Below are 57671 nucleotides of genomic sequence, written 5' to 3'. Positions count from 1 at the left end.
GGGTCTTCGGGCTCATGGCTGCTCCCGTGATGGTGGCGTTGGTATGTTTCGCGCTTCTCGTGCGCCAGGATCCTCAGCCGCGCCAGCAGCGACCGGCGCAGTTCTGGTGGCAGGCCCTCCTTGCGATGACAGGGCAGCGTGGAGTGTACTGGCTGGCCGGCCTTTACGGACTGACGTTCGGCGGATTCGTCGGGTTGGCGAGCTTCCTTCCGCTCTATTTTCACGAAAGCTACGGGCTGGGTCTGGTGTTGGCCGGGTCAGTGACTGCCGGTTGTAGTTTGCTCGGCAGTGTCATCAGACCGGCCGGAGGGTATCTGGCGGACCGATGGGGTGGGCTCAGAATGCTGGCGGCCGTGCTGTTTGGGATTGCGGCTGTGCTTTTGGCTGCGGGCCAAGTGCTTTCATTGAACTGGGCGACGGCATGGTTTGTGTTGGCGGTCGGGCTTATGGGGGTAGGAAACGGAGTGGTGTTTCAAATCGTGGCCGAGTGGTATCCGAAGCATATCGGTCTAGCCTCGGGGTTAGTCGGGGCGGCCGGCAGTCTCGGTGGGTTTTTCGTCCCGGTGTGGTTCAGCGGTATTCACGAATTCACCGGTGGTTATGGGCCAGGCTGGGTGCTGTTCGCCCTGTTGTCAGCCGCGGCGGCGATGAGCGTCGTCCTTGTGGGTCGACGAGGCCTCGCCATGGCGTCGGCACCCCGCAAGGTCGAGGGCTTTTCCCGTTGACACGTGGCGTAAAAAAAGGGAAGGTGTCTGCCCCTTTTCCAGTGATGAGGTGTTATGGCCAAGACGTTTGACTCGATCGAATCCGCCATCAAGGACATCAAGCGCGGAAAGTTCATCATCCTTGTGGACGACGAGGACCGCGAGAACGAGGGCGATCTCGTGATGGCGGCCGGCAAGGTCACACCGCAGGCGGTGAACTTCATGGCCAAGCATGCGCGCGGCTTGATTTGTCTGGCCCTGACACCCGAGCGAGTGGAAGAATTGCAGCTGCCGCCGCAAGCGGCGGAAAACACTGCGACCTTTGGGACCGCCTTTACCGTCTCGGTCGATGCGCGCAGAGGCATCACGACCGGCATTTCCGCGGCTGACCGGGCGACGACGATTCATGTGGCGATCGATCCCAAGAGCACGCCGGCCGATCTGGCGAGGCCGGGGCATATCTTTCCGCTGAAGGCGCAGACCGGGGGGGTGTTGCGACGGGCTGGGCAGACTGAGGGCTCGGTTGATTTGGCTCGGCTGGCAGGTCTCTACCCGGCCGGAGTGATCTGCGAAATTATGAACGAAGACGGGACCATGGCGCGGGTGCCTGAGCTGACAAAGTTCGCCCGACGTCACAAGCTGAAGATGGTGACGATCAAGGCGTTGATCGAGTACCGCATGCAACGCGAAACCTTCGTGAAGCGCGCGGCGAGCGCGGAGTTGCCGACGACTTTCGGGGATTTTGAAGCGGTGGCGTTTGAGAACGAGATCGACGGCGCGACGCACATCGCGCTGGTGAAGGGCCGGGTCGAGCCGGAAACGCCCACCTTAGTGCGGGTCCATTCCGGGTGCTTGACGGCGGATGCCCTGGGCTCTTTGCGTTGCGATTGTCGCGATCAGCTGCATCGCGCGATGGGGATTATTCAGAAGGAAGGGAGCGGGGTGCTGTTGTATCTCAACCAGGAGGGCCGCGGCATTGGGCTGCTCAACAAGATCAAGGCCTACGGCCTGCAGGATCAAGGCAGCGACACGGTTGAGGCCAATCTTAAACTCGGGTTCAAAGCCGATCTGCGTGACTACGGCGTCGGCGCGCAAATTCTGGCGCAACTTGGGGTACATCAGATCCGGCTTATCACGAACAACCCGCGGAAGATTGTCGGCATTGAAGGCTATGGGCTCAAAGTCGTTGAGCGTGTGCCGATCGAGATTCAACCGCGTCAGGCCAACGTGAAGTATTTACGGACCAAGAAGAATAAATTGGGGCACATTCTGAAAAAGGTGTAAGGGGCAGTCGCGATAGGTCTCTGGAAGCACACCCGCACTCAATATCAGATCGGATTGCGCAGGGATACGCGGTGCTCGGTCGGGGCGCGCAGGGCAACTATCTCAATAGCTGCGAACGTACGAAGCGCGAGTGCAGCACTATCCGAATTCACGGATCCGCCATAGTTACAGGTTCCCGTCATCGGCTCCAGCTGTCAGCCTGAAAACGAGTAGCCATTTAGGGGCGGGACCAGGTATGATCCGCTTTTCCGACGCTGGTGCGTCAAGAGTTCAGTTCTGCTTCCGGGGAATTCCGTCCACATGAAACTGCGCAAAGGCTCCCACGACGCAACCGGTCTCCGGTTTGGGATTGTCGCGAGCAAATTCAATAAGTTTGTCACCAGCCGTCTGCTTGCCGAATGTGCGAAGACCCTGACCAAAGCCGGGACGAAAGAAGATGACCTGGAGGTGGTTCGGGTGCCCGGTGCCTTCGAGATCCCATTGGTCGCGCGGCAGCTGGCGCGGTCCGGGCGGTTCGACGCCGTGATCTGCCTCGGAGCCGTGATCCGGGGTGATACGCCTCATTTCGATTTCATCAGTGCGGAAGCGAGCCGCGGCATTCTACAGGCCTCGATGGAAACCAATGTGCCGGTGGTGTTCGGCGTGCTGACTACCAATACGGTTGCCCAGGCGATCGAGCGCGCCGACCCGGCGAAGATGAATCGCGGGGCCGATGCCGCTAAAACCGCCATCGAGATGGCGACGCTCATGCGGCAACTAGCCAAAGACCAGGTGGGGGAAGCGCCGGCGCCGCCTGTTTCCAGCCGGCGTCCGTCACGGTCCGCCTCACGGCGGTCGCGCTGATCGGCGGAGACCATGGCGTCACGACATCAAGCCCGCGAACGCGCGATCCAGATCTTGTTTCAGTATGACATCCACGGCCAGCCCGGTCTTTGGCTGCAAGAATTTTGGAAATCCTACCCGCTGGACGAGGAGATGAAGGCGTTCGCCGAGCGACTCGTCGACGGGGTCTTGAAGCACAAACCGGAGTTGGATCGGTTGATCGGCGCGCAGGCCACGAATTGGAAAGTCAGCCGGATGCCGATTGTCGACCGCAATATCCTTCGGCTTGGTTGTTTCGAATTGTTGTATCTGCCGGAGGTGCCGGCCAAGGTGACGTTGAACGAAGCGATCGAGTTAGCCAAGAGTTTCGGAGACGACGAGGCCTCCAAATTCGTCAACGGCATTCTGGACAAGTTATTCGGTACCGATGATCGGTTGGCCAGAAAGCGCGCCCATCCGGAACTGCCGGTCGTCGGCGCCGGGGATGGTGGAAGCAGCGAAGCGTAAAGAACGAGTTGCCCATCACACGCTGGTTGGAAATGCGAGATACGAACCACGAGATACGAGTAAAGAATGATTGAACGCTATACCAGGCCGCGGATGGCGGCCATTTGGGATCTTCAACACAAGTACGAAATCTGGCTGGAGGTTGAGTTGCAGGCCTGCGCAGCCTTCGAGCGTGACGGCCAGGTGCCGAAGGGGACCAGCGCGCGCATCAGGAAAAAAGCCAAGATCGACGTCGCCCGCATCGCCGAGATTGAAAAGATCACCAAGCACGACGTGATCGCCTTTCTGGAGTCCTTAATGGATTCCGTGGGACCGGAGCATCGGTTCCTCCACATGGGCCTGACCTCCTCCGATATCGTCGATACGTCGTTGGCCGTGCAAATGACCGAGGCGCTAGACCTGATTTTGGTGGATTTGGACGAGCTCATTGCCGTGTTGAAGAAACGCGCGTTCGAGCATCGACATACGGTGATGGTGGGGCGGTCGCATGGGATTCACGGCGAACCGGTGTCGTTCGGGTTCAAGCTGGCGATCTGGTACGAAGAAATCTGCCGCCACAAGGTCCGACTCGAGGCAGCACGGCGTGATATTGCTGTCGGCAAGCTTTCGGGTGCGATGGGGACGTTCGCGCACCAGGGCCCGGCCATCGAGGAATTTGTCTGTGCGCAGCTGGGCCTGACATCAGACCCGGTTTCCAACCAGGTGGTCCAGCGCGATCGCCACGCCGCCTATGCGACGGCCTTGGCGCTCCTGGCTGCTTCGATCGAAAAGATCGCCACGGAGATTCGCCACCTTCAACGGACTGAGGTGTTGGAAGCCGAGGAATATTTCTCGGAAGGACAGAAGGGCTCGTCCGCGATGCCGCACAAGCGCAATCCGATCGCCTCGGAAAACCTGTGCGGACTGGCGCGACTTATTCGATCCAACAGCCTGGCCGCGATGGAGAATGTTGCGCTGTGGCATGAACGCGACATCAGCCACTCGTCGGTCGAGCGCGTCATCATGCCGGACAGCACGATCCTGATCGACTATATGCTGGCTCGGATCACGGACGTGGTCAACAATCTGATCGTATACCCCGAGCGGATGAAGCGGAATCTCGAATTGACCGGAGGATTGGTGTATTCGCAGCGGCTCCTTCTGTCTTTGATCGACAAGGGGGCTCAGCGGAAGGAATCGTATGAGGCTGTCCAGCGGAATGCGATGGCCTCGTGGAAAGGGGGCGGGGCGCTGCAGGTTCTGGCTGAGCAGGATCCATTCATCACCAAACATCTGAAGCCGGCCGAAATCCGCGCGTGTTTCAACCCGAAGTATTATCTGCGGCACATGGATGAGATTTTTCGGCGGGTGTTCAGCAAAAGGTCCTCCTCCAACTCGAAGGGCAGACGGCGGAGGTGACAATGAGCGTGAGCAAGTGGTTTCGACTCTGCGCCATCCTCTCACTCGTGGCCTTGTGGGCGGTCGTCCCGGCTTGGGCCGCCGACCGGGAACGGTTACTTTCCGATCCAGGGGTCTACGGGACCTTTGCTGCCTTTGAGATGGACCATGAATGGTGGGAGTTGGGTGGGGATGCCCGCGTCGTTGCGGTGACGGAGGTAAAGGGTCTGCTGGACCGATGGAGCGAGAAGGTTCTGATCGACTCCTACCTCCTGCGGGGTCTGTCCGATCACGCAGACCTGATGTTCCGCCTGCATGCCTTCTCGCTTGCCGACACGCAACAGTTTTTGGTGGCGCTGCAGGGCACCAGGTTCGGACGGCATCTGAAACCGGCGAGTCTCTTTCACGGCCTCACGAAGAAGCCCAACTACGTGCCGGGCTTTTCGGACGATATGAAGGCCAATCTCAAGGTGCCCAGCAATCCCGGAGCCAAGCCCTTCGCAATCGTGATTCCGATACGAAAAGACGCCGAATGGTGGGGCCTGGATCAGCAACAGCGCGCTGCGATGATGAAGGAGCATACTGAGGCGGCGTTGCCCTATCACATGACCGTCAAGCGGAAGTTGTACCATGCGACGGGTTTGGACGACTTCGATTTCATTACGTATTTCGAAACCGACAAGCTGGAGGATTTTCACAACCTCCTGCTCGCGTTGGAAAAAGTGAATGAGTTTCGGCACAATCGGCGGGTGGGACATCCGACGCTGCTGGGTACGGTGAAACCGTTGGATGAGATTCTGGAAATGTTCGCCCGCTAGCCGGGGGCGGAAGGAGACCGACCATGACCGTCGAGACCAAAGGCACGATGATTTACGAGGGCAAGGCGAAGAAGATTTTCACGACTGATCGGCCCGATCAGGTGCTGCAGTATTTCAAGGATGACGCGACGGCATTCAATGCGCAGAAGCGTGGAACGATCGTCGAAAAGGGTGTCGTGAACAACAAGGTCTCGGAGCGTTTGTTTCGGCTCCTGGAGGCTGCCGGCATTCCCACGCACTTTCTCGAACGCGTGAGCGATCGGGAAATGCTGACCAAGAAGGTCACGATCGTGCCGGTCGAAGTGGTGGTGCGCAACGTCGTGGCCGGCAGTCTGGCCAAGCGATTGGGCCTGAAGGAAGGCGTGGCCATCGAGCCGGCCGTCATCGAGTTCTATTATAAGGATGATGCCCTGGGCGATCCGTTGGTGAACGACGACCACCTGCGGTTGCTGAACGTGGCGACGCCGGCCGTGTTACGGGAAATGCGCGACCTTGGCCATCGAATCAATGGGGTCTTGCTGCCGTTCTTCCGCGACCGCCGCATGATCCTCGTCGACTTCAAGCTCGAATTTGGCGTGCATCACAACAAACTCATTTTGGCGGATGAAATTTCCCCGGATACCTGTCGATTCTGGGACCAGGCGACCAAGGAGTCGATGGATAAGGATCGGTTTCGGAAAGACATGGGGAAGATCGAGGAAGCTTACCAGGAAGTGTTGAAGCGAGTGTGCGGGTAGGATTGCGGGGCAGGAGCATCGATGAGTCGGGTTGTGCGGTTCATCATGGAATATGGGCTCGTGGCGGCCATTTTGATGTGGGCGGCCACCGTCGCCATGATGGCGTACCATCTGCGTGAATCTCCTTGGCGCTGGGCCTTCATCCTACTGTCCCTTGTTGGTTTGGCGACCGTCGGGGTGATTTTTCGGATTCGAAAGTATGTGAACAATTTGACGAAGAACCAAGGGCAGGAAGTGAAGCGGTAGTCGAGCCGTCGCCGGTTTACCCAGACGAGCACCGATGATCATGAATGCTGTAGGTTGAGGGAGGGAGCAGTGAAGGCCAAGATCCATGTGACCCTCAAACAGGGTATTTTGGACCCCCAAGGCAAAGCCATTGAGCACGCGCTGGATGCGCTGGGGTTCAAGCACACGTCAAACGTGCGTGTCGGGAAGTATATGGAAGTGGAGGTCGCTGAGCAGGATCAGGCCAAGGCCGAAGCCGAGGTCAAGGCCATGTGCGAGAAGCTGCTCGCCAATACGATCATCGAGGAATATCGGTACGAACTCGGATAGGAGCACATGGCTTATAGCCTAAAGCGGATGGCGGAAGCGTGGATCTGATCCCACTCAACAACAATATGCCATTCGTCATGCGCCGTAAGCCCTGAACATTATGAAGATAGGCGTCGTCGTATTCCCCGGCAGTAATTGCGATCATGACTGCGAGCATATCTTTAAGGATGTGCTGGGACAGTATGTGGAAATGATTTGGCATAAGGAGACCCTGCTGGCGGGGCTGGATGCCATCGTCATTCCCGGTGGATTTTCTTACGGGGATTATTTGCGGACCGGAGCCATTGCGCGATTCTCGCCGGTGATGGGGGCGGTCAAAGACTTTGCTAAAAAGGGCGGCCTGGTGCTCGGTATTTGTAACGGCTTTCAGATTCTGCTGGAGGCCGGGTTGTTGCCCGGAGCCATGCTCCGAAATACCTCGCTCAACTTCATCTGCAAGGACGTGTATGTGAAGGTGGAAAATGCCGCGACCAGCTTCACGAACCAATGTGAGTCCGGACAGGTGCTGAGGATTCCCATCGCGCATGCCGACGGCAACTATTATGCTGATCCCGTGGCATTGGCCGGTATCCAGGCGAACGCCCAGGTCATCTTCCGTTATTGCGATGCCGACGGAAAAGTGACTGCGGACGCGAACCCCAACGGATCAATGGACAATATCGCCGGCATCGTCAATGCGCAGGGCAATGTGCTTGGGATGATGCCGCATCCGGAACGCTGCGCTGAGTCCCTCCTGGGCAACGAAGACGGGCGACGGATTTTCCTCTCCATGCTGGATACGTTGAAGAAGACCAAATTGGAGCCCGACACGGTCGGGGCATGATGCTCCATCCGACTGCACAGTGATTCCTAGCCAGATAGAAGGCACGATGACGACGAAACCGCTTGTAGTGACCAAGGCGATCCTCGACCAGCACAAACTGAGCGAGGAGGAGTACCAAAAGATTTTGCACATCCTCGGACGCGATCCAAACTGGACCGAGTTGGGCATGTTTTCCGCGATGTGGTCGGAACATTGCTCTTACAAAAGTTCACGGATCCACTTGAAGAAACTGCCGACGACCGGGCCTCGCGTGGTGCAGGGACCGGGGGAAAATGCCGGAGCGGTGGACATCGGCGATGGTCTGTGTGCCGTGTTCAAAATGGAGTCGCACAACCACCCCTCGTTCATCGAACCGTATCAGGGGGCGGCGACTGGCGTCGGTGGGATTCTTCGGGACATTTTCACGATGGGAGCCAGGCCGATCGCGTTGCTGGATTCTCTCCGATTCGGAGGGCTGGACAATCCCCAGAATCGGCGACTGTTGAAAGGCGTCGTATCTGGAATTGCCGGTTATGGTAACTGTATGGGCGTTCCGACGGTTGGCGGCGAGATCGTCTTCAGCGACATCTATGCGCTTAACCCATTGGTCAACGTGTTTTGTTTGGGAATCGCCAGGCAGGACAGAATCTTTCGTGGTAAGGCGGCAGGCGTCGGCAACCCGGTCATCTATTTCGGCTCGAAGACCGGCCGCGATGGAATTCACGGCGCCACGATGGCGTCGGACTCGTTCGACGAGCAATCGGCAAAGAAGCGGCCCACCGTACAGGTCGGCGATCCATTCACGGAAAAGCTGTTGCTTGAAGCCTGCTTGGAACTGATGTCGACGGACTTGCTGGTTGGCATTCAGGATATGGGCGCCGCCGGACTGACCAGCTCGGCTTGTGAGATGGCCTCTCGCGAAGGGACCGGCGTGGAGTTGGAATTGGCGGAGGTGCCGCGGCGCGAACCCGGTATGACGCCCTATGAGATCATGCTCTCCGAATCGCAGGAGCGGATGCTCATGGTGGCGAAGGCTGGTAAGGAAGATGCGGTCCTGGCGATTTGCCGCAAATGGGACCTTGATGCGGCGGTCATCGGGCGGGTGACCGACACAGGGCACGTGGTGGTCAAGGATAGCGGCACGGTGGTGGCCGACATTCCGGCAAAGGCGCTGGCGGACGAGGGACCGCGATACGATCGGCCGAGCGCCCCGCCGGCCTATCAGGAGATGCTGCAATCGCTGAATTACGACGCGCTGCCGGATGTGAAGGATCCGAATGCCGCGCTTCTGGCGCTGTTGGAATCTCCGACCATCGCGAGCAAACGCTGGGTCTACGAACAGTACGACCATATGGTGCGCACGAATACGATCGTTCGGCCTGGCTCGGATGCGGCCGTGTTGCGTGTGAAAGGTACGGACAAGGCGCTGGCTGTGTCGGTCGACTGCAATGGGCGCTATTGTTTGCTGAATCCTTATGAGGGCGCCAAGATTGCCATTGCCGAGTGCGCGCGCAATTTGGTCTGTTCAGGGGCTCAGCCGATCGGCGTAACAGACTGTCTCAATTTCGGGAACCCACAGCGCCCGGACATCATGTGGCAATTCGTCATGGCCATTGAGGGGCTGAAGGATGCCTGCGAGGCGTTGAGCGTACCGATCGTCAGCGGCAACGTCAGCTTTTACAACGAAACGAACGACCTCTCCATTTACCCGACGCCGATGATCGGGATGGTTGGGCTGATTGATCGGGCCGATCAGGCCGTGACCCAGTGGTTCAAAGCGAGCGGTCACGCGATCATTCTCTTGGGCAAGACGCGTGAGGATTTGGGGGGGACAGAGTATCTGCGCGTGCTGCATCACCGGGAACAGGGCTCTCCTCCGTTGTTGAGCCTCGAGTCAGAGCGGGCCGTACAAGCCTGCGCGTTGAATCTGATACGTCAGGGACTCGTGCAGTCCGCACACGATTGTTCGGACGGGGGCCTCGCGGTCGCGCTCGCCGAGAGCTGCATCTCCGGTCCAGGAGAAAGGCTCGGTGCTGTGATACAATTGCCGCTTGATGGGTTGCGCCGGGACGCGCTGCTATTTGGGGAAAGCCAATCACGGATTCTGCTGTCTGTGCGACCGGAGCATGCCGATCGCGTGCTTAACGCGGCTTGGGACGCCGGGGTCTCCGCCGCTCGAATTGGAACCGTGGGAGGAGCTCGTTTGACCGTTACCGTCGATGGCGATCGGCGGACGCCAGGGTGCACACTCGATCTTGACCTCGACACCGTATATGACCGATGGGCCGGAGCGATCCCCCGTGCCCTCAGCCAGGACTGAAACCCGACTGATCATGCCGAACGAATTACCCATATACCAGCCCGACAAGTTTCACGACGAGTGTGCCGTGTTCGGCATCTACGGCCACAAGGAAGCGGCGAATCTCGCCTACCTCGGCCTTTATGCCCTGCAGCATCGTGGGCAGGAGGCGTCGGGTATCGTGTCGAATGACGGTGAGCAGTTCTATATCGAGAAGGGCCAGGGGCTGGTCGCCGACATTTTTTCGCAGCGTGAATTGGCCCGATTGCCCGGACATATGGCGATCGGCCATAACCGATATTCCACCGCGGGAGGCGCGGGGCTTAAGAACGTGCAACCGCTGACGGTGAATTTTGCCTTCGGAAATTTGGCGGTGGCCCACAATGGCAATCTCATCAATGCGACGATGCTCCGCAGCGAGTTGGAAGCCTACGGAGCGATCTTTCAGTCGACCTCGGACACGGAAGTCATCATCCACCTCATTGCCCATTCGCGCGCAGATACGCTGCTGGACCGCGTCATCGATTCCCTCAGTCAGGTGCGCGGTGCCTTTTCCATCGTCCTCATGACCGATCAGGGTCTCGTCGCAGCTCGGGATCCCCATGGCCTCCGGCCCCTGTGCCTGGGCCGGTTGCGAGATTCTTGGCTGGTGGCCTCCGAGAGCTGCGCGTTTGATTTGCTTGATGCGGAGTATGTGCGGGAGATCGACCCGGGAGAGCTGGTGGTCCTGGATCATGCTGGGATCACCAGCTACCGGCCGTTCCCGCCGACGGACCCTGCCATGTGCGTATTTGAATACGTCTACTTTGCCAGACCAGACAGCAGGATTTTCGGCGGCAGCGCGGTGTATGCCATTCGGAAGGCTCTAGGGCGGCAACTGGCTCAGGAGTCATGGGTCGAGGCGGACATCGTGATTCCCGTTCCTGATTCAGGGGTTCCGGCGGCCTTGGGGTTCTCAGAGGGGTCTGGAATCCCCTTCGAAACGGGCCTGATCCGGAATCATTACGTGGGCCGCACATTCATTGAACCGGAACAGTCCATTCGTCACTTCGGTGTGAAAGTGAAGTTGAACGCGGTGCCGGAGGTCCTTCGAGGCAAACGGGTGGTTGTGGTAGACGATTCGTTGGTCCGCGGCACGACCAGCAGGAAGATCGTGAAAATGCTTCGGCACGCAGGGGCGAAGGAAGTCCACATGCGGATCAGTTCACCGCCGATCGTCTCACCCTGTTTCTATGGTATCGACACGCCGAACAAGAAGGAATTGATTGCTTCCAGCCACACGGCGCAGGAAATCCGCAAATACATCACGGCCGATAGCCTGGCCTATCTGAGTCTCGACGGAATGCTGAAGTCAGCTCCCGGTGCCCCGGAACAGTACTGCAACGCCTGCTTTACCGAGCGATATCCCATCTCGTTCACCCGCGCCGAAGAGCGCCAGTTGGGGCTTTTCGAACCGTCACGCTAGTGCACCCTTCGTATCCCCCTGCATCAGCGGTCTGAACCTAGGATCGTCTGGACTTCTCTGTCCCGATTGCTACACTGAGCGGTATGCGGCTCATTCGCAAATACCGCCTCGTTACACAAACAGGCCTAGTTATCCTAGCTATCCGTCTCGCCTTGCGTGTGGTGAGCCTGCCACGATTATTAGGATGGTTGGCCAGCGGACCGGTGGCGTCCACTCAGGATCATGTAGGAATGGATGACGCTGCGTACTATACCGATCGCTGGCTGGATCGGTTTCCATACAATCTCAAAGGCAACTGCTTCCCTCGCTCTCTGACGCTCCTCTGGTTCGCTCGAAAGTTCGGCTTCCCTGCACAGTTCCGATGTGGGGTAGCCAGATTGAACGGCAAACTCGAGGGCCATGCATGGTTGATGCTCGAGGACAAAGAGTTTCTCGAGCCTTCACCATACTGGCGCTCTTTTGCCGTAACCGTGTGTTTTCCTTCCCCCTCCGCCCATTCTCAGGTTGTGAAGACCGACATCCGGTAGGGTTTCTTCTTCCACTCGGCGGGACGGTTGTTTGGGAACAATCGCTCTATCTGCGTGCAATTCTGAACAACAGCGTGTCACCGGTTCCCTCGAACATCCTGCAGTTGATTTGAGGAGGTAGAGTGCATCAGGCCGCCTGCTAATCTGTCCGTACGGCGTCGGTGTGGGCGTAGGACATCCCCCCCAAAAAGATGGTTCGGACCAGTCGCAGTGGTAATGGTTGCCACATAAAGAGCCCGGTATTGTGGGCCTCGGCGCATGGGCAGTCATCACATTCACGGTCGGTGCATTTGACAGGTTGATCCAAGGCCGCTCTCGTTGGGCCGAGTCACTCGATTCTTAATGATGCGATGCGATTTGCGTGGGCCGTCCAGTCTCACCGCTACTCTTCACTCCTTGAACTGTGTTGTACGCCATGTCGCATGTCGATCATCTGCGTTGCCGTTCATTTTTTGACTGAGGAGGTTGTCGATGCCTATGCCGGCTGAAATTCTTGGCCGCCAGTCTTGCGAGCTCGCAACGGTATTCCCGAAAAGGAACGAAGATGTGCATGGGACCAACATGGACGGTGAAGCCGTGCTCCTCAATTTGAGCACGGGACGATATTACACGTTGAATCCCGTCGGTGCTCTGATCTGGGATCACTGCGCCGGTGATCGATCAATTCAGGATTTGTTGTCATTAGTGTGTGCCAGGTTCGAAGTGACAGGGGAGCAGGCCACGCGTGATTTGATAGAGCTCATATCCGCCTTGACGCAAGAGGGGCTTATTCAAACTGAAAGGAGGTGAGGACGAATGGAACAGCAGCAGAAGCAGGCGTACGTGAAGCCAGCGCTCGTGAAGCATGAGTTGCTGCGTGACGTGACGGCCTTGGTCGTGTCCCGCATCGTCCGTGGCGAAAACTAGTAGGGGGCCTGTCGCAGAACAATCATGGGCGATCGATCCTGCTCGTTCGCCCCGTTCATGCTCCTGGGGAGCTGAAAGGAGAGCATCATGGAACAGCAGAAGAAAGTTGCATATGTGAAGCCGGCCCTTGTGAAGCATGAGTTGTTGCGTGATGTGACGGCGATCGTGCTGTCTCGTGTGTGTCAGGATCTAAAATAAGCCTGGTGCATTGATGGGGTTGGCCAGCTGAACAGGCTGGCCAACCCTGAGGATTTTGGATCGCTGAGCTTCGGATATCGTGCAACAGGGAGAGCAATGATGCTTGTCACACATGCAGAACATCAGGTGTTTCTCTCGATCCACGGGGTGAATATTCGCTTGCGCACAGATTCATGTGTTCTTGTTGAGGCAACCTCCCAGCTCCTAGGTTATTTCGAGTGTCGGGCGTCCCATCAGGGAGTACTGCTGGAGGTCGGTTTGACGGCTGTGGATCACCGCGAACAGGTCCCCGTTCAGATTCCCGATACAGCGAAGCGGCTGTATCAAGGAAGCGGTATCCCGAAGGGGGATGTCGGCACCACGACTTGGCAATGCGACATCTTTGCCGATGGAGGCATGCTGATAGCCGATTTTCATGGCGAAGGCCTCATCGTGATCGATGGGAGCAGCAGATCCGCCAAGGGATGGATCGTTCGGCCGGAGAGAATGTCCCTGGACGTTCGAGCGAGTTTTGTGCATTTCGTGATCGTCGAACTGGCCAAGCGGTGTGGGTTGTTTACCTTTCACGCAACCGCCTTGGAAAAAGATGGGAAAGGGGTGTTGATCCCGGGGTTTAGCGGGAGGGGCAAGACGACCGCGTTTCTCTCACTGTTGCGTTCCGGCTATCGCTACCTGTCCGACGATCATCCTTTCTTTCGAATGACCGAACAGGGGGTCGAACTATTGCCCTATCCCTTGAAGGTCAATGTCACGGACCGGACAGTGGAATTCTTTCCGGAACTGCGCGAGGCGCCGCAGTCGATCCTGCGTCCCGGTATCCCCAAGCGGTACTTTTACGCTGAAGAACTTTACCCTTGGCCTCTGGGTCGGCCTTGTGTGCCGCGGCTCATCCTATTCCCTCAAGTCATCGATGCTCCATACAGTTGTCTTGAGCCATTGTCAAAAAAACAGGCACTTGAGCTCATTCTTCCCCATTCTCTGTTGGTATTTGATCCGGTGGTGGCGAAGACGGAGTTCCACGCCTTAAGTCGCTTGGTTGCGATGACAGATTGCTACCGCCTGTATTTTGGCAGGGATGTGCTGGAGTTGCCTCAATTGGTGACGCCTCTTTTACAGGTCCACACGAATTCGTCCGGAGCATCAGCATGAGACGGGAAGATGTGTCTTTGATCAATCTCTGGAAACGACAGCGTCCTGGAGTCAGACTGACTGTCGGTGCAATCGCTCCTGCGACCGGACTGTCACATCTGTCTCGTGAGGGGCGTTTGCTGGTGTTATGCGCCAGAACGACTGTCACGGAATTTGTGCGAGTCGAGGTGGCTGATCTGGTGACCGAGCCGCTGGATTGGGAATTGGTGTGGCGACTGGCGCGGGCCCACGGTGTCATCCCATTGGTCTATCGGAATTTGGCGAGCATTTGCCCCGGCGTAATCGCAAAGGAAACGCATGAAGCATTGCGGAGGCACATTCAAGCCAACACCCTGTTGAATACATTGTTGGCGAAGGAGCTAGTCGCGGTGCTGGATGCACTGGCGGCGAGAGGTGTGCGCGCTATTCCGTTCAAAGGGGTCAGTTTAGCACAAGCGGCCTATGGAGATCTGAGCTTGCGGGAGTGCGCCGACCTTGACCTGATTGTTGATCAGTCGTCCATTCCACAGGCTAGGCAAGCACTGTGGGCGCAGGGGTATCAATTGTCCAGCCGAAATGAGCATGCCAGCGAATCTGACGAACCGTACAATTTTTTTCAGAAAAAAAACGGTATTGTTGCTGTCGATCTCCAATGGCTGATGGCCCGGCAGCATTTTGCATTTCGGCTGGATCGCGGCGTGTTCTGGACCCGCCTGAAGCCGGTGCATCTTCCCACACGACCGGTAATGGGGTTGTGTCCGGAGGATCTCCTGATTCTGCTCTGCGTGCACGGTTCGAAGCACGGGTGGGAACAACTGAAATGGGTGTGCGACGTGGCGGAGCTGGTTCAGCGCCGAAAGACGCTGGATTGGAGTCGCGTTCTGTTTCAGGCCGATGAGTGGGGCTGCCGTCGAATGGTGTTGCTGGGACTGGCGCTGGCTCGGAATCTTTTCGAAATCGGTTTGCCTAAAATCGTCGCGATGGAAATCGATTCAGATACCGATTTCTCCACGGTGATTCGTTACATGCCCAAGCAATTGCTCAAGCGTCCAGAGCAGGGTGTGGACGAGGAGCAGGCGGAAGCCCTGTACTATATGTTGAAAGACTCGACACTTGAGCGGTGGAAGTTCGGGCTATCCCTCTGTCGGGTTGATTCACTGGTGGTACAGGGGGACAGAGCGTGGTTTCGAGGACAGTCCTCATTGCGGGTGCTGTATCGAATTGTGAAGCCGATTCAACGGTTGGTCGTGCGATGCTTGCCGATCGCCCGCCTGCGTCGAGCTATGGCGCGTTGGCTACACAGTCCTGGATAAAGCTCCGTCTGCTCTCCCCCGCCGTCGGTCTGTCAATGCTTCTGCCTCCCTCGTGTTGTCATCCTTGCTCCCGAAAAAAAACGCGTGCTAGGATACCCTCGCGTATGGCGACGGGCCGGTCTTACGGCGCGTGATGGGTCGTACGAAGGGGGAAAATCCCGCAGAAGGAGGTATCCATGAAGCGATCGCTGATCATCCTGGGGTTGTTTATCGCCTCAATCTGGAGCGCAGATAACCTGTTGGCGGCAGGATTCTTCAAGGTGGGCGAGTCTGCACCGGCCTTTACTTTGGCATCAATGACAGGTGAATCCGTTGCATTGGATAACCTGAAAGGCAAGGTCATTGTGCTTGGCCTATTCCATATCTGCGATCCCTGTATGGTGCAGGGGACAAATTTGCAAAAAGTTCACGAGGCCATGGCTGGGAAAAATGTAGCCGTGATTGGGGTAAACTCATCCGGAAACCCCAAGCGTGACGTGGGCGAATTTTTGAGTGCGTTTCCAGTGAAGGTGACGTATCCCTACCTGCTCGATCCATCGAAGACCACTGACAAGCTCTATGGTGGGGGAAAGTTCATCCCCAATGTATACGTGATCGATCAGAAAGGCGTGATCCGTTGGCAGCGGGTGGGGAATATGGAACTGGCCGGCGCGGATGTCATCATACAGGAAGTCGAAAAGTTACTGGCTGTGAGCGGAATGTAGGAGCAGGAATCGCTATGGACGAGTGGGCTGAAGGTAAGCAGCGGTTTGTCGAAGTGGTGGAGGGGCTTGATGCAGCCGTCGAGGTTGTTATCCCGACTAAGCCGACGAACAGCATGTTTCTGATCTCGCTGACGAAGGGGAAGAACCGCAAGTTCATTACCATTCCGGAAGACGATATTATCGATCTGACGGAGGATGCGAGCATTCTTGCCAAGGTGACGAAAACAGTTCGGGAAAATATGGCCGGTTTGTGAGCGCCTCCGAACGGTTCCGAGCCGGGGTGTGAGACATATTCTTGGCGCGACTCCTACTGGGGAAGGGACTCGATTGAGACAATGAAGGCTTTGCTTCCGGGTGTCTGGCAATACTCATGGTTTTCCGAAGAAAAACAGCTTGATTTCAATGGTCTATTCCTTTCAGTCGGGGACCATAAAATCCTGATCGATCCGCCGCCGATGACGGCGGAGGCCGGTACCCACATCAGGCGCAATGGCCCACTTGACTATATCGTGATTACAAACAGAGACCATATTCGGGAGGCGGCTGCCCTGCAGGGAGAGTTCAAATGTCAACTCTATGTGCCGGAAGCAGATGCCTCGCAAATGGACCTGAAGCCGACGAAGACCTTTCGTGACGGAGAATTGCTCCCCGGCGGGATTTGGGTGATTCAACTGAAGGACCAGAAGTCTTCCGGCGAGTCGGCACTCTTTCTTCAGCAGGGACGGGGTGTGTTGATCGTGGGCGATGCCTTGATCGGTAAACCATCGGGAAGCCTGAGTCTCCTGCCACCGGAGAAATACAGCGATCCTGCCAAGGCCAGGGAAGGCCTGCGGCGGCTGCTCAAGTACAATTTCGACTCGATTCTCGTAGGCGATGGCGCTAGCATTTTGACAGGTGCCAAACCGGTCGTTGAACGGGTGCTTCAGGCGTAATACGATGCCTCTACGTAACGGACTGTCGGAAGAACTTAATCGCCAAGGCAATGAGCATTTTGCCCGGGGTCTCTACACCGAGGCCTACGCCTGCTACGCTAAGGCACTGGAGTGTGATCGTCTGACGGGTGATCAGCGTGCGCTAAGCGCCACGCTGGGCAATCTTGGCAATATCTGCGCCGTGAGCGGTCGGCGCGAGGCGGCGCAAAATCACTACCAGGAAGTGCTTGAATTACAAAAGGTACTCGGCGACGACAAGGGCATCGGCACTACCTTGGCGAACCTTGGCAATCTCCGGGCCGACGCAGGGGAATGGGACCGAGCTCGCGCCTATTACTTGGAAGCCTTGGACATCATGACTCGGGTGCATGACGAGATGGGGAAGGCTGTTCTGTTTTCGGACTTGGGATTGGTCGCCCGCGAGACCGGCCTGTTTGATGAAGCGATTCGTCATTATGAACAATCTCTCGTCCTCATGCGACGGCTTGATAACCAAGGGGGCGTGGCAGATGCTTGGCGCATGATGGGGCGGACCTTTGCAACACAGAAGCGGTACGAGGATGCGATGGCTTGTTGCCACACGAGCCAATCGATTGCCGAACGGGGGCGCGATGAATTGCGGGTCGGCGCGGCCCGCTACGTTCTTGCGCAATGTTATGAGGAGCTTGGTCGCTTACGGGAGGCCTCGGAATTAATGGAATCCGTCGTGCAAATGGATCGCAAGTATAAGCTACCCAAGCTGGATGAGAACACCAAGCGTCTGGAGCGGTTGCGCGCGCAACTTGTGGCTGAAGACGCGGGGGCCTCACGTCGGGAGTCGAACCAATGAGCATGGCGGCCGGTTCCCGCTGGGAAGACATTCGAAGCCGTTTAGTTACTGCCGTGCCTCGCTTCTATGAGCTTGATCCGGGCGGGGCATTGGCGTTGGACTTGACCGATGACGGGTGGGTGCTGGAAGTGCGACCCGATGGAGTGCTGCTCTGTCAGCACGGCATCGCAATGGATGATGTGAAGAGTCTGATGTGTGATGGCACCACCGAGGATCTCGGAAGTGATGAAGTCGCCAAGCAAGCGAAGTATTTCCTCGGACCCGCGGTCTCGAAAAAGCGTCCGGCGCTGCTGAAGGCCGGCTTCGAGGAAGAAACGGAAATGAACGACGAGTATGTTGCAATCACGTTCCGCAAACACTTCGATTTCCAACAAGCGGATGATGTCACCGCCGCCGTGCAGTGGTGCCAATCCCAATTCCGTTTTGGTTCGTAACTCGCCACCGTCCATGTCGGAAATTCTCGCATCTCCTATCACCTCCCTCGATACCTTCCGTGACCTCCTCACGGCCTATCGGCTGCCCCGTGTCATCCTTTCCGCCCTGGAACTGGATTTATTTACTGCATTGGGCAAAAGGGCCCGCATGGTCGCTCCGCTCGCCGCTGAGCTCAAAGTCAGCGAGCGCGGGTTGGAGATTCTCTGCAGAAATTTGGCGATGTGCGGACTATTGACGAAAAAGGGGCCCCGCTATCGCAATAGCCCGTTCGCCGCGACGGCCTTGAATGCACGTGATCGCGCCTACCGCGGCGCCTATCTCGAATTGCTCAAGAGCCAATGGCATGACTGGTCCCGGCTGACCGAGGCTGTGCGTACCGGGTCCCCCCTCGATCACGACGAGCCGGAGGTGCCTGGGTATCGCCGGCAGTTCACCTGGGCGATGCATCATCGGTCTGTCGATGTGGCGGCTGCCATTGCAAAAAAAGTGAACCTTGGAAAAGCCGGGCGATTGTTGGATTTGGGCGGAGGTCCGGCAACATATGCGCTCGCATTTCTTGCCGAGCATCCTGCGCTTCGAGCAACCGTGTGTGATCGCCCGGAGGCGCTGGAGGTGGCCCAGGAAATCGCTCGGCCTCTCAAGGCCGGGGCCAGGTTGTCATACCTTCCATTAGATTTCATGCGGGATCCCGTACCCGGCCAATACGATGTGATCTGGTACTCGAACGTGTTGCACATCTATTCGGCAGAGGAAAACCAAGCGCTGTTTGAAAGGCTGTTGAGTGCATTGAAGTCAGGGGGACGGCTCATCATCCAAGATGCGTTTCTCCACGATCGGGAAGGGCTCTATCCCGAGGAAGCCTCTCTGTTTGCCGTCACGATGCTGCTCTTTACCGAACGAGGCAATACCTATTCACTCGATGCGACTTCGGCCTGGCTCCGTCGGGCGGGATATGTGAATGTGAAGCCGGTCAGAATGAAGAAGGGGACCGAAGATTGGGACGGCGGTCTACTCCAGGCCCAGCGTCCTCGATCGTAAGCACCGCCCGCCCACCGAGCAACATCAGCAAAAAACAGCAGAGGCTGCTTCCCGCCGTCAGCACCACGACTGGGACACGCAAGGCGGACTGGCTGAGTTCCTGCACAAGGGTTGCCAAGTCAAGCGCCAGCGCAATCGTTCCGTACATGACGATCGCCATCACGGCCCATCGCCGTCCCGTCCACATGACCGCCCCGGTGAGACATGCCGGGACTCCAAACAAAAATCCCATGAGCAGTGCGCGTGTCGTATCGGACTCAATTGAACTCGGGGCGATGGTCTGAAGACCGGCTTCAATCGCGATCAGCAGCCCAAGTAGACCCAAGAGAGGCTTTGTCTGGTTCATGCCGGCACTATAGCCTGGGCAACGCGCTGCGGCAACAGCCCTTGTCACCGGTTGCGAAGGGTGTTGAGCATGAGCCGCCGTTCGCGCTGACTCCCACTTTTGAGGGGAACGCCCAGGCCACGGTGTGGTTTACCAGACACATCCCTGCGGGCCACAATCGCGTCTCACCAGGGAGGCACCAGTGGCGAATCAATACCGACATTCCCTCGACCAGCCTGATTCCGCTCCCAACACAATCCAGGTTCAAAGTGGATCTCCTTCACTAGCGACGCGCGGGGTTCTTGGTTGGTTCGTGTGGGTACTCTGGGTGGCGGTCTGGCTCTGTCCCGCCGACTCGGACGCCTCTCCATTTCGGTTTACTGATTGGACCACGGCATCGCTCGATCAGGACGTCCCAATCGCACAGTCACGGGCTGAGCATTCAGATGTGCTTGCCGCGGGGTTTGGCTTCCAAGCCGCCGATTCATCGATGATTACCGTTCGCACATACCACGCCCAGACCGGCGCCGTCCTTTCCGAGGACTCATTTGAACTAAATGTGAAAGAGGAAGGGGTGTCGGAGCATGACAACAACAAAGGGCGAATCTTTGCCGGCGGGATTGGTGTAGATGGAGCCGGAGCGCCCAAATTCATCCTTCGCGTGTACGATGCGGAAACGGGCAGGTTTTTGTGGGAAGGACAGTTGAATCTCTTGAAGGAAGGTCAAGGTGGCATGACGAAGACAACTGCCACGCTGATCCCCCGGCAACCGTCCGCGGTGCGGATCGGGGGGCAGAAGGAAAAACCCTTGCAGACTCTCTATTCGGTCCGGGCGGTCAATCCTTCCACCGGGGGTGTGGTGTGGCAGGATCAATTCGTCCCCGGCAACAAGAAGAAGGTGAAGGCGGCAGCCGTGGTCGATGAGTCCAGAGTCGCACCTCGCGCCGGCGAACCTATCGGGCATGTATTCGACTTGGTGGTGAAGACATATGAGCGAGCATCGGGGAAACTGCTATGGCAGGACTCGTTCGAGGAACTGGACCACATCGACGAGCCGACGGTCGAACCGGACAGTGAGCCTCATCCCCAGACGCTTCCGCTATGGAACAGTACAAGCCCACGGGGTGTCGAGAGCCATCAGACCAGCCTGCGTTGAACTCTAAGACTTCGGCTGCTGCAGTTTGCCGCCGAAGTTGTCCGCCCACTGCTGCTGGAAGTGATCGTAGGACATCAGCAGCTTATCGTGAATCGCTGCCGTGATCGTCTGGCGGGCCTTCAGGTGGGCTAAGATCTCATGCACCTTGTGCATGCCGAACTGATCGATCAGATAGTGGGTGGCCGAATTGGCTTCTGCATAGGCCACGCTGGCAGTCTCGGCCGGTAGGGTATCCCAGCTGCCTTCCAAAGCCGTGAGCGGCATCAGCGCCTGCTCTCCGTGGATGACATCTTTCAGTTCCTGCCACTGATCCCCGGCCAGTTGCATCGCCAATCCCTCGTTCAGCCAGGTTGGAATGGTACCGCTGTTGGCGCCTAGCTCGTCGTGGATGAGCGCGTGTACGAACTCATGCCGCAGAACCCGTGTCAACCAGGTACGGTCGGTTGCCGCTCCCTGGCTTGGAATTTGGATTCGACCGAGCACGGGGTCGAACAATCCGTCAGCCCAGCCCGGGCTTCCCGTGGCACTCTGAAACTGATCTTTCGTATGCAGCACGACGATGATCGGTTTGGTCGGAAAATGGTTAAACTTCTGCCCGATGTCGCGGTAAGACTCCTCGAGAATCTCCAGTACGGTCGTCCAGGTAGCCGGGTCCTCGTTGCCGTCGTATTTTACGGTGAAGTGGACGGTGCTGTGGGCGGACAGCTTCTCCTCGATCTTTTCGGTGTGCTGTACCTTTGCAGTCACCGAATTCAAGTATGACTGCAGGCCTGGGTCCTTTTTGATCCGCTCCTTGGCCTCAGCCAAATGACGGGCGGCGTCCTTCATCTGATCCTTTTCCTGCAGCAGGTCGGCCAAGGCCAGGTGTGGGAAGGGCTCATCCGGCGCTAAGGCAGACACTGTTCTGAGAAAGTCTAGAGTCAGTCCGGGGTCGCGCAGTCCCCAATAGGCATGGGCCAGGTTGAGATGGGCCACCGCGTTCTGAGGGTCCAAGGCGACGGCCTTCTTGAAAGCTTTCACGGAGACTTCGGTGCCACCGTTCCGTTCCTGCAAGATTCCCAAATTGTTCCAAAGAATCGCAACGTGCCGTTTAGTGGCGGATTCCGCCATCAAAGACGACGGAATCTCGCTGAGTTTTGTTTCAGCTATGGCCAAATTTCGTTTCTCGAGTTCTTCATGGATGGCGCTCAGCAGTTCCGAATGTTTTGGAACCGGAATGCTGACGGGGTCCAGGGTGCGCGGACGCTTCGGTTCGTCCTGAACCGCTTCTGGTGGTGGGGCAACTGGTGTTGAAGGGGCTGGGGCTGTTTCCTCGACGACAACTTTCGGTGGCGGCGGCGGAGGATCGGGGAAGAAATGGGGTTTGATCCAGGCATGGTAGAGAACGAATATTCCGATTAGCACCGCAAGGGGAGTCAGAATGTGTCTAATATTGCGACGATACATGGGTGCCCCAATGGATGAGTTGCCGCAGGATCACTCTAACATCGGGTCTGAAAAGCACCAAGAAAAGTCGATAAATCAGGCTGCTCCGGCGTCGGTCCGATGCCAGTCAAGCGTTCTCCGCTCGTTGAGGAGGGTGAGGGGCTGTGATACGATCCCGCGTCAGGATGCCACGTCCTGACGTTCCCACCCCCAGCGATGTTTTGCCCGCCTTCGTGGAACGTGTCACCCGTCCAATTGAGTTTGCCTCCCGGGATGCAGGGGCACATCTGGGGGCAGTCCGCAATCTCGACCGGTTTATTTCCGAGCAAGTGATCGAGCTATTAGGGGGGCGGGTCTACCCACGATCGGTCGAAGCTCGCTTGCTCTCCCTACGAAACCTGTTTGTCGATTTCCATACCGGCCTGTCTCCGATGGAGCAGCGAGACCGTCTTGCGAAGGCGTTGGACTTGCTGCGCGAGTTGAGCGGTGCGACAGGAGCGGAACGCGCACCTTCAGAGCCGACGGACTCTGGGGAGCGAGAAGCGACGGTGTCGCCTTCTCAATGGAAGGCGGGGCGACCCTTGTGGGACTTGCCTATTCGATTTGCCAAGGGAGTGGGACCAAAGCGGACACAGTTGCTGGAACGACTAGGAATTTCGACTGTCGAAGAGGCGCTCTGGACAGCACCCTGGAGGTATGAAGACCGCTCGGTCGTGACACCGATGGCGAAGCTCGTTCCAGGGATGGCGGTCACGGTCTGCGGCTCCATCACGAAGGCCTCTGCAAGTAAGGCCAGGTTCCGGCGGATGGCGCTTCTGACGGTATGGTTGAGCGACGGTTCCGGGACCGTACAGACGACCTTTTTCAACCAGCCGTACTTGGAAAATGTGCTCAAGGAAGGCCTGCGGGTCATGATGACCGGACGAGTGATTGCGGGCAGGAGCGGCTGGACCGAGCTTCGGCTCGAGGTGGCGCAATTCGAGATCTTAACCGGCAGCGAAGACGAGTTGCTGCATCTCGGTCGGATCGTGCCTGTCTACCACGAAACCAAGGGCTGGACGTCCCGCCAGATGCGGGGGCTGATCCACGGTCTGTTGGCCGAGTATGGCGCCGAGGTCGAGGAAATCCTGCCGGTTCAGATTCGGGCGCGGTACCGCTTGATGCCCGCTTCCGAGGCGATTCGGCTTCTGCATTTTCCGGCTCCTAAAACGGACCTTCCACGGCTTGATCGTGGCATGAGTCCCTCCCATCGACGGCTGGCTTTCGAAGAATTGTTCGTACTGCAGACTGCCATGGCTCTCCGGCATCGGGCGACGAAGGATGAGCCCAAGCCATTTCGCTTTCGCGCCGACGTGCCGCTGCTCACCAGCCTCGAAAAAGCGTTGCCCTTCCGCCTGACGCCTGCGCAGGAGCGTGTGTTCGGCGAAATCCAGGCGGACATGGTGTCGACGCAACCGATGAATCGGCTGGTTCAGGGTGATGTCGGATCCGGAAAAACCGTGGTGGCGTTGAAGGCAATCGCGATGGCTTGCGGCTCGGGCTATCAATCAGCGTTGATGGTTCCGACGGAGATTTTGGCTGAGCAGCATTTCCGGAATCTCTCGTCGCTGCTGGGGACGATCGGCTTGTCGGCGGTGCTTGTGACCGGAGGTGGAAAAGCAAAGGAACGGAACGAGAAGGTGAGGCAGTTGGCGTCGGGTGAGGCGCATGTCGCTATCGGGACCCATGCCTTGATCCAGAAGCGGGTGAAGTTTGCAAACCTCGGCTTGGCAGTTATCGATGAACAACACAAATTCGGTGTGTTGCAGCGCAAGTCCTTGCTGGAGAAGGGCTATGCGCCGGATGTATTGGTCATGACGGCGACACCGATTCCCCGCACGCTGGCGATGACTGTGTATGGTGATTTGGATGTGTCGGTAATCGATATGCTTCCGCCTGGGAGAAAACCGGTCCGCACGTTCCTGTTTGCAGAAAGCCAACGTCACAAAGCCTGGCAACTCGTCCGGGACCAGATCCAGTTAGGGCGGCAGGCGTATATCGTATATCCCCTCGTGGAAGAATCGGAAAAAATCGATCTCAAGGCGGCGATGCAAGGGGCGGAACAGATTCAAGCCGAGCATCCCCAATGGCGAGTCGGGCTCCTGCATGGTCGGTTATCGGCTGCGGAGAAGGAACGGACCATGAGGGCCTTCCAGGCTGGGGATATTCAGATACTGGTGGCTACCACCGTCATTGAGGTTGGGGTGGACGTCGCCAACGCGACAGTCATGCTCATCGAACATGCGGAGCGGTTCGGCCTCGCGCAGCTGCATCAGTTGCGGGGCCGGGTCGGGCGAGGAGTTCATCAGTCGCTATGCCTTCTGATGGCGTCGTCACCGCTGCGCGCGGCAGGGCCCCGCGTGACGGCTGATGGAACGCCCAGGGCGGAGTCGACCGCCCAGCAACGGTTGGAAGCACTGGTCAAATCCACGGATGGCTTCGTGATCGCCGAGGATGATTTGCGCATTCGAGGACCGGGTGAACTACTGGGCTTACGCCAGTGGGGCGTCCCGGAGTTCAAGGTGGCGAATCTCGTGCGGGATGCGGATTTGCTCGAACAGGCAAGACGAGAGGCCATTGCTCTGGTGGCGTGCGATGGGACCTTGTCTCAGCCTGGGCATCAGGCTTTGAAGCGCAATTTGGTTCGCCGATGGCAAGACCGGCTTGCCCTCAGTGTGGTTGGATAGCAGAAGGAGGGACGCATGGGGTTGTTGCAGCGCTTGGGACACGATCTACGCGCAGGATGGGTCACGTTGCGCCACGGGACGGCCCATGCGGCGACTCGAGCGCTGGAAGAGGGCGAACTGCTTCGATATCGGCTGGAATTGCGCAAGGTCGATCAACAGCTCGACGATCTGTATGGAGATATCGGTGAACGGACCCTGGAGTTGCAGGAGCGTGGGGAAACCGTCGAGAGGATCGTGACAGACCCAGACATTGCTCGTCTGATGCAGCAGGTGCGCACGCTGCAGGAAGAGAAGACGAAATTGTTGCTCGAGATGAACGATATTTCACTTGAGGGTCAGTGAGACGGTTCAGCTGATGACCGCTTCCAGTGCCCCCCTCCCGCGCATTCTTGCCGGGATCGACATCGGTACCCTCACCTGTCGATTGCTCATCGCCGAGCTCCTGCCATCGGGTTCGTTGCGCGAGATTCAGTCCGAGCGGAAGATCCTGCGGCTTGGCCAGGGCGTCGATCGGGATCGGACCCTTCATCCCGATGCCATGGCGCGTGTGATTCCGACGCTCAAACAGTGGTGCCAGGCCATCGAACGAGCGCAAGTCGAAGCGGCGGTCGCAGTCGCCACCAGTGCTGTGCGGGACGCCGCCAATCGGGATGAGTTTGTCAATCTGGTCAGGCGTGAGACGGGGTTGGCGGTGGAGGTGATCAGCGGAGAAGAAGAGGCGCGACGGACGCTGCTGGGAATCAGATCCGGTCTGCCGAAGGGCGTGACGGACATGCTGGCGTTGGACATCGGGGGTGGAAGTACCGAGCTGATCCTCGACCGTCCCGGCCGCTCTCCGCTAGTCCGATCGGTCGACATCGGCGTTGTCCGCTTGTGCGAGCGCGTATTGCAGCACGATCCACCCACGAGCGAGGAAGTCGAGCAGGCAAGAGAATGGGCGGCAAGGGAAACCAGGGCTGCAGTGTTGGAGATGGAAGGCTATCGGGCTGCGGTGTTCGTCGGAACTGCCGGGACGATTACGGCGCTTGCGGCGATGGCGCAGCAGTTGTCTGCCTACGAGCCGGCGCGGATTCACAACTACCGCCTGATGCGAACAGAAGTTCAAGCCTTGGAAGCGACATTGCTGAGTCGCACCAAGTCCGGCCGCGTGGGGCTTCCGGGGTTGGAGAGGAACCGCGAGGATGTAATTGCCGCGGGTGCGATCATCTTGAGAACCGTGATGGACACGCTGGGCGTGACGACGGTGCTCGTCAGTGACTATGGACTGCGCGAAGGTGTGTTGCTGGATTTGGCACGGCAAACAGCATGAATGTAAGCAGGGTCATCGAATCGACGCTCAAGACCGTCGGCTCACAACTACTCATCATGATGGGAACCATCGAGCGAAGTTCGGGTCGGCGAGATGGCTGAGTGGCTGCTGCTTGGCATGACAGCATGCGTGTGGCTGGTCGGGCTGCTGGTTGTGAAGGCTCGCGTGCGTTTGTTGCGTGAAGGCCGTCGGGCAGTCGGCAGGGTCGTGCGTTCGAAAGGGGATTCGGGGGAACCGGTCATCGAATTCAGAGATGCCGGCACCAACAAACTCGTGCGCTTCCAGACAACGATCTCCAACAGCCACTCGGTGCTCGAGATCGAGAGCGAAGTTCCGGTGCGCTACATATCGGGAGAGGGATATCTCGCGGAGATCGATCGCCCGTTCAACATCTGGGGTTTTCCGATATTGGCCTTGACGGCCGGTACTTTCTTCCTCGGAATGTGGTGGCTGATACAGCTGGGCTACTTAGGCCGGTCCTGACCGGATCGGCTATTCCCGTTACCTCAACCGCTTATCGCTGCGAATACCAGCGAAACCCGCCCTTTTGCTCGGTATAGGCGGCCTGCGGGGCACCACCCGGCTTTTCGAGGAGGAGCACCTTGAAGTCGATCAGGCCGAACCAGGCTGGATCGGCGATGTCGTGGTAGTGGCAACCTTGGAGCTTGGGCAACATGTCGCCAAGTACCTTCATCAGTTCGCCTTCAGTGTACGCGCGGACGGAGAAGGGTTTGCCGAGGCCCTGACAAAATCGCTGGATGGTGTAAGCGGCTCCGGTGCACAGTACCTTGGTGTCCGGCTTGATCTGAAGGAACTGGGGGAGCGGGAGATAGCGTTCCTGGAATCCCAGCCAGCGCACAGCCTGTCGGAGGTGGCTGTATTGAACCTCGTATTCCGTATGGTGCGGGAGTTTCACCGCCGCCGGCCAACCCTCTTCAATGCCGAATTCGGTGAGAAACGCTCTGCCCCCCGGTTTGAGGACCCGCCAAACCTCGGCGGCAAACCGCATCGGTCCAAGATTGAAGATGACTTCATCCGGCAAATCGGCGTCGAGCGGGAGCCGCAACCGTCTGATCCAATCCAACGCTTCCTGGTGCTGGACCGTGTCGCCTTTTCCTTCAATCAGCTCTTTTCGGGAGAGCTTGACCGGGGTCATGTCGGCCATGTTTTCGTTGTCGACAATGAGATCGACGGAATTATCTTTGAACGGCAGGAATTCCCCATTGGCCTGGGTGCCGGTAACGGTCCACCCGCCGGCCCTGGCGCGCTTCCGCTGGAGTCCGAGGAACGGCCGGGTCACGTCGAGGGAGACATATTGAATGCCTTGCTTCTCGAACGGCAGGAGTTCCTGCCCCAACTCGCGAGCCACGTACCCTAGCCCGCCGCCGACTTCCACGATGATCTTTGGTTTGGGTTTGAACCAGCCGAGCCGCCTCAGCTGCCGCATGAGCAGCCGACCATAAGTCGCTCCACCCAAGGCCTCACAGGGTTCGCGGAACAAATGGGAAACGGTGGTTTCGATGAGGTCGAAGTGTCCGTCCTCCAACTCACTTTCATTCAACTCCTGGAGATGGAAATCCTCGAGATGCTCTTCGCCCTCGAACTCCTGCTGGCCTGACCAACCTTCCCGGATCTGCTGAAGCAGGAGATCCCACTTGGCCTTATGGCGATGGCCTCCGGGCGGTTCCGTTCCAAAATAGCAAAGCGAGTAATTGGGAATGGCCCAGCGTTCCAAGTGCCAGGTCCCGGGCTGTCCGTCGGGTCCGCAGACCCTGTCGCCGTATTTCTCGAGCAGCGCGCCGACGGTGATATGTCCGTTCATCGAGGTCAGCATTTCGAGCCCGACCGAATTGAGGCGCACGATCGGGAAGTCGTCGTCCAGCGGCGCCAGCCACCATTCGTCAAAATTGTGCTGGTAGGCGATGAGGTCGGGAATGCGCCAAGCGCATTGCCTGAGGACATCACCCGAGAGATTGAGCGGCTCTTGAATTGCGGCTGCAGGTTTCATGCGGCGCCTTCCGGTAGCTGCGGGTCAGCAGCCTACACGACGGAGACTGCCACCTGCAAGGAGGCGCGCAGGTGCCTGTTGTGACTGAGCCGGGAAGGACCCGGTCTGATTATGTCTGAGACGGCATAAGGGCGGATTCCGTGACGATGATCAGGCCACGCATGATCGGATGGATCCGGCACTGATACGGGTAACGTCCAGGGGGGAGGCTAGGAATCGTGTAGCTTCCATCAGGATCAACCGCACCGGAGTCGAACGCGCAACGGGTGTCTTCCTGGAAGCAACCATCGTGAGTCACGGTGTGGTGAGTAGGCGTAGGATTGTCCCAGCGAATGGCCGCACCGGCGGTCACTGTAACCGAAGCCGGCACGTAATAGGGTGAGCCGCTATCCATTAACACGGACGCCACCGGCGCCGCGGCCGAGGTGGGAAACGCCACGAAGCCGGCGAGAGCCAGCGAGGGAACCAGAGTCCGAACAAACCGCGTGAGCATGGGAAGAATGTCCTTTCGTTGTCTGTGTGTATTATACAAAGGGCCTGGCCTGCTTTGTAGGGATTCACAGTTTTTCGTTTTCTTCGGACATCCAGAGCGGCAAACCGGTCCTTGCAGCCCATCGGTATGTCGTCGCAGAACGCGACAATAAGTGATGAATTCCCAGGTGGTTGCAAGAGTACGGCGGTTCATGCTAGATGGTGGCCGCCGAAGCCCCCAAGGCTGGCCTGAGAACTTCAGAGGAGGAAGTCGAATGGCGAAGAAGAGCGCGAAGAAGAAAGTGGCTCCCGCAAAAGCCAAGCGGCCTAAAGCGGCTGCAGCCAAGAAGCCGGTCAAGAAGGTCGCAAAGAAAGCTGCAGCGAAACCGGCGAAGAAACAGTCGGTTGCCAAACCAAAAGCCGCCAAGGCTTCCAAGCCCGCTCCTGCGCCCAAGGCTGTTCCCGAGAAACCGAAGAAAGTTGCGAAGGCCGCTGCCGTTGTGCCGGAACCCAAACCGCCGAAGCCGGAAAAGGTCATTGCGAAGCCGGTGCGGGACGACATCGAACCGGATCAAGTCGATTTGGACGACGAAGAGGAGATGTCGGACGAAGAACTCGACGAGATGCCGGAAGATATGGAAGAGGATATGGAAGAAGAACTCGGGTTGGACGACGAAGACGATGATGTCGACTACCTCGAGAAGTCCGAAGATCTGCTCGATGACGCGGACGACTATCGGAATAACTGAGCGTCGGCCGTTTCACGATACCTTTCGTGCGACTGCTTCCCATACCCTAATACACTGACTTTTATTGTCCCCGATGAGGGCTGTCCCCACGGCTTTCGAAGCTGCAGTGCCAAGGCACAGCGGTGGCAGTTGGGGGGCTGGCCCCGTCGTGGTGCGATGCCACCATCCTATGAGCCATTTTCTTTTTGTCGCCGGAGCCCTGCGCGAACGCACCTCCCAAGAAAGTGCAGACCTTCAAATGGGGGCATGCCTCTGGGGATTGCGGACCGATCTGATCCGAAATAACCTGCAAAAATTCCTCACGCCTCAGTCTCACGGCTTGGTTTATGTTCTCAAGGGGGGGATCTGCGCCGAATTTGCTATCGTCTCGGCCGTGCAGCCATTCACTGCATTGGATGATTTGCTCAAGGATGAATTCCGGGCGGAGGCGCGTTATGGGTTCGTACAGGTCAAGCCGGTTCGCCGGTGGGCCTCATCGGCACCTGAGTGCCAAGCGCTATTGCAACAAGTTTTGAGTGTTCCGGAGCAGGCGGAGTTTGCCCGTCGGTTGAGTCTTGGTATGCACCGGCTGACCGAAGAGGAGTACCGCGCGATTGTGGAAGGCCTTGGCCCTGCGGTGCAGGACCAACCTGTGAGCTGACGGTGGCCGGAGATTAGTGGAGCGTGCGCCCGGTCATGAGTTGGTAAGCCTGGTCAATCGTTCCCACTTCCTTGATTTCGACGTTCAGTTCCCAGCCCAGCCTGGTCAAATCCCAGCGTGGATCGGAGTATTGTCCCTCTGGGATCAGTACGGTTCTGTAACCTTCGCGGGCGGCTGCGCGAACTTTGTCCGGTATGCTGCCTACTGGGCCGATTGTTCCGTTCTGGCTGATCGTGCCGGTCAGTGCGATCCCACGCTGGATCTGATCCCCGTTCAGCAGGGCCGAGAATCCCACTGCCATTACAGCACCAGCGCTGGGACCGTCGCTGTTGGTGGCTGCGTATGCGATTCCGATCGTGTGGACGGTGCCGGTCAAAGGTTCCCGGGTATGGTGTTCAACCGCGTACCTGAACGCTTGCGCCATTGAGGAGACATTTGACATCCCTGGCCGGACATTGCCGCCCTGCCACCTCAGTTCAATCGGCGAGGGCGAAGTCTGACGATCCCATCGTAACAACAGCAATTCAAAGACGCCGCGATCATTGTTCTTGATCGCAGCCAAGATCGGAACTTCCACGACCGACTCTGCCGTTGCACTGACGGTGGAGATGGCGAGCAGCGTCAGGGTGAGGTAGCCCGTGAGCAACAGGCGCCAAGCGAGATGTCTGGTCAACGCGGTGTTCATTCAGGGAAAAGTCTATCAAAGCCTGCCGGCCTGTAAAGTCGGATTGATCCAACGGCTTGCTTCGGACGGGGAGGGCTCCTTATATAAGGTCCCATGCAATTGATGAGTGCCCATGCTCCGGCTTGGTTCTGGCCTTTGGTCGTTCGGTTACTCGCTGCGATCGGGTTGTGGGGTTGTCCGGTTGCTGCCGTGTGGGCCGACTGTACGGTCGAACGGTCGAGCGATCCCAGCGGCCCCGTTCTGACGATTCATCTGAGCCGTAGCTGTAGCGAAGCGGAGCGGGAAGCCAGGGCCATTCCGGCTGGTGAGTTGATGGCGGCCCTGTTGAAGGGCAAGGGGGTGGATCTCTCCGGAGTCGTGGTAAAGGGGGATGTGTTTTTTGACGAACTGCCTGTGACCAAACTCGAGGCGCTTACCTCCATCACCGCCCAGGACCGCCAGGCCTTGGAACCGGTGAAAGCAGAAGATCTCCACGTCATCCAGGGGCCTTTTGTCCTGACCCGTTCTCGGGTGGATGGTCGGCTCATGAACCGTCTCAAGGGAGGATATTTGGTCATCACCGGCCCCGTCATACTCACGGAGACTCGCTTCGGGGGTCAACTGGATCTGTCACGGACGGTGTATCTGGGCATGGTGGACCTCTCGAAGGCTACATTCGATGCGGAAAGCTACTTCGTACAAAGTCGGTTCACGCAAGGAGCCATGTATGCGGACACGCGCTTTGGGCCTCATGCTCGATTCCATCGCTCGCAATTTGGGGGGCCGGCGGTGTTCAAGGCCGCCGATTTTTCGGGTTTGTCCGAACTCTTGGAAGTCGTTTTTCAGCAGCCAGCCAATTTTACCGGGGTCCGCTTTCACCTGGGGACCGGGTTTTCCGGGGCGCGGTGTATGGCGAAATGCGACTTTTCTGACGCACGGTTCGAGCGTGAGGCCTTTTTTCTGTTTGCCCAGTTTGATCGGCCGCCGGTCTTTGCCTCAGCCCGGTTTGGAGGGATAGCGGATTTCTCCGACAGCGAATTTAAGAGTGACGATGACCTGGTGCGTGCAACGTTTGCCCAGCCGCCCTTGTTGGCTCGCGCCAAGCGCATCACCCAGGCTCGTCCCGGGAGCCAGGATTCGGGGCCTTGGTCTCAGGCCGTTACGGCAGGGTTGGTGTTGATCGGTTTGGTGCTCCTGTTTTACGGGATGAGGGCCAAATAGCCTGTAGGGAGACCCCTACATATAGTTTTGGTCTTGCTCGTACCCCCATAAGCTGGTATAAGATCCAAAATTTATCAGGGCTTGTCTGATACCTGATGGACCAAACAGAACTTCCCTACCAGGTCAAGATCGAGAAGTTCGAGGGGCCGCTCGATCTTCTCCTCCACCTCATCAAGAAAAACGAAATCAACATCTACGATATTCCGGTCGCGCTGATCGCTCAGCAGTATCTGGATTATCTGTCGGTGATGAAGGAACTGAATCTGGCCGTTGCCGGAGAGTTTCTCGTTATGGCCGCGACGTTGCTGCACATCAAGTCGAGAATGTTGCTACCAGTCGAGGAAACTGAAGGCGACGAAGAAGACGGCCCCGACCCACGGGAGGAATTGGTTCGGCGCCTGCTCGAATACAAGCAGTTCAAGGAAGCAGCTTCCCAACTCGACTATAAAGAGCGGCTTTGGCGCGATGTGTTTGCGCGGGAGTCGGGACCGGAGCCGACTGTTCGGCACGATGAGTCCCTGCTCGACGACGTGTCGCTGTTCGATCTCGTGGATGCGTTGCAGGGGGTTCTTGCCAGACATCCAGGCAAGAAGCTCGTAGAGATCATCCCGGACAACCTGACCGTGCGTGACCGGATGAACTCGATTATTGAGACGCTGGAGACACATGACTCCATCGCTTTCACGGCCTTGTTCGAAACGTCGAGTCACCGCATCGTCGTCATCGTAACGTTCTTGGCATTGTTAGAATTGATCCGGATTCGAGTCGTACGAGTGTTTCAAGGCGAGACGTTTGGTGCGATTCTTGTGTCACGCGCGTTTTCCGAGGTGACCGAGGGAGATCCGGCCGAAGATTCCGAATGGAGGGATGTATGAGTTCGAGCATCGCGCGGGTGATCGAGGAGGCAATCGGTGTGCAGCCGCAGACTGATGACTCCCCGCAGCCGCAGCCCGTGGCCGAAACCGAGATGTCCGATCTCACGGGTGACGCTTCGCCTGCCGAGTCCGCGATGAACGGCACGCCCCTCGCAGAAGACCAAGCCGCATCGGTGGCTATCGAATCGGCCGTGCCGGATGTACGCACGCTCAAGGGGATTCTCGAAGCGATGTTGTTTGTGGCGAACGACCCCATTCCCTTTCCCCGGCTTGTGTCGTTGCTCGGTGGGGCTGGCAAACAGGATGTCGAGCAGGCCCTGGCTGCCCTGCGGTATGACTATGAGCAGGAAGGGCGAGGCCTGCAACTCGTCGAGATTGCCGGCGGCTACAAGATAGTCACGAAGGCGGAGTTCGCTCTCTGGCTCAAGCGTATGGACAAGGCGAAGGTGCCGGCCAAGTTGTCACGGTCTGCCTTGGAGTCTCTCGCGATCATCGCCTACAAGCAGCCGATCGTTCGCGGAGAAATCGAGCAGATCCGCGGAGTCGAAACATCAGGCGTGTTGCGGACGCTCTTAGAGCGAAAGCTTGTCCGAATCGTGGGCCGCAAAGAGGAGCCGGGCCGTCCGATCATGTACGGCACGACGAAATTCTTTCTGGAGCATTTCGGCCTTCGAGACCTGTCGCAACTTCCGCCGCTGCGTGAATTCAAGGAGCTCGGCGAGTCCGAGCAGGCTATGCTGCCGATAGAAGAGACGGTGGCAGTAGAAGGGACATCGCAGGAGACCGTGGAAATTGATGTGCCGATGTCCGAGTCCACGGATTCTGAGCTGCAGATGGAAGCGGCTGCGACATCGGAGGCTGAATCGGAAGAAGCCGCCGGGGCCGATACTGAACCGATGGAGCAAGCTGTCGAGGATTCGGTTGTCAGCGAAGAATCCGATTTGGTCGTTGCCGAGGTAGCGGAAGAAGCTTAATCAATCCGATTGCACACGATTCTACCGGTTGTTCGCCAGCCGCGGGTGCGTTCTTTCCTTCCATAGGGCTAAGGAATTTCCGGAAGGCATCCTCGATGCTGATGCCTTCCGGAGCAATCACGTGATCGTTTAGCCTACTGGCAACCGATGGGGACGAAACCTGCTCCGAAAATGTGGTTCAGGGCCTGGTAGCGGGCGTTGTCTGCGAAGGAGTTGCCGGGTGTCCGCGAGTGCCTGGTCGACGGATCGCCTCCATACGACGGATCAGTTCCGTAGAACATCCCCCCGCGCGTCTTCTGATTCAGGTTCAACCACTCCATATACATGCTGCAGACCTCAACCTGAACCGGCCCTCCCTGAGCATTGCTGGCGTACCAATCACGACTCCAATCGGGGACTTGCCGCATGTTGCGAAGGGCTCCGATTGGAGTGTCGTAGGAATACCAGTCGGGGCGGGGGAGCTGCGGGGTTGGATGTCCGCTGACCAGGGGGATGAGCGGGAAATCCGGCGGAGAGGGAACGATTGAAAGGGCCTTGAGGGATTTCGGTTGGCAACCGGGACGCTCCTTATTCGTATAGAGCGTGGTCCCGTCCGGCCCCGAGCATTCCCACATTTCAACCTCAGATGACTCGGCTGCTTGAACATAGGGTGCGAGCAGGAAACCCGTGGCGATGGACGCTAGAATGATTTTCGTCGACCACATGGTACACCTCCGATTAAGTCTGCTACAGAACGCGAACGACGAGTCGGCCTCAGTTGTCGAGAAAGCTGAGGCTAAGTCAGATGCTGGACATGTATCCATCCGGCTTTGGGGGGGACGCCACCTACCAGGAATCAATTGGAACGCCATGTCCAGCAAGGCGTTGCAGCGGATCGCTTCTGCTGAGCCGCAGGTCCCAAGGCCGCTGTCCATTACCTTGACTCCCTTCTTTTCGCTTTGTTAGACTGCCCGATCTAAGTTATTGAAACATCCGCTAATCTTCACCAATTTCGTATCACGAGGAACACCATGATCAAGGCCTGGCTCTTCGACGAATTCTTTCGGTTCGACCGGCATCTTCTCACGGCTGACAGCGGCCAGAGTGAGTGGGGCGCCGGAGACTCCGTTGCCGAGGAGGAGGAACTTCCTCCAGCGCCAACCGGAGTGACGGCCAAGGCGGGCAATGGGCGCGTGACTGTTTCATGGGACCCCGTGCCGGACGCCATGTATTACAACCTGTATTTCATGACGACGAAAGGGGTGCAGATCAAGTTTTCTGAGCTCACCCGTCCCATTGCTGGGCCTGATGACTTCAAAACAGTCATCGGCGTGAAGAAAGAAAAGGCGACGTGCCTGGAGGGAGCACAGTCCCCGTTCGTGCACGATGACCTGGCCAACGGCAGCTGCTACCACTATGTCGTCACAGTCGTAACCTCAAAGGGCGAGAGCCTCGAGTCGCAGGAAGTCATGGCGATCCCCGCTCCCTACCTGATTGCCAATATCTTCGGCCAGGAAGGGGTGGACGACGGGGAAATGAGCTCCCCGACCGGCATTGCGATCGATAAGGACGGCAACATCTATATTGCGGACACCGACAATCACTCCATCCAGAAATTCGACAAAGACGGCAAGTTCATCGGGCGCTGGGGCGGCGAACCACGTACGGATGAGGGCGGGTTTTATTACCCAAGAGGCTTGACGACGAATGCCGACGGCCACGTCTATATCGCAGATACCGGGAACAACCGCGTACAGCGGTTGGATGCGGACGGTAATCCGATGAAGGCTTGGGGCAAGTTCGGGTTTGCCTGGCGCGGTGCCGACATGAATAAGTTTGATGCGCCGTGGGGGGTTACGACGGACCAAGAGGGCAACATCTACGTTACCGACACGAACAACGCACGCATTCAGAAATTCAAAGGCGACGGGTCCCCTCTCTTGAAGTGGGGGCGAGACGGCAGCTTCGACGGCGCATTCTTTTTCCCGCGCGGTGTGGCGGTCGATTTCGTCGGCAATATCTTCGTAGCCGATGAAGGGAACAATCGGATCCAGAAGTTCGATCAGCGCGGCAGCTTTCTGGCCAAGTGGGGACGCGAGGGCAGCGGACCGGGCCAATTCAAGTCACCGTGGGGTGTGGCCTGCGATGCGGTTGGAAACGTGTATGTGGTCGATCAAGGCAATCATCGGATTCAAAAATTCGACGGCAACGGCACCTTCCTGTGTGCTTGGGGAAACCGCGGTAAGACGGAAGGGCAGTTGAATTTTCCGTCCGGCGTGGCGGTGGACAAGGAAGGGGCGGTGTATGTGGTCGACAGCGGAAATCACCGCGTCATCAAGTACATACCAACGGACGAAGAGCTGAACCGCGGCAAGGAAGACAAGACCAAGGCCCAGGAGCCGACCAAGTACCCGGCACCGCGTAATGTCGCGATCAAGGCCGGTGACACTGAAACCTTCGTGAGCTGGATGGACGTTCCAGGCGCGGTGTCCTACAACCTCTACTTCCACACGCAGCCGAACATCACGATCGATAGCGGGACAAAGATTGAGGGCGTGTCGAGTCCCTACAACCACTCAGGGCTTACGAACGACCAGTCCTATTTCTATGTTTTGACGGCTGTCTATGAGGATGAGACCGAGAGTGGTGTGTCGGAGGAAGTCACGGCAATGCCGGTCCTCATCGACATCACTGCGCCGCAAAACCCGTACGCCGTCATCAACCATGGCGCATTCATGACCAATTCCCCTGAAGTGGTTGTGACCATCTCTGCGAATGACTTGGACACGGGTGTCGGGGCCTACTTCATTTCCGAAAACCCGATGACTCCGATGTCCGGCACGCCGGGATGGGTCGATGTCACGCCGGCGATCAAGTTCGGCGCGACCATTCCGTTCATTCTGTCGCCGAGCGACGGGCAAAAGACAATCTTCGTCTGGTTCAAGGACATTGGGAACAACATCTCGACGCCGGCCAGCGCGACTATCTTGGTCAACACCTCCGGGTATCTTTGTGTATCCAGGTGGGGAAAACCGGGCCGCGGTGCTTCGTTGCTGCATGGGGGCGAGTTCATGGCCCCGATGTACGGCATGGCTATCGATCAGCAGGGCAGCCTGTTTGTGGTCGACAACGGCAACAACCGAATTCAGAAGTTCGACAGTGCCGGCAACTTCATCATCCTGTGGGGAAACTTTGGCTCGGCCAACGCCAATTTCCACAACCCAACCGGTATCGCGTGCGATGCCAAGGGGGATGTGTATGTCGTCGATACCAACAATCATCGGGTGCAGAAGTTTGACGGGAAGTTGGGCGGCTATCTGATGAAGTTCGGTTCGCGCGGCAACGGCGAAGGTCAGTTTAACGCGCCTTGGGGCATCGCGATCGACCGAGTGCGCGGGTATATCTATGTTGTCGATAGCGCGAACTTCCGAGTACAGAAATTCGACATGACCGGCGAGTTCATCATGCAGTGGGGTACCTTCGGTAATGGTGACGGCCAGTTCTACTTCCCGCGCGGAATTGCCGTCGATCAGTCGGATGGGATGGTGTATGTCGTCGATATGGGCAACCACCGCATCCAGAAGTTCGACACCAGCACGAACGTCCTCCCCCAGCTCATTACCAAGTGGGGCGGCAGTTCAGAAGCCGGTCACGCGAGCAGCCCGTTGGCCCAAGAGGCAGGGCAGTTGCGGTCTCCGTGGGGTGTGACGATCGATGCCCAAGGCGATGTCTATGTGTCCGATACGGGCAACCATCGCGTAGAAAAATTCGACCGCGAGGGTAACTTCATCACTCAGTGGGGCGGGTTCGGTGTCGGTGAAGGACAGTTCAACTTCCCCTACGGGTTGGCGGTCGACTCCAGGGGCAGCGTGTACGTGGTGGACAGCGGAAACACCCGCGTCCAGCAGTTCATGCCGGCGGACGAAGGTAGTGAGCGCCTGCAGGAAGTGGCGGAAGCGGCAGCGGAGTTAGAGAAGGTGGAAAAGGGAACTCAGGTTTAGAACTGGGTGAGCGTGGGATGGTCTCACCGACCGTTCTGCGAGGCAGCCTGGTCCTATAAGAACGAAGCTGGCGGGCATATCACCATCGCGCATGGTGGGCTCGGGAAGGGTGAGCGGCTAATGTTGGATAAGGAGATTCGGGTTGGGTTGACGTACGACGACGTCGTCCTCGTGCCGGCCAAATCGCAGGTAATACCCAGCGAAGTCGACACCCGTACCGTCGTCACCCGAAACATTCAAGTCAACATTCCCATCGTCAGCGCCGCGATGGATACCGTCACTGAGGCCAGGCTTGCTATTGCAATGGCTCAAGAAGGTGGGATCGGGATCATTCACCGGGTCTTGTCTCCCGTGGACCAGGCCGCGGAAGTCGATCGGGTCAAGAAATCCGAAAGCGGGATGATTCTCGATCCCGTCACGATTTCCCCGGATCAGACGATCCGCGACGCCCACAGCCTCATGGCGAAGTACCGCATCTCCGGTATTCCCGTCACCAAGAATCGCAAGCTCGTAGGCATCCTGACCAACCGAGACCTGCGCTTCGAGACTCGCATGGACTTGAAGGTCTCTCAAGTCATGAAGCGTGACAAGCTCATCACGGCGCCGGAAGGTACTAGTTTGGAGAAGGCTCGAGAGATTCTCCATGAACATCGGATTGAGAAGCTGCCGGTCGTGAACAAGCAGTTCGAGTTGAAGGGGTTGATCACGATCAAGGACATCGAAAAACGCATCAAATATCCGAATGCCTGCAAAGATACGCATGGGCGTCTGCGTGTCGGGGCCGCCCTCGGCGTTGGCCCGGAGACCGAAGAGCGGGTGAATCTGCTCGTCAAGGCCGGAGTGGACCTTGTCGTCGTCGATACCGCCCACGGACATTCGCAGGCGGTGTTGGACACGGTCAAAATGGTCAAGAAGCTGCACTCCAAACTGGAAGTCGTCGCCGGCAACATTGCGACGGCTGAAGCAGCCAAGGACTTGATGAAGGCTGGAGTCGATGCGGTGAAGGTCGGCGTTGGGCCCGGTTCCATCTGCACGACCCGTATCGTATCCGGCGCCGGCATGCCGCAGCTGACGGCCATTGCCGATTGCGCGAAGGCTCTGTCCGGGACCGGAATTCCCGTTATTGCCGATGGCGGGATCAAATATTCAGGCGATATCAGTAAGGCGCTTGCAGCCGGGGCCTCGGCGGTCATGCTCGGCAGCCTGTTGGCCGGCACCGAGGAATCGCCTGGAGAAACCGTGCTGTATCAGGCCAGAACTTATAAGGTCTACCGCGGTATGGGGTCCATCGGAGCGATGGAGAGAGGCGGCGGCGATCGCTACGGCCAGGGAGGCCGCCCGGTGCAGAAGCTCGTTCCAGAAGGCATCGAAGGCCGCGTGCCTTACAAGGGACCGGTGGCGGCGGTGGTCTATCAACTGGTCGGCGGCGTAAAGTCCGGCATGGGTTACTGCGGTTGCAAGACAATCGCGGACATGCAGAAAAGCGCTCGATTCATCCGACAGACGGTCGCCGGTCTGCGGGAAGGCCACGTGCACGACGTCATCATTACCAAGGAAGCACCCAATTACCGTATGGATTGGGAATAGCCCCGCGTGAACCGTTCCTCGTGAAGCGTATCTCGCAATTCAGATTCCCTCACTAGCCGAACGACGACTCACGCTTCACGAGATACGACTACATGGAACTCTGGCACGATAGAATCCTCGTTCTCGATTTCGGATCTCAGTATACGCAGCTGATCGCCCGACGCATCCGCGAGGCGCAAGTCTACTCTCAGATCCTGCCTTGCACGGCCTCCCTCGCCACGATCTTGGCCTATCGCCCACGAGGCATCGTCCTTTCCGGCGGGCCAGCCAGCGTCTACGACAAGAAATCCCCACAGGTCCCCAAAGAGTTGTTCGATCAGGGAATCCCCATTCTCGGCATCTGCTATGGCATGCAGCTTGTGACCCATCTCTCGGGTGGTGAAGTCGTCAAAGCGCCCCACCGCGAATATGGCCGGGCTGAATTGCGAATCGACGACGGGTCGGATCTCTTCAAGGGTATCGGACAGGCTGGGTCGACTACCGTCTGGATGTCCCACGGTGATCGAATCGAGCGCATGCCTCCGGGCTTCCGCTCGATTGCGCACACCGACAATTCCCCCGTCGCGGCGATGAAGCGGGACGACCAGAAGCGGCGGATCTACTGTCTGCAATTTCACCCGGAAGTGGCGCATACGTCTGAAGGCACTCAAATCCTGCGCAATTTCGTCTACGATATCTGCGCCTGCAAGGCCTCGTGGACCATGCGGTCCTATGTCGAGTCGGCCGTCGAACAGATTCGTGAACAGGTCGGCAAAAACCGAGTGATTTGTGCGCTGAGCGGTGGAGTCGACTCGTCGGTTGCGGCTGTCCTCACCCACAAGGCCATCGGCGATCAGCTGACCTGTGTCTTCGTCGACAACGGCCTCCTCCGTACCGGTGAAGGTGAACAGGTGCAGAAGACCTTCGCCGCGCATTTCAAGATGGATCTCCACTTCTTGGATCGGACCACGCAGTTTCTCGCGGCCTTGAAGAACGTGACCGATCCCGAACGAAAACGGAAGACGATCGGCAAGCTCTTCATCCGAAACTTTGAAGCGGAATCGAAGCGGCTCAAGGGCATCAAATTCTTGGTCCAGGGGACGCTCTATCCGGACGTGATTGAAAGCGTCAGCTTCAAAGGGCCCTCCGCGACCATCAAAACGCACCACAACGTGGGCGGCTTGCCGGCCAGGATGAAGCTCAAACTTATCGAGCCCCTTAGAGAACTGTTCAAGGATGAAGTCCGCGTGTTGGGAAAAGAACTCGGGATGCCGGACGAAGTGGTGTGGCGGCAGCCGTTCCCCGGTCCTGGATTAGCCATCCGCGTTTTGGGTTCCGTCACCAAAGAGCGGTTACAGATTCTCCGTGCCGCCGAAGTGATCGTCGACCAAGAGATTCGCGGCGCCGGGCTCTATCGGGAGATCTGGCAATTCTTTGCGGTGCTGCTGCCGATTCGCACGGTGGGTGTGATGGGGGACCAGCGGACCTATGATCACGTCATCGCCATTCGCGCGGTCACCAGCTTGGACGGGATGACTGCGGACTGGGCAAAGATTCCCTACGACGTCCTAGGCCGAATGTCCAACCGCATCATCAATGAGGTCATGGGCGTCAATCGCGTCGTCTACGACATCAGTTCCAAACCGCCCAGCACGATCGAGTGGGAATAGCACTGGCCTGAAGCATCGTTCGTGAAGCGTGGAGCGCCGAACGGACCGTTCCTCTCGGCACTCGAGTCACGAGATACGCGTGATAGAAGGACATTTGTGGAAGTGAGGTTGCAAAAATTGATCGCAGGCACCGGCCTTTCGTCTCGGCGTAAGGCCGAGGAGATGATCACGGCCGGGCGCGTCACGGTCAACGGCATCGTGGTGACCGAGCTCGGTACCAAAGTGGATCCGGAGCGAGACCACGTGAAGGTGGACGGGAAGCATCTGCGTGCCGCCCAGCCGTTTGTGTATCTCATGCTCAACAAGCCAAAGCACGTGATGTCCACTTTGGACGATCCGGAGGGGCGCCCTACGGTGAAGGACTTCCTGCATGGAGTCACCGTTCGGGTATTTCCTGTCGGGCGATTGGATTTCGATAGCGAAGGGCTCATGTTGCTCACGAACAATGGTGACTTAGCGCAGGCGCTCCTTCATCCGAAATACCACGTCGCAAAGACCTACCTGATCAAGGTCAAGGGCGTGTTGAACGACGAGGATATTGATGCGTTGGAGCGGGGTGTGAAGCTGGAAGACGGCGTGACGGCTCCGGCGAAAGTAGTGAAGGTGAGCAAGGCCGAGAGCAATTCCTGGCTGGAAGTCACGATCCATGAAGGCCGCAAGCACCAAGTCAAGCGGATGATGGAAGCCGTGGGGCATCCGGTGATCAAGCTGACCCGCGTACGGATGGGACCGCTGGTCTTGGGTGATTTGCCTTCCGGTACCTATCGGTTTCTCACTGATCGGGAGGCCAATCGGCTGCGCGAGCATGTCGAGGATCGCATGGTCCGTGAGGCCGGGCAAGAACCGGCGCCGAAGCCGAAACCTACCACCTGGGCAAAGCCGAAAGCGCGGCCGACCCGGCAATCGAAATTGGAGCGGGCTGGACGAAAACCGGAGCGCGGGTCCGGCCGGCCTAGGCGGAATACGAGCGGACGAGGGATGCGGAGATCAGCATGAAGGTACGAACCCATCGGTGCGGAGAGTTGCGGAAGGCGCAGGTCGGGCAGCAGGTCACGTTGAATGGTTGGGTGCAGCGGCGTCGTGACCACGGGACCGTCATGTTCATCGACTTGCGCGACCGGACCGGCATCACGCAGGTGGTGTTCAACTCCGAACGCAATGCCACGGTACATCAGGCGGCCCATGCCCTTCGCAGCGAGTGCGTCGTGTCGGTCACCGGGCAAGTGATGGCGAGGCCGGACGAATCCAAGAATCCCAACCTCGCGACGGGTGAGATCGAAGTCTTCGTCGATGCCGTGGACATACTGAACGAAGCCAAGACCCCTCCGTTTATGATCGAGGATGATGCCGATATCACGGAGTCCCTTCGCTTGAAGTATCGGTATTTGGATCTTCGCCGTCCGAGGATGCAGAAACTGTTGGGCATGCGTCACGGGATTATGCAGGCAGTGCGGGGGTTTTTGAACAACGAAGGATTTCTCGAGGTCGAAACCCCCATCTTGACGAAGAGCACGCCTGAGGGCGCCCGCGATTACTTGGTCCCGAGCCGTGTCAACCCCGGAACCTTCTTTGCGCTTCCGCAATCACCGCAGCTGTTCAAGCAGGTGCTGATGGTCAGCGGCGTGGACCGCTATTACCAGATCGCCCGCTGTTTCCGCGACGAAGACCTCCGCAACGACCGGCAGCCGGAGTTCACCCAGATCGATTTGGAGATGTCGTTCGTCGATCGCGATCAAGTCATGGCGCTCATGGAGCGGATGATCGTCTCCGTCTTCAAGGACGCCGGCGGGGTGCAGTTGCCGACGCCGTTCCCCAGGATGACCTATGCAGAGGCAATGGGGCGGTACGGATCGGACAAGCCCGATCTGCGATTCGGGATGCCGTTGCACGATGTGACAGGGTTCGCTGCAGGGAGCGAATTCAAGGTATTCAAGGATGCCGCCACGAAAGGCGGCATCGTCAAGGCCCTGATCGTAGCCGGTGGTGGGTCGATTGCGAGGAGCCGCATCGACGCACTGGGGGAAACGGCCAAGAGTTTCGGCGCCAAGGGACTTGCTTGGCTGAAAATCACGGCCGAGGGCCAGTTGGAGTCAGTGATCGCCAAGTTTCTTGATGCCAAGGCCTTCGCCGCGGCGCTGCCGGACGCCAAGCCTGGGGATCTGGTCCTGTTCGGAGCCGACAAGCCTTCGATCGTGCATGACGTCCTGGGCCGTATCCGGCTCTTGCTCGGCGAGGAATTGAACCTCATTGATAAGCAGGCCTGGAAGCCGCTGTGGGTGACGGAGTTTCCTCTCTTGGATTACTCGCCGGAAGAGAAGCGCTACGTGTTCATGCACAATCCATTCGCGGCTCCCATGGACGAGGACCTGTCCCATCTCGAGGGAGAGCCTCTCAAGGCTAGGGCAAAGGCCTATGACATGGTCTTGAACGGCAGCGAGATCGGTGGCGGCAGCATTCGTAACCACCGCAGCGACGTGCAGTTCAAGATTCTCGACCTGCTCGGGATCACCAAGGACCAGGCTGAGGCAAAGTTCGGTTTCCTCTTGGAGGCGCTGGAATACGGCGCACCGCCGCATGGAGGGATTGCCTTCGGTCTCGACCGTTTGATCATGTTACTGGGTGGGGCCGATTCGATCCGTGACGTCATTGCATTCCCCAAGACGCAACGGGCGCAATGTCCGCTCACGGAAGCGCCTTCGAGCGTCAGCCCCGACCAACTCAAGGAATTGCGGATCAAGCTCGATTTGGTTGAGTAGCCACCTGACCGGGGCGGACTCTTCTCCTTCCCGGTCGATGGTTACGGCACTGTTTTCTCGATGCAACGGCCTGTGAGGCGTCGTTGGATCGGTTCGCGTGTTGGTTCCCTTCGCCTCCCTTCCCCTATCGAACCGTATAGCCCTCTCCCCTAATTCTCTCAGGGGCGGGGTGACCACGTTCCCTTCGGCCTACCCGTCGAACCTGTCCAGGTGTAAGATGGAAGCGTCCAACCTGGCTTGGGGCTGTCGATGAACCGCTTCCTGTCGGTGCTGGGAGTAGGATTGGTCCTGATGGTGGACGGGTGTGCGTTCTTTATCCCAAAAGAATCTGTCTATCTCCGCGTAGCAGCCGGAAAGGCAACGCAGGAGGATGTGCAGTCGCAATTGGGAAAGCCGCGTTCCGTGACCGTTTTGTCAGACGGGGAAGCGCAATGGTTGTATGAGGTGAGAGATCTCGAACCGATGAGCCAAAGTTCCTGGTCGACGTTGGGCTCCTGGTGCGACGAGTACCGATTGACGTTCGACGGTACCGGAGTGCTGCGGGAGTGGTCGCATGCGTCATACCTACATGCGGGAGAACTGATGCCCGCCACTTGTAACGGCGCCGTTGCCGTGCAAAAGCCTGCCCTGTGAGGATCCTCGATGTTCAACATGCCACCGTCTATCGCGGCGATCGCGAGGTCTTGACCGACTTTTCGCTCAGTATCGATGAAGGTGTGCATACGGCCATTCTTGGTCCCAACGGGGCAGGAAAATCCACATTGCTGAAACTGCTCTCGATGGAGTTGCATCCGACACCACGGGAGGAGACCGTGGTGCGGCTGTTCGGCGAGCAACGGTGGAACGTCTGGGATTTGCGCAAGCGCCTCGGTCTGGTATCCCACGATCTTCAGCACCGCTACCTCGACGGAGCCCGCGGCATTAACGTGATCCTCTCGGGGTATTTCGCCAGTGTCGATACATACCAGCATCAAGAATTCGGATATGGGCAACTCGTGCGTGGAATGGAAGTGATGGAGGAACTGGAGATCGGCCATCTGCAGGACCGCGCGTTCGGCGAAATGTCCACGGGCGAGCAGCGTCGATTCCTGCTCGGCAGGGCGCTTGTGCATGATCCGGAGGTGTTGGTGCTTGACGAGCCCACCAGCGGGCTCGACCTCCATGCCTGTTTCCATTATCTCTCGACGATTCGCCGGCTCATGTCGAAGGGGAAAACGATCTTGTTGGTCACCCACCATATCCATGAGATTCCGCCCGAGATGAGTCGTGTCGTATTGCTGAAGCGTGGAGCCGTGAGGGCGGACGGAGCGAAGGAGCAAATCCTGACTGCGGAAAGACTGACGGCACTGTTCGATACCCCGGTGCATCTGGCCCAAGCGAATGGCTGGTACCAGACGCTGCCGGGGTGATACAGGTGTGGATGGTTATCCCCCGCCGAGGGTGACTGTAAACGTTAAGTCCGTGTCGAGACGTCGTACTTTCACGCGGACTTGCTGGCCAGGGCTGGTTCTCTCGATCAAGTAGTTCTTCAAGTGTGCGGCGTCGTCGATGTCGGTATCGTCCACGGCGATGATGACGTCGTGCTTTTGCAGGCCTGCCGACTTAGCCGGTTCTCCCACGTCTTTCACCGCCATCCGCCACCTGGTTCCGTCACGCACAGCCATCATCTGAACGCCCATCTTTGAAAACGTCAGCGGTTTGCCTTCGAGGGCAGCGGTCACGATCCGTTCAGCCAGAATGCCGGGAATGGCAAATGCCATGCGGCTGCAGCGGGCCGTCGAATCGTCCCGTTCGGTTTGGATGATCGCGTGCATAATCCCGACCACCTCGCCCTTTTCATTGAAGAGCCCGCCGCCCGAGTTGCCGCTGCAGGCGGCCACGTCGGCTTGAATCAATCGGCCGTCCACTGTCTGCAAGAAGGTGCTGGTGTTGCCCAAGTGGCCGAACGACATCGTGGGTCCCCAGCCCATCGGGTAGCCGACGGTGAAGACTTCCTGTCCAGGAAGCGGGTCTGCACTCGAGAAGGGCACGGCGGCCTGTACCTTTCCGCGATGCTGCTGGACGATACGGTAGACGACGACATCCATGAAGGCGCTGTCTCCAACCAGTTCAGCCGGCAGCTCGTGCAGATCCGCCGTGAGGATGCGGATTTGCTTGGGAATGAAGGTGCCGGTGGCGGCTTCCTGCTTTTCGGCGGCATGCCGCGCGGTCACGATATAGCCGTCGCGGACATGGAATCCCGTGCCGCGCACGAGCAATTTCCCGGGCTTGTCGGGTGTGCGCTGGTCCTGCGTATCTTCCAGCACGCCGATGGTCGCGCGCTTGGCCCGCTCGAGTGTCGCCGGGTCCACGGCGTCGGCGGCAGGGGCCGAAAAAAGCGAAGCGAGGAGCCCACAAAGCAGTAGTGCCGCACAGACTGTTCGTCTCACAGAGGAAGCGATCATGCTCTCATGTTCCTTTCGTCGGGGACCGGCCTCGCGCGAGTATAATCCATGCTCGGCGTGCATGGGAATGCATCGTGGGCGAGAATTTCACGATCGTGAGATAGCGTCGAGCGAAGGCGTCGTTTATACTGACTCCATGAACATCACCAAACGTCTCTTCTCAGCTTGCTGTCTTCTGTCCTTTCTCGGCGGAGCCGGCTGCGCCGCGCCGGTGATTCCAGCATCGCTGGAACCGCACATCGATCGGTCGATTGCGTTTGGGCAGGTACTGGAAAGTCCCGACACCTATCGTGGCCGGATGGTTGTCTGGGCCGGCGAGGTTCTGAGAGCCAAGGCGCTCCAAAGCGGAACTGAACTGGAAGTCCTTCAGCTCCCGGCGACCGATGAGGAGGCGCCCGTGCTCCAACGCACTGAGTCAAAAGGGCGGTTTCTGGCGATCCACAACGCGTTCCTTGATCCTGCCACCCTCAAAGACGGGGCACGGGTAACCATCGTGGGAGAAGTGACCGGTGCGACCATGGGGAAACTCGATGAGGCCGACTACCGGTACCCCACGGTCGAAGTGAAACACCTGCATCGCTGGGAAGACCGGAGCGCCGCCGAGTTGCGAGGCCCGAGTCCCTATTGGGGCGTGTTCGGCGGAGTCGGGGTGGGCGGAGGAACCCGTGGCGGCGGCGGGATCAGTATCGGCACAGGATTTTGACCAAGACCGTCAGCCCTCGTTCATGCAGCGGCTCTCGTCAGGCAGACCGCCTTGCCGGATCATTTCTTTCGGAAACCCAGAAAGACTCCCCCTGCACCTGCGCCGGCGGAGGGGAGGTAGCCGGTCAATAGGTCTTTCAACCCCTCTGCTCCACGTCGTAGGGCGGCTGCGTTGTCTGTGACTTGCCGTTCCAGCGCCGCCCAGTCGGTGGTCCACCAGCCGGCATTCTTCAACAAGGCAATCGCGGCAATCGCCAAGGCTCCCAGTACGACCATCAACTTCACGAATCGCCGGAGTGCCCAACCGATAAAGAAGCCGGCGATGTAGCTGCCGCCGAAACGGGCGATGGCCGGTGATGCAAGATCGGTCATCCACCCGGCCAGGCCGGCGACGGTCGCCAAGCCTGCTGCCACGACGGTCTTGGCCTTCCACGGTGGGTCGGGCGCAATGGCGTGGGCTTCTGCCATGGCGGTTGAGTTGAACGAATCAAGCAAACCCATATGCGCCTCCAAAAGGGAAGTGGGAGAACGGTCTTCAAACAGCGCAAGGCTAAATTGGAAGCCCAACCGGGATCATCCGGCTGAAAACGTATCGCAGGCAGCGGGATCACCGGATCGGAGGCCGCGTCGGAGCCAACTCATCCGTTGTTCGGAGGACCCATGGGTCCAACTTTCCGGCTGCACGTAGCCCTGCCCCATCTTTTGGAGCCGGTCGTCTCCGATCGCCGCTGCAGCTCGCAGTCCTTCTTCGAAATCGCCGGGCTCGATCAGATTGCGATGGGATTGGGCATGGTATCCCCACACACCGGCCAGGCAATCAGCCTGCAACTCCATTCGCACGGAGAGCCCGTTGCCTTCAGCCCGCGATGCACGATGCTGCTGCCGTGAGACCTGGTCGGCGACTCCTAACAGGGTTTGCACATGATGGCCGATTTCGTGTGCAATCACGTATGCCTGGGCAAAATCGCCTGGGGCGCCCAGCCGTTTGGCCATGTCATCAAAAAAGGACAGGTCGAGGTAGACTTTGCGATCGTTGGGGCAATAGAAGGGACCGACGGCGGCTGAGGCCGTGCCGCAGGCGGATCGGACTGCGCCGGTAAAGAGGACCAACTGAGGTTCCTCGTAGGTCTGGCCGAGCTTTGGAAGCAGCGCGCGCCAGGTGTCTTCTGTGTCGGCCAACACCACCGACGCAAACTTCCCGAGTGTGTCGCTGGGTGCGCCGGTGCGGCCGGCCTGGTCAGAGACGGGAGGCGCCGTGATCTCTTGCACACCGTTGAGCAGATTCAGAATCGTCAGGGGATTGGTCCCGGTGAGAAAGCTGACGGCTAGGACAAGTACCAGCCCACCAATGCCGATCCCGACGCCGGGCCGGCCGACAGCGATGCCGCGGCGATCTTCGATGTTGTCGCTTTCGCGTTGACCTTCCCAGCGCATGGCGAGCCTCCACATTGACTGTCGCACCACGGTCCGGAGTCGTCGGGTGCAGTCCGATGGAATCACATCGGGCCGGTCGGTGCAAGTCTGATTAGGCGCAGCCGACGCTTCGCTCCAGGGAGGGCCTGTTCCAGGTCGAGCCGCTCTGTTCAATGTTGTGCGCCACGAAATACGAGTGACTTTCTGCCTGGACAACCCTGCGCTCGCTTCGCTAGACTTCACGTATGGTGATTTGCTCACATGACCATCGCTGGTCGCGCTCAATCCGCTTTGCGGGTGCGGCCGCGCTTCTGTGGCTGGTTGGTTGCCAATCTGCGGGCATGCCGCCGAGCCAAAATTTGAAACCCACACTGGCGGCCCCGGAATGTCCCAAAATCGGTGGAGTTTATGAGCTGTATGGAGAAGCGTTGCCGGGGACGGTCGATTTTTATCGAAACCGCAATGCCAAGCTGACGCTCAACGCTATGCTGGGATTGTCGCCGAAGGCGGAATTGGTGCAGGGCGCCGAACGCGTCGAGGTGCTGCACGACGACACGCTCGAATTGATCAATCGGCACGAGGGCACCATTGCGTCACACCAGTTGGATCTGCAACCGGAAGACCGGGTGGTGTGCCAGCCGAATCACATCGTGATCCAACGCATGCGTGTGCAAGGCGATCAGGTGCCGGAGCCGGTTCGCGTCATCTCTACGACCGAACAAGAGCTCACCGTGGAGGGGGACGGTAGCCTGCTAGTCCGAACCAGAATTACTTCTCAGGGAAAGTCCAACTTCTTTCCCACCTCCGTTCCGCCGGAAGAGTATGCCGCGCGTTTCAAGCGGCTGTTCTGACCAGCCTCCGCTCGTTACCCCTGTCGTGATCGCGCATTTCAACGAAGGATTTCCCCGTCTGTTGGTTGTGTGCTGATGCGCACTAGTCCTGCTGCGCTTCCCAGGACCCTCGCGTTGAACAAGCCCTATAACGTGTTGTGCTGTTTTACCGATCCCGAGGGGAGGCCAACATTGGCCGACTACGTCCAGGTGCCGAGCGTCTATGCCGCTGGTCGGTTGGATCGCGACAGCGAAGGGCTGCTTCTTCTAACCTCCGACGGACGATTGGCCCACCAGATCACGGACCCGCAACACAAGTTGCCGAAAACCTATTGGGTGCAAGTTGAGCGTATACCCGACGAGGGCGCGCTGGCAGCGCTTCGTGAGGGGGTCCTGTTGGGCGGGACGAAGACTAGACCGGCCGAGGTGCGGATGCTGGAGTCTGAGCCGGAACTGCCGCCACGGCCCGTGCCGATTCGGTTTCGCAAAACCGTTCCGACGTGCTGGATTGAGATTACCCTGCGCGAGGGAATGAACCGGCAGGTCCGCCGCATGACGGCCGCCGTGGGGCATCCAGCGCTCCGGCTCGTGCGCGTGGCCATCGGGCCGGTCGTGCTGGGAAAGTTGTCGCCGGGCGAGTGGCGAGACCTAAGCGAGGTGGAACTCCGCCGTCTCGGGGCGGAGTTCGCGTCGACTGTATCGAGACGGCCGCGACGGTTGCCCGGTGGGTAACCCGCTCCGCATGGATCAGCGCGGGAGGCTCGTCAGAAACGCGCCAAGGACCGACTGAAACTGTTCCGGGTTTTCGGCCATCATGAAGTGGCCCGTATCGAACTCGACGAGTTGTGACCCCGCAATTTGGCTCTGAATGCCCTTGGCGATCGCCGGCGTCGCGACGTCATCCTTCGCGCCGACCATGATCAAGGTCGGTGCGGTGATCGCGGTCAGCCGGCCGTGGAGATCGAATCGGGACATCGAGGTGAGGGCTTCACGCAGCACGTCCCCGTTCCAGGTGGAGATACGGTCCAGTAGGGGCTGATATAGGCGAGGGTTCGTGCCCGCAGGGAAGCTCTCTACGATGATATGTTTTGAGACCTCCCGGTAGTCGCGGTCTATGCCGATGGTGGGGAGGTCTTTGTCGAGGATCATCGCGCCATCGGTCGTGGAGACCAACACCAGCGCTCGCACGCGATCCGGATGGGTCAGCGCGAGCCGCTGCAGAATCATCCCGCCCATCGAGACCCCCACCCATACGGGCTTGCGAATGTCCAAGTGATCCGCCAGGGCAATGAGATCGGCCACGAACTGATCGATGTTGGAGCCGCTCGGGGTCTTCTCGGACTCGCCGTAGCCGCGCAAGTCTACCGCGATGCCACGATAGGCCGGCGAGTAGGCCGCCACATGCTTCGGAAAGATGTTGCTGGTCGTTACCACACCATGCACATAGATCACCGGGTCCCCGTTACCGGCTTCGAGGATACTTAATTGCACCCCAGGCAAGTTGACCGTTCGCCTCGTCGGCTGAGTCGGCGTGCTGACCGGCTGGCTGATACGGGCACGAGCCATCCCGGCCTGACGGTCCGTGGGGGGAGTCGTAGGAGCAGTTGGAGTCGTGCAACCGGCCAACATTAAGACTAGGGCCAGTGCGATGAGGGAAATCCGTGGCATGGTGTCCTCCTGCATGAAACGTGGCACGCAGTTCAGCGGGAAACGGGGAGAAATCAAACGACAGCATGACCTTGGGGAAGGAGTGCCGTCAAGTTCGACGGACGAACGGCCGAGATCGTGGAAGGGGGTGTCCCGAAAGTGGGTCGCCCGGCTTACCCCTACGCCGGATCAAAGAAATGTATCGACAATCGGGGGCGACGTGCGAGAATAAATCAGGTGCTGCTTCCGAACCGCGGGAAATGGAGGGCTGTTATGGAACAAAAACAGATCCGTCCGGTCCGTCACGTTCATGCAGATCCCAGGCGAGACGAGGAGGCCAATGAGCTGTGGCCGCAGTCGGCTCGTGAGTTTCTCAAACCGCCGTCGGTGGGGAATCGGCGGAAAGGTTTCACGTTTCAATCTGGCGAGAAGCGGTCAGCAGGGGAACCGTAGCTTCGAGAATGGAGCGGTGCGGGCTGACCCGACGAATTAGCCCACCGGGTCCTTTTCGGAGCCAAATGCCGCGGCTGCTTCCTCTGGTCGGCGGTCCAGCACTTCCCGCACCTTCCTACACAGCTCGGTGGGACTGAAGGGTTTCTGCAGGAACGCAAACGACGCATGCGCCAAATCCGGCAGAGGGGTCTTGTCTCCAGAATAGCCCGACATGAGTAGGATTCTGAGGTCGGGTCGCGTCGATGCCACACGCTGAAACAACTCTACCCCGCCCATCTTCGGCATAATCGTGTCCGAGAGGAGCAGGTCGATGCGGGAGGGGGACTTCTCGAGAAATTCAATCGCCTCCAGGCCGTTGCCTACCTCGAAGACCGAATAGCCCTGCGTAATCAGCGTTTCTCGCGCCAGCTCCCGCACCGTCTCGTCGTCTTCCACCAATAGAATGGCCTCGGTGCCGCGTGTTAACGGGAGGGTTGCGACCGGGGTCGGTTTGGCGGTGGAACCGGTTTTGGCCTTCGGGAAATACAGTCGGAACGAAGATCCTAGGCCTTCCTCGGTGAGCACCTCGATGGCGCCTCCGCATTGCGTGACCGCCCCGTGCACCATGGCCAGGCCAAGCCCTGTGCCCTTTCCAGGGTCCTTCGTCGTGAAGAAAGGTTCGAAAATCTGACCGCGCAGGTCCTCAGGTATCCCGATCCCCGTATCTTGCAGCGTGAGCCTGACGTAGTCGCCCGGTTGGAGAATGCCTGAATCGACCGCGCGCGGTTCCTTGACGATCTCATTGATGGCTTCGATGGTGAGACGACCTCCGTGGGGCATCGCGTCACGCGCATTGACGGCCAGGTTCACGATCGCCTGTTCGAGTTGTCCGGGGTCGGCCAATATCAGCGACAGGCTCTGATTCAGAGATGTCTGCAACTCCACGTCCTCACCGATCAGCCGTTTCAGCATCTTGGTCAAGTCGGTGACCAGTGTGGCCACGTTCAGCAGACGGGGTTGGATGACTTGTTTCCGGCTAAAGGTCAGGAGTTGCCTGGTCAGCGTCATCGCCCGCTCACCCGCTCGTTGGATTTCCACGATCTGCCGGTGCCGTGGATCGGCGGGGGTGGATTGCTGCAGGATCAAACCGCAATAGCCCAGGACCACGGTGAGCATGTTGTTGAAGTCGTGGGCGATGCCGCCCGCCAGGCGGCCGATCGCCTCGAGTTTTTGCGCCTGCCGAAACTGGTCCTCCAGTTGTCGTCGCTGCTGAGATTGAATGTGCAACGAGACGCTCTTGGACACCTCGCTGGCGAAACTGACATGCTCCGGAGCCCAGGTGCGAACCGGCCCGATATGCTCGCAGCACAGAACGCCGATGACCCGGCCGTCGAGGCGAATCGGGGCATCGAGTATGGAGGTGATGCCCTGCGGAATGAGGTAACTGTCTAGGAACTCTGCCGTGCGCGGGTCCGACCGCGCATCCGTTGCCGCAAGCACCGAGCTTTCCTCCAAGGCGGTGAAAAAGGTCGGTGTCGCCCGGACATCCAGGGTGGCGCCTCGCTGGTGTGTGCGGGTCGGAAGGTGGAAGAGGTCCTCACAGACCAGCGTGTTTCGGTCAGTGCCACACAGCCATATGCCTACCCGCTGCACATCCAGAGTTTCGCCGACCAGGGAGGTGATCCGGCGCAGCACGGAAGGCAGTCCTGAGGCCGCCGGTCTGGCCTGTTCCTTGGCGAGTGTGAGGAGTGCCTGCTGGTATCGGATGGTGCGGTCAGCCGAACTGCGCAGCGCCTGCTCGGCGCGCTCCCGATCGCTTACTTCCTTCTGCAGCGTATGGTAGGCTGCCGTCAGCTCCGCCGTGCGCATGGCCACGCGCTGTTCGAGCTCGGCGTGTGTCCGGCGCAGTTCTTCCTCGGCCAGCTTTCGCTCGGTGATGTTTCGTTTGATGCCGACGTAGCAGATGGGCTGTCCTTCCTCGTCGAAAACCGCGAAACAGTTTAGGTCGATGGGGATTTTGGTGCCGTCTTTTGCGGTGCTGAGCGCCTCGCCACGGAATCGACCGGTGCCGGTCAGCGATTCCATGATCGTGGAAAACTGCACTCCACCCAAATGAATGGCCGGGCTTTTGCCCGCGATCTCCTCGTTTGAGTAGCCCAGGAGGCGGCGATTTGCAGCGTTCTGTTCGATGTAATGACCGGAGAGATCGAAGATGACAATGGCATCGGTCGATTTCGAAATGATCTCCCGATAGAGGGCCAGGCGCTCGCGCGCCTCACGTTGTTCGGTGATATCCTCCGAGATGCCGAGTAGGTAGCGTGCGGTCCCGGTCGAATCGAGCAACGGAATCTTCTTGGTATGGAGGTACCGGGTCCCTTTTTCCTTGGTTTGGATCGGCTCGGCGGGGATATCGACCAAGTGCGCGTGCTTCAGCACCTCACGGTCTTTCTCTGTAAAAAAGTCGGCTTCGGCCTTCGGGAAAAAATCGTAGTCGGACTTGCCGAGCAGCTCCGATCGCGAGTAGCCGAGCAGCTCCTCGCCGGTTTTGTTGAACCGAACAAACCGCAGGTCTCGCGCGTCTTTTACGAAGACCATGTTCGGGAGATGCTCCAAAATGGAGTTCACGAGTTCTTGAGAGTCCCGCAACGCGTCCTCGGTTCGCTTCCGCTCGGTCACGTCTTGGGCGACGACAAAGAGGAGCAATCCGTCGTTGACCGAACGGATGGCTCTGGCATCAGCCTCAATCCAAATATCACTGCCGTTCGCTCGTCGCAGTCGAACCTGCCACCGATGGACGGGCCAGGGGGGCTGCGTGAGTGTGGGGAGGGCCTGCTCCACGGTGGGCCGGTCCTCGTCACGGATGAGGGAGAGGATGGGCTGTTGCTGCAGGGTATCCACGGAATAGCCGAGCTTGTCGACGACTAAGCGGTTGGCGCTCAGAATCCGACCGGATTCATCCAGCGTGAAGAACATCGAGGGGCCCGCCTCGTGCAGCATCCGAAGCTCTTCTTCGCTCTGGGCCAAGGTTTGTGAGAGATCCTGATTCTGAAAGCGCAGCGCCAGTCCCGTCTCAATCGCGTGGCTCATGTTGCGCGCCGCAATCGTTGTGGCCAGAAAGAACAGGACGACCATGCCTCCCATGAGGTCATGCAGTTCCTGGCCTCCCCAGACAAGCCGTCCGATCAGCGGGACCACGGTGAACCCCGCCGACAGCAGATAGGCGCTGAAGATGGGACTGAGGGCCGCGACAGCGCCTGCCGTCATGCCGGCCACGACGAATGTCAGGAACAGCTGATGGAAGAACGAGTCCGGAGGGTAGAGGATGAACGAAGCCGCACCCCAGCCGATGGCAGTGGCGGTAGAGCCAAGGATGTAGCGCTCTCGCCATGGAGTCGAGGTCTGGTCTGCAGCACCATGTTGAGCGTACGCGTACCAGAGGCCGATGCGGCCGGCGAGCACCAGCAGCATATAGGCCAGCCACAGCGCGGCGCCTCGATGGGAAACCACGTTCCACTGCGCCAGCGTCAGAAAGACGGCGTTGAGAAAAATTGCGATTGCGCCGATGCGAAAATTCCCAAAGAGTAGCTTGGTCTGTTCCAGCGCAATGAGGGAAGAGTTGGATGTCTGGGGCATCCCAGAAGGGAGGCGGCTGAGAATCCTGATCGCAGGGCTCATTCGTACCTTCCGACTCTGGGAGTGGTGATGCTCAGGGCCGGTGGATCGATACGGACCGGGATGGTAAATCTCACCATACTTCTAGGTCACTAAACTAGGGCCATTTGGGTCGCGAGTTGCAGATATTTGTCCCTCCGTATTTTAATTGGAGAATTTCATGCCTAGTGCTATGGCGGCGTGGATTCTGTGCATCAGCGGTTGCTGATCGGTTGGATACCCTAGGGTTGAATGGGCAAGTCAAGATCCGTACCGATGTGGGAAAACACGGAACGTGTGCAACTTCCTGGAGCACATCACTGACTCCGCCGGTTCGCTTCGGACCATCCGTTCTTCGGGTCTCCCGTGCTGGAGGCAAGCTCCGGCGGCCCGTCCAAGCATGACACAATGCAGAAGAGCATCGCGCCGATAGTTGAGCTTCAATCGATGTTGTTCCCATTGCCTGCGTTGGCTAGTCGAGTGGAGTGTGGGCGGCGCTGTTGTGTCAGGGTGAGTCATTTGCCGCTGGATGGGGCCGTGACGATATTTCTCCAATGAACTCTTTCGTGGAATGTGGCAGAGTAGGCCGCATTGCAGATATTGCAGTGCAGACCAGTGTCGGAGAGGAGCTTCGATGGTGTTGAAGAAAAGCCTGGCATGGGGGTTCTTTGTTGCGCTGTTCACCGTCTACGCCGGCGAGGTGCCGGTTTCGGCCGCTCCGGGCGTCAGCGGGGAGAGCGAAAGCTCTCCAAGCGCGGACCTCAGACAAATCAGGAGATTCGCTTCTGTGGAGGTTCAGACCCAAGGTACAGCGGAGCGGCTCGGCATCAAGCGTGGGGAGTTGACCGACCTGGCCCGCCTCGCGTTGCTCAATAGGATTCCAGGCGTAGGGATTGAGGGTTCCGGGATTCCATCGGCCGACGCAGGCGAGCGGCTGCACCAATTCGGATTCTTTGCATGCGAGGTGTGGACAGTGGGAGAGCAGTATATTGCCGCTTATCACGTGGACTGCACGGGCGGAGCGTATACGGCGCAGCGTCGTCAGAGCCCGCTGTGGAATCAAGCGATTTTGGGGTACGGTCCGAAAGAGGAAGTGTCGGATGCGGTGCTAAAGGGCCTGCGTGCCCTGGTGGAACATTTTGCTGCGACGGTAGCCAACGCCCGGGCGGAGGGGGCTGGCACTCACTGAGACCTGCCTGTCATCAAGCTCTGTGATCTCCAGCGCGGGAAGTCGAGCTGGATCCTCCTCGGTATTATCTCTTCTCTCCCCTCGGCTCCACGTTGTCGACATCCGCGATGATGGTGTGCAGGCCGCTCGCGCCTGCCGGCTGCGGACGCACGATATCGGCGATCTGCAGTTGCCCCGCCGTATCCCACGCTCGCACCGATACCTGGTACTTGCCGCGTTTTGTCGGCCGCCACCTGTAGCTCCAGATCACCCACGAAAAGGGCGACATGGGCGTTTCGATTTTGCAGGAGTCCCACGTTCTTGCGGCGTCTAGACTGATCTCCACTTTGCTGATGGAGTTGGGGCCGCCGAATGCGATGCCTCGGAAGGTTTGCTCCGGTCCACGCAGGGTTTGATAGTGGCCTGGCGAATCGATGCGTGAAAAAATCTTGATCGTGCCGTCGTCCGTCCAGCCTTTGCGTTGCCAATAGCCCTTGTAATCTCCGGCGTAGGCTTCGATTTCGATGATCCACTTTACGTTCTTGATGCCGTAGAGGCCGGGCACGATGAGCCGCAGGGGAAAGCCATGCTCCTTCGGGAGCTTTTCTCCGTTCATCAGGAACGCGAGCATGACGTTATCCTGCATCGCCCGCGCAAGCGGGATGCTGTCATCGTAGCCGTCGGCCCCACGAAAGACGATGTCCCGCGTCGTTTCTTCGTCCACCCCGGCCTCAAGAAGCAGCTTTTTGAGTGAAATGCCGCGCCAGCGCGCGTTGCCGAGACTGTCGCCGCCCGGCAGTGTGTCGATGCACATGAGGGTCGAGACTTGCTCGAAGGTGTCTCGATTAAGGACATCGCGCCAACCGAGCGTCAGCGGCTTCTTCACTTCACCTTTGACGCTGCATTTCCATTCGTCTTGGCGCAGGTCTCGTGAGACGCTGAATGGTGAATCGGAGTAGTTGACGACGTAAAATTTATTGCTCGGTGTGAAATAATTTGTATCGCGAGGCGGCATGGCAAACATGCGACCGAACACCGACCCTACTGCGTCGCAACCACCGGTGAGGCCCGCGGAAGCCGCAATTCCAGTGAGCTTCAAGAGGGTGCGCCGCTTCAATGAGAGCCACGAATTCATGCGATTACTCTGCGATAATAAAAAATTGAAAGCAAGGCTTGACTCCAGAAAACCAGATTGGTATAAAGATGCACGTTTGATCCAGCCTAGTGGCCGATGCGGTTGTTATCCCCGCGACGGATTCTCAGGAACCCAGATCAAAAAAAGTTACCGACCCACTTGACAGGGTCAAGCCGAGCATAGTAAATTGCGCGGCTCGCGTGACGAACGCGAACGGTTCTTTGACAACTGAATAGAGCGAGAAATGAGCAAGGTAAGGTGTATTGAAGAGGTGGCCCTCGGGTCCAATGTAAGTAGAACCTTTATGAGAGTTTGATCCTGGCTCAGAACGAACGCTGGCGGCGCGCCTAATAC

The 57671-nt window shown here is 58.5% G+C and carries 55 protein-coding genes (1 of these 55 running past the window's edge); 43 read left to right on the top strand and 12 right to left on the bottom strand.

From position 1 onward, the window contains the following. The 22 genes from KF814_17360 to KF814_17255 all read left to right on the top strand — a co-directional run. Positions 1 to 725: the 3' portion of a NarK/NasA family nitrate transporter gene (locus KF814_17360; GenBank protein MBX3237915.1), read on the top strand. 508 nt of this gene lie to the left of the window's left edge; only the last 725 of its 1233 coding nucleotides appear in the window; its start codon lies beyond the left edge, outside the window; it ends in the stop codon at positions 723 to 725. A 54-nt stretch (positions 726 to 779) separates the two neighbouring features. Beyond that, positions 780 to 1988 (top strand): bifunctional 3,4-dihydroxy-2-butanone-4-phosphate synthase/GTP cyclohydrolase II, encoded by a 1209-nt coding sequence (locus KF814_17355; GenBank protein ID MBX3237914.1) that lies wholly within the window; start codon positions 780 to 782, stop codon positions 1986 to 1988. A gap of 300 nt (positions 1989 to 2288) precedes the next feature. Further along, entirely contained in the window at positions 2289 to 2831 is a 543-nt protein-coding gene (locus tag KF814_17350) for a 6,7-dimethyl-8-ribityllumazine synthase (protein ID MBX3237913.1), read from the top strand. Positions 2832 to 2843: 12 nt separating this feature from the next. Next, positions 2844 to 3317 (top strand): transcription antitermination factor NusB, encoded by a 474-nt coding sequence (gene nusB / locus KF814_17345; GenBank protein ID MBX3237912.1) that lies wholly within the window; start codon positions 2844 to 2846, stop codon positions 3315 to 3317. A 66-nt stretch (positions 3318 to 3383) separates the two neighbouring features. Further along, on the top strand, positions 3384 to 4715 hold the full coding sequence (locus tag KF814_17340) for an adenylosuccinate lyase (protein ID MBX3237911.1): 1332 nt from the start codon (positions 3384 to 3386) through the stop codon (positions 4713 to 4715). Positions 4716 to 4717: 2 nt separating this feature from the next. After that, positions 4718 to 5512, top strand: coding sequence for a chlorite dismutase family protein (locus KF814_17335; GenBank protein ID MBX3237910.1), 795 nt, complete (start codon positions 4718 to 4720; stop codon positions 5510 to 5512). A 23-nt stretch (positions 5513 to 5535) separates the two neighbouring features. Further along, entirely contained in the window at positions 5536 to 6249 is a 714-nt protein-coding gene (locus KF814_17330; protein MBX3237909.1) for a phosphoribosylaminoimidazolesuccinocarboxamide synthase, read from the top strand. A 21-nt stretch (positions 6250 to 6270) separates the two neighbouring features. After that, a complete protein-coding gene (locus KF814_17325) occupies positions 6271 to 6495 on the top strand; it encodes a hypothetical protein (protein ID MBX3237908.1) in 225 nt (74 codons plus the stop codon). Positions 6496 to 6564: 69 nt separating this feature from the next. Continuing rightward, positions 6565 to 6804 carry a phosphoribosylformylglycinamidine synthase subunit PurS gene (gene purS, locus KF814_17320; GenBank protein ID MBX3237907.1) on the top strand — a complete coding sequence of 80 codons (240 nt, stop codon included), beginning with the start codon at positions 6565 to 6567 and terminating at the stop codon, positions 6802 to 6804. Between the two features lie 100 nt (positions 6805 to 6904). Further along, positions 6905 to 7627 carry a phosphoribosylformylglycinamidine synthase subunit PurQ gene (gene purQ / locus KF814_17315; protein ID MBX3237906.1) on the top strand — a complete coding sequence of 241 codons (723 nt, stop codon included), beginning with the start codon at positions 6905 to 6907 and terminating at the stop codon, positions 7625 to 7627. 46 nt (positions 7628 to 7673) lie between these two features. Then, positions 7674 to 9926 carry a phosphoribosylformylglycinamidine synthase subunit PurL gene (gene purL, locus KF814_17310; GenBank protein MBX3237905.1) on the top strand — a complete coding sequence of 751 codons (2253 nt, stop codon included), beginning with the start codon at positions 7674 to 7676 and terminating at the stop codon, positions 9924 to 9926. A 13-nt stretch (positions 9927 to 9939) separates the two neighbouring features. Beyond that, positions 9940 to 11370: an amidophosphoribosyltransferase gene (locus tag KF814_17305; protein ID MBX3237904.1), complete on the top strand. Its 1431-nt coding sequence runs from the start codon at positions 9940 to 9942 to the stop codon at positions 11368 to 11370. 83 nt (positions 11371 to 11453) lie between these two features. After that, a complete protein-coding gene (locus KF814_17300; GenBank protein MBX3237903.1) occupies positions 11454 to 11897 on the top strand; it encodes a lasso peptide biosynthesis B2 protein in 444 nt (147 codons plus the stop codon). 471 nt (positions 11898 to 12368) lie between these two features. Beyond that, the gene (locus tag KF814_17295) at positions 12369 to 12686 is read left to right on the top strand and encodes a PqqD family protein (protein ID MBX3237902.1); all 318 of its coding nucleotides are present in this window, start codon (positions 12369 to 12371) and stop codon (positions 12684 to 12686) included. 573 nt (positions 12687 to 13259) lie between these two features. After that, on the top strand, positions 13260 to 14150 hold the full coding sequence (locus KF814_17290; GenBank protein MBX3237901.1) for a hypothetical protein: 891 nt from the start codon (positions 13260 to 13262) through the stop codon (positions 14148 to 14150). After that, complete coding sequence (locus KF814_17285) at positions 14147 to 15442, top strand: nucleotidyltransferase family protein (protein MBX3237900.1); 1296 nt, start codon at positions 14147 to 14149, stop codon at positions 15440 to 15442. The genes KF814_17290 and KF814_17285 overlap by 4 nt, the downstream gene beginning before the upstream one ends. Before the next feature lie 176 nt (positions 15443 to 15618). After that, entirely contained in the window at positions 15619 to 16146 is a 528-nt protein-coding gene (locus KF814_17280) for a TlpA family protein disulfide reductase (GenBank protein ID MBX3237899.1), read from the top strand. A gap of 14 nt (positions 16147 to 16160) precedes the next feature. Next, a complete protein-coding gene (locus KF814_17275) occupies positions 16161 to 16400 on the top strand; it encodes a hypothetical protein (GenBank protein ID MBX3237898.1) in 240 nt (79 codons plus the stop codon). Positions 16401 to 16481: 81 nt separating this feature from the next. Beyond that, on the top strand, positions 16482 to 17078 hold the full coding sequence (locus KF814_17270; protein ID MBX3237897.1) for a hypothetical protein: 597 nt from the start codon (positions 16482 to 16484) through the stop codon (positions 17076 to 17078). A gap of 4 nt (positions 17079 to 17082) precedes the next feature. Further along, positions 17083 to 17907 (top strand): tetratricopeptide repeat protein, encoded by an 825-nt coding sequence (locus KF814_17265; protein ID MBX3237896.1) that lies wholly within the window; start codon positions 17083 to 17085, stop codon positions 17905 to 17907. Further along, entirely contained in the window at positions 17904 to 18341 is a 438-nt protein-coding gene (locus KF814_17260) for a hypothetical protein (GenBank protein ID MBX3237895.1), read from the top strand. Before KF814_17265 ends, KF814_17260 begins: the two co-directional genes overlap by 4 nt. A gap of 13 nt (positions 18342 to 18354) precedes the next feature. Beyond that, positions 18355 to 19380, top strand: a complete 1026-nt coding sequence (locus tag KF814_17255) for a methyltransferase domain-containing protein (protein MBX3237894.1) — start codon at positions 18355 to 18357, stop codon at positions 19378 to 19380. Here KF814_17255 and KF814_17250 read toward each other — a convergent pair. Then, positions 19313 to 19726 carry a hypothetical protein gene (locus KF814_17250; GenBank protein ID MBX3237893.1) on the bottom strand — a complete coding sequence of 138 codons (414 nt, stop codon included), beginning with the start codon at positions 19724 to 19726 and terminating at the stop codon, positions 19313 to 19315. The genes KF814_17255 and KF814_17250 overlap by 68 nt on opposite strands. Before the next feature lie 292 nt (positions 19727 to 20018). Here KF814_17250 and KF814_17245 point away from each other — a divergent pair, with 292 nt between their 5' ends. Then, on the top strand, positions 20019 to 20861 hold the full coding sequence (locus tag KF814_17245; GenBank protein MBX3237892.1) for a PQQ-binding-like beta-propeller repeat protein: 843 nt from the start codon (positions 20019 to 20021) through the stop codon (positions 20859 to 20861). 3 nt (positions 20862 to 20864) lie between these two features. On the opposite strand, the gene KF814_17240 is transcribed toward KF814_17245, so the two are convergent. Next, the gene (locus KF814_17240) at positions 20865 to 22307 is read right to left on the bottom strand and encodes a hypothetical protein (protein ID MBX3237891.1); all 1443 of its coding nucleotides are present in this window, start codon (positions 22305 to 22307) and stop codon (positions 20865 to 20867) included. A gap of 164 nt (positions 22308 to 22471) precedes the next feature. Here KF814_17240 and recG point away from each other — a divergent pair, with 164 nt between their 5' ends. The 4 genes from recG to KF814_17220 all read left to right on the top strand — a co-directional run bounded on the left by recG (position 22472) and on the right by KF814_17220 (position 26804). Next, positions 22472 to 25012 (top strand): ATP-dependent DNA helicase RecG, encoded by a 2541-nt coding sequence (gene recG / locus KF814_17235; protein ID MBX3237890.1) that lies wholly within the window; start codon positions 22472 to 22474, stop codon positions 25010 to 25012. Between the two features lie 15 nt (positions 25013 to 25027). After that, positions 25028 to 25354, top strand: coding sequence for a hypothetical protein (locus KF814_17230; protein MBX3237889.1), 327 nt, complete (start codon positions 25028 to 25030; stop codon positions 25352 to 25354). A 13-nt stretch (positions 25355 to 25367) separates the two neighbouring features. Further along, positions 25368 to 26321, top strand: coding sequence for a Ppx/GppA family phosphatase (locus KF814_17225; protein MBX3237888.1), 954 nt, complete (start codon positions 25368 to 25370; stop codon positions 26319 to 26321). Positions 26322 to 26414: 93 nt separating this feature from the next. Beyond that, positions 26415 to 26804, top strand: coding sequence for a hypothetical protein (locus KF814_17220; GenBank protein MBX3237887.1), 390 nt, complete (start codon positions 26415 to 26417; stop codon positions 26802 to 26804). 31 nt (positions 26805 to 26835) lie between these two features. Here KF814_17220 and KF814_17215 read toward each other — a convergent pair whose 3' ends face one another. After that, a complete protein-coding gene (locus KF814_17215) occupies positions 26836 to 28329 on the bottom strand; it encodes a class I SAM-dependent methyltransferase (GenBank protein MBX3237886.1) in 1494 nt (497 codons plus the stop codon). Positions 28330 to 28438: 109 nt separating this feature from the next. Beyond that, positions 28439 to 28822 carry a cupredoxin domain-containing protein gene (locus KF814_17210; GenBank protein ID MBX3237885.1) on the bottom strand — a complete coding sequence of 128 codons (384 nt, stop codon included), beginning with the start codon at positions 28820 to 28822 and terminating at the stop codon, positions 28439 to 28441. Between the two features lie 253 nt (positions 28823 to 29075). On the opposite strand from KF814_17210, the gene KF814_17205 reads away from it, so the two are divergent. Next, on the top strand, positions 29076 to 29549 hold the full coding sequence (locus tag KF814_17205; protein ID MBX3237884.1) for a hypothetical protein: 474 nt from the start codon (positions 29076 to 29078) through the stop codon (positions 29547 to 29549). Positions 29550 to 29718: 169 nt separating this feature from the next. Beyond that, positions 29719 to 30189, top strand: coding sequence for a hypothetical protein (locus KF814_17200; protein ID MBX3237883.1), 471 nt, complete (start codon positions 29719 to 29721; stop codon positions 30187 to 30189). A gap of 13 nt (positions 30190 to 30202) precedes the next feature. Here the strand turns inward: KF814_17200 and KF814_17195 are convergent, their stop codons facing one another. After that, positions 30203 to 30874 carry a hypothetical protein gene (locus tag KF814_17195; GenBank protein ID MBX3237882.1) on the bottom strand — a complete coding sequence of 224 codons (672 nt, stop codon included), beginning with the start codon at positions 30872 to 30874 and terminating at the stop codon, positions 30203 to 30205. A 93-nt stretch (positions 30875 to 30967) separates the two neighbouring features. Here KF814_17195 and KF814_17190 point away from each other — a divergent pair, with 93 nt between their 5' ends. From KF814_17190 to scpB, 3 genes are all read left to right on the top strand, one after another. After that, a complete protein-coding gene (locus tag KF814_17190; protein ID MBX3237881.1) occupies positions 30968 to 32074 on the top strand; it encodes a pentapeptide repeat-containing protein in 1107 nt (368 codons plus the stop codon). Between the two features lie 95 nt (positions 32075 to 32169). Then, a complete protein-coding gene (locus KF814_17185; GenBank protein MBX3237880.1) occupies positions 32170 to 32949 on the top strand; it encodes a segregation/condensation protein A in 780 nt (259 codons plus the stop codon). Continuing rightward, positions 32946 to 33923 (top strand): SMC-Scp complex subunit ScpB, encoded by a 978-nt coding sequence (scpB, locus tag KF814_17180; protein ID MBX3237879.1) that lies wholly within the window; start codon positions 32946 to 32948, stop codon positions 33921 to 33923. The genes KF814_17185 and scpB overlap by 4 nt, the downstream gene beginning before the upstream one ends. Positions 33924 to 34057: 134 nt before the next feature. On the opposite strand, the gene KF814_17175 is transcribed toward scpB, so the two are convergent. Beyond that, the gene (locus KF814_17175; GenBank protein MBX3237878.1) at positions 34058 to 34627 is read right to left on the bottom strand and encodes a hypothetical protein; all 570 of its coding nucleotides are present in this window, start codon (positions 34625 to 34627) and stop codon (positions 34058 to 34060) included. A gap of 306 nt (positions 34628 to 34933) precedes the next feature. Here KF814_17175 and KF814_17170 point away from each other — a divergent pair, with 306 nt between their 5' ends. The 7 genes from KF814_17170 to KF814_17140 all read left to right on the top strand — a co-directional run bounded on the left by KF814_17170 (position 34934) and on the right by KF814_17140 (position 45304). After that, positions 34934 to 37903, top strand: coding sequence for an SMP-30/gluconolactonase/LRE family protein (locus tag KF814_17170; protein ID MBX3237877.1), 2970 nt, complete (start codon positions 34934 to 34936; stop codon positions 37901 to 37903). A 120-nt stretch (positions 37904 to 38023) separates the two neighbouring features. Further along, positions 38024 to 39490 carry an IMP dehydrogenase gene (gene guaB, locus KF814_17165; protein MBX3237876.1) on the top strand — a complete coding sequence of 489 codons (1467 nt, stop codon included), beginning with the start codon at positions 38024 to 38026 and terminating at the stop codon, positions 39488 to 39490. Positions 39491 to 39582: 92 nt separating this feature from the next. Further along, a complete protein-coding gene (guaA, locus tag KF814_17160) occupies positions 39583 to 41139 on the top strand; it encodes a glutamine-hydrolyzing GMP synthase (protein MBX3237875.1) in 1557 nt (518 codons plus the stop codon). Positions 41140 to 41235: 96 nt separating this feature from the next. Continuing rightward, positions 41236 to 42135 carry an rRNA pseudouridine synthase gene (locus KF814_17155; GenBank protein ID MBX3237874.1) on the top strand — a complete coding sequence of 300 codons (900 nt, stop codon included), beginning with the start codon at positions 41236 to 41238 and terminating at the stop codon, positions 42133 to 42135. Next, positions 42132 to 43895, top strand: coding sequence for an aspartate--tRNA ligase (aspS, locus tag KF814_17150; protein MBX3237873.1), 1764 nt, complete (start codon positions 42132 to 42134; stop codon positions 43893 to 43895). Before KF814_17155 ends, aspS begins: the two co-directional genes overlap by 4 nt. A gap of 249 nt (positions 43896 to 44144) precedes the next feature. After that, positions 44145 to 44528 (top strand): hypothetical protein, encoded by a 384-nt coding sequence (locus tag KF814_17145; protein ID MBX3237872.1) that lies wholly within the window; start codon positions 44145 to 44147, stop codon positions 44526 to 44528. Continuing rightward, positions 44525 to 45304: an ATP-binding cassette domain-containing protein gene (locus KF814_17140; protein MBX3237871.1), complete on the top strand. Its 780-nt coding sequence runs from the start codon at positions 44525 to 44527 to the stop codon at positions 45302 to 45304. The genes KF814_17145 and KF814_17140 overlap by 4 nt, the downstream gene beginning before the upstream one ends. A 15-nt stretch (positions 45305 to 45319) precedes the next feature. Here KF814_17140 and KF814_17135 read toward each other — a convergent pair whose 3' ends face one another. After that, positions 45320 to 46339 (bottom strand): trypsin-like peptidase domain-containing protein, encoded by a 1020-nt coding sequence (locus tag KF814_17135; GenBank protein MBX3237870.1) that lies wholly within the window; start codon positions 46337 to 46339, stop codon positions 45320 to 45322. Between the two features lie 136 nt (positions 46340 to 46475). Between KF814_17135 and KF814_17130 the strand changes: the two genes are divergently transcribed. Further along, positions 46476 to 47042: a Slp family lipoprotein gene (locus KF814_17130; GenBank protein ID MBX3237869.1), complete on the top strand. Its 567-nt coding sequence runs from the start codon at positions 46476 to 46478 to the stop codon at positions 47040 to 47042. 59 nt (positions 47043 to 47101) lie between these two features. Here KF814_17130 and KF814_17125 read toward each other — a convergent pair whose 3' ends face one another. Further along, positions 47102 to 47542: a hypothetical protein gene (locus KF814_17125; protein ID MBX3237868.1), complete on the bottom strand. Its 441-nt coding sequence runs from the start codon at positions 47540 to 47542 to the stop codon at positions 47102 to 47104. Positions 47543 to 47614: 72 nt separating this feature from the next. Next, positions 47615 to 48475 carry a zinc metallopeptidase gene (locus KF814_17120; GenBank protein MBX3237867.1) on the bottom strand — a complete coding sequence of 287 codons (861 nt, stop codon included), beginning with the start codon at positions 48473 to 48475 and terminating at the stop codon, positions 47615 to 47617. A 338-nt stretch (positions 48476 to 48813) separates the two neighbouring features. On the opposite strand from KF814_17120, the gene KF814_17115 reads away from it, so the two are divergent. Both KF814_17115 and KF814_17110 read left to right on the top strand, forming a co-directional pair. Continuing rightward, the gene (locus KF814_17115) at positions 48814 to 49305 is read left to right on the top strand and encodes a hypothetical protein (GenBank protein ID MBX3237866.1); all 492 of its coding nucleotides are present in this window, start codon (positions 48814 to 48816) and stop codon (positions 49303 to 49305) included. 75 nt (positions 49306 to 49380) lie between these two features. After that, the gene (locus tag KF814_17110; protein MBX3237865.1) at positions 49381 to 50016 is read left to right on the top strand and encodes a pseudouridine synthase; all 636 of its coding nucleotides are present in this window, start codon (positions 49381 to 49383) and stop codon (positions 50014 to 50016) included. Between the two features lie 15 nt (positions 50017 to 50031). Here the strand turns inward: KF814_17110 and KF814_17105 are convergent, their stop codons facing one another. Continuing rightward, positions 50032 to 50952, bottom strand: coding sequence for an alpha/beta hydrolase (locus KF814_17105; protein MBX3237864.1), 921 nt, complete (start codon positions 50950 to 50952; stop codon positions 50032 to 50034). 468 nt (positions 50953 to 51420) lie between these two features. Beyond that, a complete protein-coding gene (locus KF814_17100; GenBank protein MBX3237863.1) occupies positions 51421 to 55038 on the bottom strand; it encodes a PAS domain S-box protein in 3618 nt (1205 codons plus the stop codon). 610 nt (positions 55039 to 55648) lie between these two features. On the opposite strand from KF814_17100, the gene KF814_17095 reads away from it, so the two are divergent. Further along, positions 55649 to 56203: a hypothetical protein gene (locus KF814_17095; GenBank protein MBX3237862.1), complete on the top strand. Its 555-nt coding sequence runs from the start codon at positions 55649 to 55651 to the stop codon at positions 56201 to 56203. 64 nt (positions 56204 to 56267) lie between these two features. Here the strand turns inward: KF814_17095 and KF814_17090 are convergent, their stop codons facing one another. Beyond that, positions 56268 to 57317 carry a molybdopterin-dependent oxidoreductase gene (locus KF814_17090; GenBank protein ID MBX3237861.1) on the bottom strand — a complete coding sequence of 350 codons (1050 nt, stop codon included), beginning with the start codon at positions 57315 to 57317 and terminating at the stop codon, positions 56268 to 56270. Positions 57318 to 57671: the final 354 nt, after the last annotated feature.

Source organism: Nitrospiraceae bacterium (assembly GCA_019637075.1).
Classification (GTDB): Bacteria; Nitrospirota; Nitrospiria; order Nitrospirales; family Nitrospiraceae; genus JAHBWI01.
Note: the sequence above shows the minus strand (reverse complement) of the source record. Positions and strands in the feature narration are given on the sequence as shown.

Coding starts and splice junctions, on each gene's coding strand:
- KF814_17355 (MBX3237914.1), top strand. CDS start 780: ATGGCCAAGACGTTTGACTCGATCGAATCCGCCATCAAGGACATCAAG.
- nusB (MBX3237912.1), top strand. CDS start 2,844: ATGGCGTCACGACATCAAGCCCGCGAACGCGCGATCCAGATCTTGTTT.
- KF814_17330 (MBX3237909.1), top strand. CDS start 5,536: ATGACCGTCGAGACCAAAGGCACGATGATTTACGAGGGCAAGGCGAAG.
- KF814_17255 (MBX3237894.1), top strand. CDS start 18,355: ATGTCGGAAATTCTCGCATCTCCTATCACCTCCCTCGATACCTTCCGT.
- KF814_17135 (MBX3237870.1), bottom strand. CDS start 46,339: ATGATCGCTTCCTCTGTGAGACGAACAGTCTGTGCGGCACTACTGCTT.
- KF814_17185 (MBX3237880.1), top strand. CDS start 32,170: ATGGACCAAACAGAACTTCCCTACCAGGTCAAGATCGAGAAGTTCGAG.
- KF814_17125 (MBX3237868.1), bottom strand. CDS start 47,542: ATGGGTTTGCTTGATTCGTTCAACTCAACCGCCATGGCAGAAGCCCAC.
- KF814_17170 (MBX3237877.1), top strand. CDS start 34,934: ATGATCAAGGCCTGGCTCTTCGACGAATTCTTTCGGTTCGACCGGCAT.
- recG (MBX3237890.1), top strand. CDS start 22,472: ATGCCACGTCCTGACGTTCCCACCCCCAGCGATGTTTTGCCCGCCTTC.
- KF814_17210 (MBX3237885.1), bottom strand. CDS start 28,822: ATGCTCACGCGGTTTGTTCGGACTCTGGTTCCCTCGCTGGCTCTCGCC.
- KF814_17240 (MBX3237891.1), bottom strand. CDS start 22,307: ATGTATCGTCGCAATATTAGACACATTCTGACTCCCCTTGCGGTGCTA.
- KF814_17285 (MBX3237900.1), top strand. CDS start 14,147: ATGAGACGGGAAGATGTGTCTTTGATCAATCTCTGGAAACGACAGCGT.
- KF814_17265 (MBX3237896.1), top strand. CDS start 17,083: ATGCCTCTACGTAACGGACTGTCGGAAGAACTTAATCGCCAAGGCAAT.
- KF814_17280 (MBX3237899.1), top strand. CDS start 15,619: ATGAAGCGATCGCTGATCATCCTGGGGTTGTTTATCGCCTCAATCTGG.
- KF814_17260 (MBX3237895.1), top strand. CDS start 17,904: ATGAGCATGGCGGCCGGTTCCCGCTGGGAAGACATTCGAAGCCGTTTA.
- KF814_17110 (MBX3237865.1), top strand. CDS start 49,381: ATGCGCACTAGTCCTGCTGCGCTTCCCAGGACCCTCGCGTTGAACAAG.
- KF814_17250 (MBX3237893.1), bottom strand. CDS start 19,726: ATGAACCAGACAAAGCCTCTCTTGGGTCTACTTGGGCTGCTGATCGCG.
- KF814_17175 (MBX3237878.1), bottom strand. CDS start 34,627: ATGTGGTCGACGAAAATCATTCTAGCGTCCATCGCCACGGGTTTCCTG.
- aspS (MBX3237873.1), top strand. CDS start 42,132: ATGAAGGTACGAACCCATCGGTGCGGAGAGTTGCGGAAGGCGCAGGTC.
- KF814_17095 (MBX3237862.1), top strand. CDS start 55,649: ATGGTGTTGAAGAAAAGCCTGGCATGGGGGTTCTTTGTTGCGCTGTTC.
- KF814_17350 (MBX3237913.1), top strand. CDS start 2,289: ATGAAACTGCGCAAAGGCTCCCACGACGCAACCGGTCTCCGGTTTGGG.
- guaA (MBX3237875.1), top strand. CDS start 39,583: ATGGAACTCTGGCACGATAGAATCCTCGTTCTCGATTTCGGATCTCAG.
- KF814_17325 (MBX3237908.1), top strand. CDS start 6,271: ATGAGTCGGGTTGTGCGGTTCATCATGGAATATGGGCTCGTGGCGGCC.
- KF814_17130 (MBX3237869.1), top strand. CDS start 46,476: ATGAACATCACCAAACGTCTCTTCTCAGCTTGCTGTCTTCTGTCCTTT.
- KF814_17120 (MBX3237867.1), bottom strand. CDS start 48,475: ATGCGCTGGGAAGGTCAACGCGAAAGCGACAACATCGAAGATCGCCGC.
- KF814_17215 (MBX3237886.1), bottom strand. CDS start 28,329: ATGAAACCTGCAGCCGCAATTCAAGAGCCGCTCAATCTCTCGGGTGAT.
- KF814_17190 (MBX3237881.1), top strand. CDS start 30,968: ATGCAATTGATGAGTGCCCATGCTCCGGCTTGGTTCTGGCCTTTGGTC.
- KF814_17205 (MBX3237884.1), top strand. CDS start 29,076: ATGGCGAAGAAGAGCGCGAAGAAGAAAGTGGCTCCCGCAAAAGCCAAG.
- scpB (MBX3237879.1), top strand. CDS start 32,946: ATGAGTTCGAGCATCGCGCGGGTGATCGAGGAGGCAATCGGTGTGCAG.
- guaB (MBX3237876.1), top strand. CDS start 38,024: ATGTTGGATAAGGAGATTCGGGTTGGGTTGACGTACGACGACGTCGTC.
- KF814_17270 (MBX3237897.1), top strand. CDS start 16,482: ATGAAGGCTTTGCTTCCGGGTGTCTGGCAATACTCATGGTTTTCCGAA.
- KF814_17275 (MBX3237898.1), top strand. CDS start 16,161: ATGGACGAGTGGGCTGAAGGTAAGCAGCGGTTTGTCGAAGTGGTGGAG.
- purQ (MBX3237906.1), top strand. CDS start 6,905: ATGAAGATAGGCGTCGTCGTATTCCCCGGCAGTAATTGCGATCATGAC.
- KF814_17100 (MBX3237863.1), bottom strand. CDS start 55,038: ATGAGCCCTGCGATCAGGATTCTCAGCCGCCTCCCTTCTGGGATGCCC.
- KF814_17105 (MBX3237864.1), bottom strand. CDS start 50,952: ATGCCACGGATTTCCCTCATCGCACTGGCCCTAGTCTTAATGTTGGCC.
- KF814_17090 (MBX3237861.1), bottom strand. CDS start 57,317: ATGAATTCGTGGCTCTCATTGAAGCGGCGCACCCTCTTGAAGCTCACT.
- KF814_17340 (MBX3237911.1), top strand. CDS start 3,384: ATGATTGAACGCTATACCAGGCCGCGGATGGCGGCCATTTGGGATCTT.
- KF814_17225 (MBX3237888.1), top strand. CDS start 25,368: ATGACCGCTTCCAGTGCCCCCCTCCCGCGCATTCTTGCCGGGATCGAC.
- KF814_17220 (MBX3237887.1), top strand. CDS start 26,415: ATGGCTGAGTGGCTGCTGCTTGGCATGACAGCATGCGTGTGGCTGGTC.
- purL (MBX3237905.1), top strand. CDS start 7,674: ATGACGACGAAACCGCTTGTAGTGACCAAGGCGATCCTCGACCAGCAC.
- KF814_17145 (MBX3237872.1), top strand. CDS start 44,145: ATGAACCGCTTCCTGTCGGTGCTGGGAGTAGGATTGGTCCTGATGGTG.
- KF814_17295 (MBX3237902.1), top strand. CDS start 12,369: ATGCCTATGCCGGCTGAAATTCTTGGCCGCCAGTCTTGCGAGCTCGCA.
- KF814_17335 (MBX3237910.1), top strand. CDS start 4,718: ATGAGCGTGAGCAAGTGGTTTCGACTCTGCGCCATCCTCTCACTCGTG.
- KF814_17305 (MBX3237904.1), top strand. CDS start 9,940: ATGCCGAACGAATTACCCATATACCAGCCCGACAAGTTTCACGACGAG.
- KF814_17300 (MBX3237903.1), top strand. CDS start 11,454: ATGCGGCTCATTCGCAAATACCGCCTCGTTACACAAACAGGCCTAGTT.
- KF814_17200 (MBX3237883.1), top strand. CDS start 29,719: ATGAGCCATTTTCTTTTTGTCGCCGGAGCCCTGCGCGAACGCACCTCC.
- KF814_17195 (MBX3237882.1), bottom strand. CDS start 30,874: ATGAACACCGCGTTGACCAGACATCTCGCTTGGCGCCTGTTGCTCACG.
- KF814_17230 (MBX3237889.1), top strand. CDS start 25,028: ATGGGGTTGTTGCAGCGCTTGGGACACGATCTACGCGCAGGATGGGTC.